56 protein-coding genes and 2 pseudogenes (1 of these 58 running past the window's edge) are annotated in these 55,577 nt (G+C 68.6%); 37 read left to right on the forward strand and 21 right to left on the reverse strand.

Going from position 1 to position 55,577, the window contains the following annotated elements; genetic code table 11:
- Positions 1-224: 224 nt before the first annotated feature.
- A complete protein-coding gene (locus tag ABZ345_RS43345) occupies positions 225-1,424 on the forward strand; it encodes a DUF222 domain-containing protein (protein WP_359860912.1) in 1,200 nt (399 codons plus the stop codon).
- Between the two features lie 384 nt (positions 1,425-1,808).
- Here the strand turns inward: ABZ345_RS43345 and ABZ345_RS43350 are convergent, their stop codons facing one another.
- Both ABZ345_RS43350 and ABZ345_RS43355 read right to left on the reverse strand, forming a co-directional pair.
- The gene (locus ABZ345_RS43350) at positions 1,809-2,294 is read right to left on the reverse strand and encodes a carboxypeptidase regulatory-like domain-containing protein (protein ID WP_359860914.1); all 486 of its coding nucleotides are present in this window, start codon (positions 2,292-2,294) and stop codon (positions 1,809-1,811) included.
- The gene (locus ABZ345_RS43355) at positions 2,291-2,896 is read right to left on the reverse strand and encodes a sigma-70 family RNA polymerase sigma factor (RefSeq protein WP_359860916.1); all 606 of its coding nucleotides are present in this window, start codon (positions 2,894-2,896) and stop codon (positions 2,291-2,293) included. Before ABZ345_RS43355 ends, ABZ345_RS43350 begins: the two co-directional genes overlap by 4 nt.
- Before the next feature lie 334 nt (positions 2,897-3,230).
- Between ABZ345_RS43355 and ABZ345_RS43360 the strand changes: the two genes are divergently transcribed.
- From ABZ345_RS43360 to ABZ345_RS43380, 5 genes are all read left to right on the forward strand, one after another.
- Positions 3,231-3,890 (forward strand): copper homeostasis protein CutC, encoded by a 660-nt coding sequence (locus ABZ345_RS43360; protein WP_359860918.1) that lies wholly within the window; start codon positions 3,231-3,233, stop codon positions 3,888-3,890.
- A gap of 79 nt (positions 3,891-3,969) precedes the next feature.
- A complete protein-coding gene (locus tag ABZ345_RS43365) occupies positions 3,970-5,247 on the forward strand; it encodes an extracellular solute-binding protein (RefSeq protein WP_359860920.1) in 1,278 nt (425 codons plus the stop codon).
- Positions 5,248-5,249: 2 nt separating this feature from the next.
- Entirely contained in the window at positions 5,250-6,134 is an 885-nt protein-coding gene (locus tag ABZ345_RS43370) for a sugar ABC transporter permease (protein ID WP_359860922.1), read from the forward strand.
- Positions 6,131-6,964: a carbohydrate ABC transporter permease gene (locus tag ABZ345_RS43375; RefSeq protein ID WP_359860924.1), complete on the forward strand. Its 834-nt coding sequence runs from the start codon at positions 6,131-6,133 to the stop codon at positions 6,962-6,964. Before ABZ345_RS43370 ends, ABZ345_RS43375 begins: the two co-directional genes overlap by 4 nt.
- Positions 6,961-8,328 (forward strand): beta-N-acetylhexosaminidase, encoded by a 1,368-nt coding sequence (locus tag ABZ345_RS43380; RefSeq protein ID WP_359860925.1) that lies wholly within the window; start codon positions 6,961-6,963, stop codon positions 8,326-8,328. Before ABZ345_RS43375 ends, ABZ345_RS43380 begins: the two co-directional genes overlap by 4 nt.
- Here the strand turns inward: ABZ345_RS43380 and ABZ345_RS43385 are convergent, their stop codons facing one another.
- Positions 8,329-8,559, reverse strand: coding sequence for a PspC domain-containing protein (locus ABZ345_RS43385; RefSeq protein ID WP_359860927.1), 231 nt, complete (start codon positions 8,557-8,559; stop codon positions 8,329-8,331).
- An 83-nt stretch (positions 8,560-8,642) separates the two neighbouring features.
- Positions 8,643-9,029: a VOC family protein gene (locus ABZ345_RS43390; RefSeq protein WP_359860929.1), complete on the reverse strand. Its 387-nt coding sequence runs from the start codon at positions 9,027-9,029 to the stop codon at positions 8,643-8,645.
- A 32-nt stretch (positions 9,030-9,061) separates the two neighbouring features.
- Here ABZ345_RS43390 and ABZ345_RS43395 point away from each other — a divergent pair, with 32 nt between their 5' ends.
- The 8 genes from ABZ345_RS43395 (at position 9,062) to ABZ345_RS43430 (ending at position 17,507) form a co-directional block, all read left to right on the forward strand.
- Positions 9,062-9,892 carry a MoxR family ATPase gene (locus ABZ345_RS43395; protein ID WP_359860931.1) on the forward strand — a complete coding sequence of 277 codons (831 nt, stop codon included), beginning with the start codon at positions 9,062-9,064 and terminating at the stop codon, positions 9,890-9,892.
- Positions 9,889-10,863 (forward strand): VWA domain-containing protein, encoded by a 975-nt coding sequence (locus ABZ345_RS43400; protein ID WP_359860933.1) that lies wholly within the window; start codon positions 9,889-9,891, stop codon positions 10,861-10,863. The genes ABZ345_RS43395 and ABZ345_RS43400 overlap by 4 nt, the downstream gene beginning before the upstream one ends.
- A complete protein-coding gene (locus ABZ345_RS43405) occupies positions 10,856-11,947 on the forward strand; it encodes an XdhC/CoxI family protein (RefSeq protein WP_359860934.1) in 1,092 nt (363 codons plus the stop codon). The genes ABZ345_RS43400 and ABZ345_RS43405 overlap by 8 nt, the downstream gene beginning before the upstream one ends.
- Positions 11,948-12,027: 80 nt before the next feature.
- Entirely contained in the window at positions 12,028-12,561 is a 534-nt protein-coding gene (locus tag ABZ345_RS43410) for a (2Fe-2S)-binding protein (RefSeq protein WP_359860936.1), read from the forward strand.
- Positions 12,558-14,981: a xanthine dehydrogenase family protein molybdopterin-binding subunit gene (locus ABZ345_RS43415; RefSeq protein WP_359860938.1), complete on the forward strand. Its 2,424-nt coding sequence runs from the start codon at positions 12,558-12,560 to the stop codon at positions 14,979-14,981. The genes ABZ345_RS43410 and ABZ345_RS43415 overlap by 4 nt, the downstream gene beginning before the upstream one ends.
- Positions 14,978-15,796, forward strand: coding sequence for an FAD binding domain-containing protein (locus ABZ345_RS43420; RefSeq protein WP_359860940.1), 819 nt, complete (start codon positions 14,978-14,980; stop codon positions 15,794-15,796). Before ABZ345_RS43415 ends, ABZ345_RS43420 begins: the two co-directional genes overlap by 4 nt.
- Positions 15,793-16,389: an SRPBCC family protein gene (locus ABZ345_RS43425; protein ID WP_359860942.1), complete on the forward strand. Its 597-nt coding sequence runs from the start codon at positions 15,793-15,795 to the stop codon at positions 16,387-16,389. Before ABZ345_RS43420 ends, ABZ345_RS43425 begins: the two co-directional genes overlap by 4 nt.
- 71 nt (positions 16,390-16,460) lie before the next feature.
- Positions 16,461-17,507, forward strand: coding sequence for a CapA family protein (locus ABZ345_RS43430; protein ID WP_359860944.1), 1,047 nt, complete (start codon positions 16,461-16,463; stop codon positions 17,505-17,507).
- On the opposite strand, the gene ABZ345_RS43435 is transcribed toward ABZ345_RS43430, so the two are convergent.
- Genes ABZ345_RS43435 through ABZ345_RS43450 form a run of 4 tightly spaced genes read right to left on the reverse strand, consistent with a single transcriptional unit; the run spans position 17,504 to position 20,924 of the window.
- Positions 17,504-18,424 (reverse strand): o-succinylbenzoate synthase, encoded by a 921-nt coding sequence (locus ABZ345_RS43435; protein ID WP_359860946.1) that lies wholly within the window; start codon positions 18,422-18,424, stop codon positions 17,504-17,506. The genes ABZ345_RS43430 and ABZ345_RS43435 overlap by 4 nt on opposite strands.
- Positions 18,425-18,433: 9 nt before the next feature.
- Positions 18,434-18,877, reverse strand: coding sequence for a hypothetical protein (locus ABZ345_RS43440; RefSeq protein WP_359860948.1), 444 nt, complete (start codon positions 18,875-18,877; stop codon positions 18,434-18,436).
- Complete coding sequence (locus ABZ345_RS43445) at positions 18,874-20,247, reverse strand: ATP-binding protein (protein ID WP_359860949.1); 1,374 nt, start codon at positions 20,245-20,247, stop codon at positions 18,874-18,876. Before ABZ345_RS43445 ends, ABZ345_RS43440 begins: the two co-directional genes overlap by 4 nt.
- Positions 20,244-20,924: a response regulator transcription factor gene (locus ABZ345_RS43450; RefSeq protein WP_359860951.1), complete on the reverse strand. Its 681-nt coding sequence runs from the start codon at positions 20,922-20,924 to the stop codon at positions 20,244-20,246. The genes ABZ345_RS43445 and ABZ345_RS43450 overlap by 4 nt, the downstream gene beginning before the upstream one ends.
- 171 nt (positions 20,925-21,095) lie before the next feature.
- Between ABZ345_RS43450 and ABZ345_RS43455 the strand changes: the two are divergent.
- A pseudogene (locus ABZ345_RS43455) lies at positions 21,096-22,157 on the forward strand (serine protease).
- Between the two features lie 33 nt (positions 22,158-22,190).
- On the opposite strand, the gene phnE reads toward ABZ345_RS43455, so the two are convergent.
- The 4 genes from phnE to ABZ345_RS43475 are packed head-to-tail and all read right to left on the reverse strand — an operon-like array spanning position 22,191 to position 25,568.
- Positions 22,191-22,976, reverse strand: coding sequence for a phosphonate ABC transporter, permease protein PhnE (phnE, locus tag ABZ345_RS43460; protein ID WP_359860953.1), 786 nt, complete (start codon positions 22,974-22,976; stop codon positions 22,191-22,193).
- Positions 22,973-23,590, reverse strand: a complete 618-nt coding sequence (locus ABZ345_RS43465) for an ATP-binding cassette domain-containing protein (protein ID WP_359860954.1) — start codon at positions 23,588-23,590, stop codon at positions 22,973-22,975. Before ABZ345_RS43465 ends, phnE begins: the two co-directional genes overlap by 4 nt.
- Positions 23,590-24,477 (reverse strand): phosphate/phosphite/phosphonate ABC transporter substrate-binding protein, encoded by an 888-nt coding sequence (locus tag ABZ345_RS43470; RefSeq protein WP_359860956.1) that lies wholly within the window; start codon positions 24,475-24,477, stop codon positions 23,590-23,592. Before ABZ345_RS43470 ends, ABZ345_RS43465 begins: the two co-directional genes overlap by 1 nt.
- Positions 24,477-25,568 carry a TIGR03364 family FAD-dependent oxidoreductase gene (locus ABZ345_RS43475; RefSeq protein ID WP_359860958.1) on the reverse strand — a complete coding sequence of 364 codons (1,092 nt, stop codon included), beginning with the start codon at positions 25,566-25,568 and terminating at the stop codon, positions 24,477-24,479. The genes ABZ345_RS43470 and ABZ345_RS43475 overlap by 1 nt, the downstream gene beginning before the upstream one ends.
- Positions 25,569-25,664: 96 nt before the next feature.
- Between ABZ345_RS43475 and ABZ345_RS43480 the strand changes: the two genes are divergently transcribed.
- Together ABZ345_RS43480 and ABZ345_RS43485 are read left to right on the forward strand one after the other, a co-directional pair.
- Positions 25,665-26,411, forward strand: coding sequence for a GntR family transcriptional regulator (locus ABZ345_RS43480; RefSeq protein ID WP_359860960.1), 747 nt, complete (start codon positions 25,665-25,667; stop codon positions 26,409-26,411).
- On the forward strand, positions 26,408-27,073 hold the full coding sequence (locus ABZ345_RS43485; RefSeq protein WP_359860962.1) for a phosphonatase-like hydrolase: 666 nt from the start codon (positions 26,408-26,410) through the stop codon (positions 27,071-27,073). The genes ABZ345_RS43480 and ABZ345_RS43485 overlap by 4 nt, the downstream gene beginning before the upstream one ends.
- Here ABZ345_RS43485 and ABZ345_RS43490 read toward each other — a convergent pair.
- Entirely contained in the window at positions 27,070-27,498 is a 429-nt protein-coding gene (locus tag ABZ345_RS43490) for a hypothetical protein (protein WP_359860964.1), read from the reverse strand. The two genes, ABZ345_RS43485 and ABZ345_RS43490, sit on opposite strands and share 4 nt — an antisense overlap.
- Complete coding sequence (locus tag ABZ345_RS43495; RefSeq protein WP_359860965.1) at positions 27,495-29,135, reverse strand: DNA repair helicase XPB; 1,641 nt, start codon at positions 29,133-29,135, stop codon at positions 27,495-27,497. The genes ABZ345_RS43490 and ABZ345_RS43495 overlap by 4 nt, the downstream gene beginning before the upstream one ends.
- Positions 29,136-29,244: 109 nt before the next feature.
- Between ABZ345_RS43495 and ABZ345_RS43500 the strand changes: the two genes are divergently transcribed.
- From ABZ345_RS43500 to ABZ345_RS43515, 4 genes are all read left to right on the forward strand, one after another.
- Positions 29,245-29,964 (forward strand): hypothetical protein, encoded by a 720-nt coding sequence (locus ABZ345_RS43500; RefSeq protein ID WP_359860967.1) that lies wholly within the window; start codon positions 29,245-29,247, stop codon positions 29,962-29,964.
- Between the two features lie 50 nt (positions 29,965-30,014).
- Complete coding sequence (locus tag ABZ345_RS43505; protein ID WP_359860969.1) at positions 30,015-30,497, forward strand: hypothetical protein; 483 nt, start codon at positions 30,015-30,017, stop codon at positions 30,495-30,497.
- A 51-nt stretch (positions 30,498-30,548) separates the two neighbouring features.
- The gene (locus ABZ345_RS43510; RefSeq protein ID WP_359860970.1) at positions 30,549-31,055 is read left to right on the forward strand and encodes a hypothetical protein; all 507 of its coding nucleotides are present in this window, start codon (positions 30,549-30,551) and stop codon (positions 31,053-31,055) included.
- A gap of 221 nt (positions 31,056-31,276) precedes the next feature.
- Positions 31,277-32,080: a hypothetical protein gene (locus ABZ345_RS43515; protein WP_359860972.1), complete on the forward strand. Its 804-nt coding sequence runs from the start codon at positions 31,277-31,279 to the stop codon at positions 32,078-32,080.
- A gap of 61 nt (positions 32,081-32,141) precedes the next feature.
- On the opposite strand, the gene ABZ345_RS43520 is transcribed toward ABZ345_RS43515, so the two are convergent.
- Positions 32,142-33,119, reverse strand: a complete 978-nt coding sequence (locus ABZ345_RS43520) for an ABC transporter substrate-binding protein (RefSeq protein WP_359860974.1) — start codon at positions 33,117-33,119, stop codon at positions 32,142-32,144.
- A 483-nt stretch (positions 33,120-33,602) separates the two neighbouring features.
- Here ABZ345_RS43520 and ABZ345_RS43525 point away from each other — a divergent pair, with 483 nt between their 5' ends.
- The 4 genes from ABZ345_RS43525 to ABZ345_RS43540 are packed head-to-tail and all read left to right on the forward strand — an operon-like array spanning position 33,603 to position 38,735.
- On the forward strand, positions 33,603-36,956 hold the full coding sequence (locus tag ABZ345_RS43525; RefSeq protein WP_359860976.1) for a nitrate- and nitrite sensing domain-containing protein: 3,354 nt from the start codon (positions 33,603-33,605) through the stop codon (positions 36,954-36,956).
- On the forward strand, positions 36,953-37,372 hold the full coding sequence (locus ABZ345_RS43530) for a roadblock/LC7 domain-containing protein (protein ID WP_030470879.1): 420 nt from the start codon (positions 36,953-36,955) through the stop codon (positions 37,370-37,372). The genes ABZ345_RS43525 and ABZ345_RS43530 overlap by 4 nt, the downstream gene beginning before the upstream one ends.
- 30 nt (positions 37,373-37,402) lie before the next feature.
- Complete coding sequence (locus tag ABZ345_RS43535; RefSeq protein ID WP_359860978.1) at positions 37,403-38,149, forward strand: DUF742 domain-containing protein; 747 nt, start codon at positions 37,403-37,405, stop codon at positions 38,147-38,149.
- Positions 38,130-38,735: an ATP/GTP-binding protein gene (locus ABZ345_RS43540; protein WP_093605474.1), complete on the forward strand. Its 606-nt coding sequence runs from the start codon at positions 38,130-38,132 to the stop codon at positions 38,733-38,735. Before ABZ345_RS43535 ends, ABZ345_RS43540 begins: the two co-directional genes overlap by 20 nt.
- Before the next feature lie 141 nt (positions 38,736-38,876).
- Here the strand turns inward: ABZ345_RS43540 and ABZ345_RS43545 are convergent, their stop codons facing one another.
- Positions 38,877-39,530: a hypothetical protein gene (locus ABZ345_RS43545; RefSeq protein WP_359860980.1), complete on the reverse strand. Its 654-nt coding sequence runs from the start codon at positions 39,528-39,530 to the stop codon at positions 38,877-38,879.
- A 117-nt stretch (positions 39,531-39,647) separates the two neighbouring features.
- The gene (locus ABZ345_RS43550; protein ID WP_359860982.1) at positions 39,648-41,900 is read right to left on the reverse strand and encodes a helicase-associated domain-containing protein; all 2,253 of its coding nucleotides are present in this window, start codon (positions 41,898-41,900) and stop codon (positions 39,648-39,650) included.
- Positions 41,901-41,985: 85 nt separating this feature from the next.
- Between ABZ345_RS43550 and ABZ345_RS43555 the strand changes: the two genes are divergently transcribed.
- The 5 genes from ABZ345_RS43555 (at position 41,986) to ABZ345_RS43575 (ending at position 45,074) form a co-directional block, all read left to right on the forward strand.
- A complete protein-coding gene (locus ABZ345_RS43555; protein WP_359860984.1) occupies positions 41,986-42,171 on the forward strand; it encodes a hypothetical protein in 186 nt (61 codons plus the stop codon).
- A gap of 109 nt (positions 42,172-42,280) precedes the next feature.
- Positions 42,281-43,663: an NAD-dependent malic enzyme gene (locus ABZ345_RS43560; protein WP_359860986.1), complete on the forward strand. Its 1,383-nt coding sequence runs from the start codon at positions 42,281-42,283 to the stop codon at positions 43,661-43,663.
- Between the two features lie 48 nt (positions 43,664-43,711).
- Complete coding sequence (gene moaC, locus ABZ345_RS43565) at positions 43,712-44,185, forward strand: cyclic pyranopterin monophosphate synthase MoaC (RefSeq protein WP_359860988.1); 474 nt, start codon at positions 43,712-43,714, stop codon at positions 44,183-44,185.
- Positions 44,182-44,652 (forward strand): MogA/MoaB family molybdenum cofactor biosynthesis protein, encoded by a 471-nt coding sequence (locus ABZ345_RS43570; protein ID WP_359860990.1) that lies wholly within the window; start codon positions 44,182-44,184, stop codon positions 44,650-44,652. Before moaC ends, ABZ345_RS43570 begins: the two co-directional genes overlap by 4 nt.
- Positions 44,649-45,074: a molybdenum cofactor biosynthesis protein MoaE gene (locus ABZ345_RS43575; RefSeq protein WP_359860991.1), complete on the forward strand. Its 426-nt coding sequence runs from the start codon at positions 44,649-44,651 to the stop codon at positions 45,072-45,074. The genes ABZ345_RS43570 and ABZ345_RS43575 overlap by 4 nt, the downstream gene beginning before the upstream one ends.
- Before the next feature lie 97 nt (positions 45,075-45,171).
- On the opposite strand, the gene ABZ345_RS43580 is transcribed toward ABZ345_RS43575, so the two are convergent.
- Positions 45,172-45,819: a transglycosylase family protein gene (locus ABZ345_RS43580; RefSeq protein ID WP_359860993.1), complete on the reverse strand. Its 648-nt coding sequence runs from the start codon at positions 45,817-45,819 to the stop codon at positions 45,172-45,174.
- Positions 45,820-46,229: 410 nt separating this feature from the next.
- Between ABZ345_RS43580 and ABZ345_RS43585 the strand changes: the two genes are divergently transcribed.
- The gene (locus ABZ345_RS43585) at positions 46,230-48,671 is read left to right on the forward strand and encodes a tetratricopeptide repeat protein (protein WP_359860995.1); all 2,442 of its coding nucleotides are present in this window, start codon (positions 46,230-46,232) and stop codon (positions 48,669-48,671) included.
- On the opposite strand, the gene ABZ345_RS43590 is transcribed toward ABZ345_RS43585, so the two are convergent.
- Positions 48,635-48,892: a MoaD/ThiS family protein gene (locus tag ABZ345_RS43590; protein WP_359860997.1), complete on the reverse strand. Its 258-nt coding sequence runs from the start codon at positions 48,890-48,892 to the stop codon at positions 48,635-48,637. The two genes, ABZ345_RS43585 and ABZ345_RS43590, sit on opposite strands and share 37 nt — an antisense overlap.
- Before the next feature lies 1 nt (position 48,893).
- Positions 48,894-49,952: a GTP 3',8-cyclase MoaA gene (moaA, locus tag ABZ345_RS43595; protein WP_359860999.1), complete on the reverse strand. Its 1,059-nt coding sequence runs from the start codon at positions 49,950-49,952 to the stop codon at positions 48,894-48,896.
- Positions 49,953-50,067: 115 nt separating this feature from the next.
- Here moaA and ABZ345_RS43600 point away from each other — a divergent pair, with 115 nt between their 5' ends.
- Both ABZ345_RS43600 and ABZ345_RS43605 read left to right on the forward strand, forming a co-directional pair.
- A complete protein-coding gene (locus ABZ345_RS43600) occupies positions 50,068-50,514 on the forward strand; it encodes a MarR family transcriptional regulator (RefSeq protein ID WP_359861001.1) in 447 nt (148 codons plus the stop codon).
- 4 nt (positions 50,515-50,518) lie between these two features.
- Positions 50,519-51,307 (forward strand): HAD-IIA family hydrolase, encoded by a 789-nt coding sequence (locus ABZ345_RS43605; RefSeq protein ID WP_359861002.1) that lies wholly within the window; start codon positions 50,519-50,521, stop codon positions 51,305-51,307.
- Here ABZ345_RS43605 and soxR read toward each other — a convergent pair.
- Positions 51,271-51,765: pseudogene (soxR, locus tag ABZ345_RS43610) on the reverse strand (redox-sensitive transcriptional activator SoxR). The gene ABZ345_RS43605 and the pseudogene soxR overlap by 37 nt on opposite strands.
- Positions 51,766-51,848: 83 nt before the next feature.
- Here soxR and ABZ345_RS43615 point away from each other — a divergent pair.
- From ABZ345_RS43615 to ABZ345_RS43630, 4 genes are all read left to right on the forward strand, one after another.
- On the forward strand, positions 51,849-52,733 hold the full coding sequence (locus ABZ345_RS43615) for an NmrA/HSCARG family protein (protein ID WP_359861004.1): 885 nt from the start codon (positions 51,849-51,851) through the stop codon (positions 52,731-52,733).
- Between the two features lie 71 nt (positions 52,734-52,804).
- Positions 52,805-53,590 carry a metallophosphoesterase gene (locus ABZ345_RS43620; RefSeq protein ID WP_359861035.1) on the forward strand — a complete coding sequence of 262 codons (786 nt, stop codon included), beginning with the start codon at positions 52,805-52,807 and terminating at the stop codon, positions 53,588-53,590.
- Positions 53,591-53,604: 14 nt separating this feature from the next.
- Complete coding sequence (locus ABZ345_RS43625) at positions 53,605-55,200, forward strand: AMP-binding protein (RefSeq protein WP_359861006.1); 1,596 nt, start codon at positions 53,605-53,607, stop codon at positions 55,198-55,200.
- Between the two features lie 131 nt (positions 55,201-55,331).
- Positions 55,332-55,577, forward strand: the 5' portion of a protein-coding gene (locus ABZ345_RS43630) for a VOC family protein (protein ID WP_359861008.1). 147 nt of this gene lie beyond the right edge of the window; 246 of the gene's 393 nt are visible here — the first part of the coding sequence; it begins with the start codon at positions 55,332-55,334; the stop codon falls past the right edge of the window.

Here is a 55,577-nt window from a genome sequence, read left to right on the forward strand (position 1 = left end):
GGGGTGTCAACCGGACGAAAAGCGTGTCCGGTTGACACCCCGATCCTGGCGCGGCAAGAGCTGAGGCACGACTCGTGACGGGACCCCACCCGAAGCGCACGTTAAAAGCTTGCCTCGGCTTCGCCATCGGGTCGCCTCGCCTTCGGCATTGGCGTTGTTGGCTCACCCGATTGTGTATTGCTTGACCTGCTTTTATGTTGTGATCTTGCGGTAGATTAGAACACGTGAGCGAGAACCGACTTCTGTCTACCGACGAGCTGCTGCGCGGCATTGTCGATGATGTGGCGGAGCGTCGGATTCGTGATCACAAGATTATGCAGAAGATTACCGAGTTGGATCGGCGTGGTGCTGCGGCCGAGCTCGGGTACAAGAATGTGGTGCACGTGCTTCGGCATCTTGTTCGGTGGGATCTTCATACCGCCCGACAAATGGTTGCTGCTGCTGGTTTGTTGAGTGGCGAGATCACTCCGACTGGAAGTGTGCTTGGGCCTGAGCTTCCCGTGACGGCTGAAGCGGTGGCTGAGGGTGCGTTGTCGGTCGAGCATGTTGCGGCGGTTGCCAAGGCCATGGAGACCTTGCCTGCTGAGCTTGAAGAGCTCGTGGTCGGTGTCGCGCGTGAGCATGAGCCTGCAGCGGTAGGAAAGTTCGGCAAGGACCTGGCCTACGGGCTTTATCAGAACGATCCGGAGCCTCGTGACGTCGAGCCTGCGGCACCGGTCAATCAGCTGGTGAAGCAGTGGAAGAACGGTCAGCTCGTGATTCGGGCGCTGCTGGACACGGTAACCGGCACTGCGTTCGAGGCGATGCTGGACCCGCTGGCCAAGCCGCGCGCGGAGACTGCCTTGGAAGGCCCGGACCTGCGGTCGCGCTCCGAGCGTGAGGGCGATGCCTTCGCCGAGTTGGTCGACCTGATGCAGCGGGCCGACCAGTTGCCCGAGCACGGTGGCGAGCCGGTCACGCTCACGGTGACGATGAGCTACGAGGACTTGGCCGAGCAGGTGGGCCAGGGCATGTTGGACAACGGCGAGCGCGTCCCGGTCAGCCAGGTGCGTCAGTTGGCCTGCAATGCGGGGATCATTCCGCTGGTGCTGGGGGACAAGTCGCAGCCGATGGACATCGGCCGCAAGACCCGCAGCTTCCCCGCCGGAATCCGCCGAGTCCTCGTCGCTCGAGACCGAGGCTGCGCCTTCCCTGGTTGTACGAGACCGCCTAGACATTGCGATGCCCACCACATTCATCACTGGACGGATGGCGGCGGTACTTCCGTCGACAACGCGGTCTTGGTGTGCCGACATCACCACACGCTGATTCATCAAAGCGAGTGGGAAGTGAAAATGGTGTCGGGCACACCCATGTTCTGCCCGCCGCAGTGGCTTGACGAGCATCGCAAGCTCAGACGCAACCTGCTCCACGCTGCTGCCTAACGATCGCGCGCTCACCTGCGGCCAGGTGAGCGCCGATTGTGGCGATGCGAAGCGAGCCGTCCGAACCTGTGTGTGGAATTCAGAAGCGGTCATGACGTGCCCAGCTCGGCGATTGGGGCTTGACTTTGAGTGCGAGATGCTACCGTTGAAGGGATCGGCCGGGCTCCTTGTGCCCGGCCTTTTTAAGGCCGATGAAGCATCTCGCCAGAGGCTCGAAGTCAAGCCCCAATCGCAATCGTCGCGAAGCGGCGATGAAATGACCCGGCCCGGTAATGCCCGCGCACGCACGCTGGAAGGCGACCGTCCCGCAGAAGGCGACCCCTCCGCTGGAACGTGACTGACCAAAGCAAGTCGCCCCGCCGCAAAACCCCAGTAGCCCCAGTCTTAAAGCATGATTGTCGGTGTCACCACGGTGCGGCCCGGTTCGCCCCGCGAGTTCACCAGGTGCACCAGGATCTGCGTCGTCCCGGCCGGCACGTCCGGCAGCACGAACCGGCCGCCGTCGTCGGCCTGGGTGGTGGAGGACTGGTGGTCAGCCACCCGCACCTCGACCGTGTGTTCCCCGGCCGGTACCAGCCAGCCGTCGATTCGATGGCGGGAGCCGGTGGAGGTGAAGTTCACCATCAGGGTCAGGTTGTCGACGGTGAACGTGATCGTGCCGGTCTGGCCTCCGCGTACTCCGGCGAAGGATCCGGCTCGTTCCCACCGGGCGACTTCCACGTCCAGGGATTCCAGAGCGATCGCGAACTTCACGCGGTCCACCAGATCGGCGGGCGGTGGATCCAGTTCGTCGACGAGCCTGTTCAACTCGGAGAGGACGGCGGTGTCCTCAAGGCCCCTGCGGTCGTCGCGCGGGTCGATCTCGTTCACCGCGATCCTCCTTCCGTCTCCAGGTAGTTGCGCAGCAGTGTCAGACACCGTCCCCTGGTCGGACCGATGCTGCCGTGGGGCATGGCGAGTGCCTCGGCTACTGCCCGGTACTCGGCGCGCCCCGCGAGCACGGTGAGTCGGAGCAGTTCCTGGCACCTCGTGGTGAGGCGGCCGAACGCGAGCCACAGGCGGCGGTCGCGGTCGTCCATCAGCGTCACGTCCTCGGGCAGGCCGGTGTCGGACTCGAGCTGTTCGGCGAATTCGTCGGACAGGTGCGTCTCACGCTTGTTAGGTGTCCAAGTTCGGCGTGCTTCACGCCTCGTGGTGACAACCAGGTAGCCGACCAGGGCTTTTGGCTCGTGGATGTTCTCGATGTTCTTCAAGAACGCCAGCCACACGGTTTGCACGACGTCTTCCGCAGCGGACCTGTCCAGGCCCTGGCCGCGGGCTACGTGCCACAGCAGCGTGTTCAGTTCGGTCACCAGGACGTCCAGGGCGTCGCGGTTGCCTTCGCGCGCGGCTGCCACACACACCGCGTGCCGTTCGGTGCCTTCAAGTCCGTCCCACGGCGGACGGTCATCCGCCGTGTGCAGCTCGTCCACGCAGCACCTCCGATCGGCCGCCCTGTCAGCGCCGTCCGCCAACTCATGAAGGGCTAACTGGGCGGTAGATACAAAATTCACTCGATTGGAGCAGTATCACGCCGCAGTCGCCCTCATCTTCCTCCGGGTATGCCGACGGCCCGTGACTCCCCCTCCGGATCACGGGCCGCCAGTGGGTGGGAGCCTGCGCCAGCCGGCACCCCTCGAACCGGCTGACGCGAGCTCCACGCCTGAAACGAGCGCTTACTGAGAAAGAGCGGAACTGGCGCGATCAGATACAGCTCAGACGCACGAATCGATTGCCTCGTTCCCATCGGCCGTTATGGTCTAGACCATGCCGATTCTCGAAGTGATCGCACTCAACGTGAAGGACGCCGAGGCTGCTCAGGAGGGTGGCGCGCACCGGCTGGAACTGGTCGCGGACATGGCCTCCGACGGCCTCACCCCATCGGTCACCACCTTCAAAGAGGTGCGGCAGGCCGTCGACATCCCTGTCCGCGTGATGCTCAGGGACGCGAAGGGGTTCGCGCCGAACAATCTCAAGCAGCTGCGCAGGCAGGCCTGGGAGTTGCGGGAGGCGGGTGCCACCGAGTTCGTCCTCGGTTTCCTCGACGCCGAGGACGAGATCGACGAGGGCGTCACGCTGAACCTCGCCGCCGAACTGGAGGGCTGTGCCTGGACGTTCCACCGCGCGCTCGACAACTCCGCCGACATCTTCCGTTCGTGGGCCGTCGTTCAGACGCTCGGGTGCGACACGGTGCTCGCAGCGGGCAGCGCCAAAGGGGTCGACGACGGCATCGAGAACCTGAAGAAGCTCGCCACCCAGGCGCCTCCCGCGTTGCTCGTCGGCGGCGGTCTGCAGCAACGGCACGTCGCGGAACTGCTGGCAGCGGGCGTGACGGGCTTCCACGTCGGCAGCGCGGTGCGGCCTCGGGGCTGGGACGGGCCGGTCTCCAGTGCGTCGATTCGGGAATGGGTCAATCGTCTGGTCTAGACCCTTGACGCAGACCGTTCTACAGTCACGTTGCTTCCTGTGAAATGGCTGTTGCAACATGTGCAATGCGGAGGGCGCGATGAGGCTGAAGACACTCGTGGCCGTGCTGGGCGTGGGCGCGGTGGTCGCCTGCGCCCCGGTGCAGTCGGGGCCGACCACGACGGGGACGGACGAGAAGACCGGGCAGCTGCGGGTCTGGCTGTTCGACGAGGTCAACCGCGGGCCCAAGGAGGCGGTGGTCAAGGAGGCGATCACCGAGTTCCAGGGCAAGCACAGCGGCGTCACCGTCGACGTCCAGTACATCCAGGTGGCCAGCCGGGCCGAGCGCTTCAAGGCCGCGTTCAGCGACCCCAAGAGCGCGCCGGACGTCGCCGAGTTCGGCAACACCGACCTCGCGGGCTACGTGTCCGCAGGCGGCTTCTCCGAGCTCGACCTCGGGGCTTGGAGCGAGTCCAAGGACCTGGTCCCGACGATCCTCGACACGGCCAAGGTCGACGGCAAGACGTACGGCGTGCCGTGGTTCGTCGGCGTCCGTGCTCTCTACTACCGAACGGACGTGTTCACCGAGCTCGGCCTCAAGCCGCCGGCAACGCTCGATGAGATCGCCACGACGGCCCGTGAGATTCGGCAGAAGAAGCCGGACATGCTCGGTATCTCGGCCGGTGGCAAGTACCTGTTCGCCGCGCTGCCGTTCATCTGGGCGCAGGGCGGGGACATCGCCAAGCAGGACGGCGGCAAGTACACCGCCACGATCGACAGCTCCGAGGCCAAGGCCGGTGTCGCCAAGTACACCGAACTGATCAAGGACGACATCTGCCCGCCCGCCACCTGCGCGGGCAACGGCGGTGACGCGAGCGTCGAGCAGTTCCGGGCCGGCAAGGCCGCGATGACGATCGGCGGCGACTTCAACCGCAAGTCCGTGGACGCTTCTTCAGCTGCCGGCAAGTACGGCGTCGTGCCGCTGCCCGGCAAGACCGCGGGCTCGATCGCGCCCGCGTTCGCCGGCGGCAACCTGCTCGGCATCATGAAGGGCACTCAGCGCAAGACGCTCTCCAACGAGTTCGTGCAGCTGCTCGCGTCGAAGAAGTACCAGCAGAAGATGTACACGGCGATGGGCAACCTGCCGACGTTCAGCGATGTGCAGAAGCAGGTCAGCGACTCCGACAAGTTCCTGGAGCCGTTCACGAAGACCCTGCAGTCCGGCACGAAGTTCGTCCCCGTCACGCCGGCGTGGGCGAAGATCGAGGCGCAGACCGTGGTGCCGACGATGATCCAGGAGGTCGTCACCGGCGCGAAGAACGTCGACACGGCCACCGCCGACGCCGCCAAGACCATGAACGCGGCCTTCGCATCGTGAGCATGACGGCCAAAGGTCAGGGGCGGACCGCCTTCGCCTACCTGATCCCAGCGCTGCTGGTCCTGGGAGGCCTGCTGGCCTACCCGATCTACCAGCTGGTGCTCATCTCGCTCTACGACTACGGCCAGGAGCAGGTGAGCGGTGGAGCGCCGCTCGAGTTCCTGGGCCTCGGGAACTACCAGAAGCTGCTGGGGGACCAGCAGTTCTGGGCGGTGCTCGGGCAGACCGTCGCCTTCGCGGCGGTCTGCGTGGTCGGCACGTTGCTGGTGGGCGCCTTCCTCGCGATCCTCGCCACGAGGGTGCGCACCTGGGTGCGGATGACGTTGTTCCTGGCGGCGCTCGGCGCGTGGTCCACGCCCGCCGTCGCCGGGTCGACGATCTGGCTCTTCCTGTTCGACGCGAACTTCGGGTTCGTCAACGAGATCCTCGGCATCCAGGGCTTCTCCTGGACGTTCGACAAGTGGACGGCGTTCGGACTCGTTGCGGCACAGGTGATCTGGTGTTCGTTCCCGTTCGTCATGGTGACGCTGTACGCGGGCATCAAGGCGATTCCGGGCGAGGTGCTGGAGGCCGCGGCACTCGACGGCGCGTCGACGTTCCGCACGGCGTGGAGCGTCACCCTGCCGTTGCTGCGGCCGATCATCCTCGTGGTGACGATCCAGTCGATCATCTGGGACTTCAAGGTGTTCACGCAGATCTACGTGATGACCAACGGCGGCGGGATCGCCGGGCGCAACCTCGTGCTCAACGTCTACGCGTACCAGCAGGCGTTCGCGGCGTCGGAGTACGGGCTGGGCGCGGCGATCGGTGTCGTGATGACCGTGCTGCTGCTGGCGATCACGATGTTCTACCTCCGCGCGCTGCGGCGGTCCGGGGAGGTCCTGTGAGGCGCTGGGTCACCGAGGCGCTCGTCCTCGTCATCGCCGCGGTCGTGGCGTTCCCGTTGTTCTGGATGGTTCTTTCAGCTTTCAAACCGGAGGACGAGATCATCTCGGCCGACCCGGTGCCGTGGACGACGCGGCCCACGCTGGACAGCTTCACGCGGGCGCTGACCGTCGCGAACTTCGGGCGTTACTTCCTGAACAGCGTGATCGTCGCACTGGTCGTGGTGGTGCTGAGCATTCTCATCTCGTTCCTCGCCGCCACGGCGTTGACCCGCTTCCGGTTCCGCAGCCGGACGACGTTGCTGATCATGCTGCTGGTCGTGCAGATGGTGCCGGTCGAGGCGTTGACCGTGCCGCTGTTCTTCCTGATGCGGTCGGTCGGTGACAGCGTTCCGGCGTTCGGCCTGAACCACCTCGGGTCGCTGGTGCTGGTGCACCTGGCGTTCAGCCTGCCGTTCGCGATCTGGATGCTGCGCGGGTTCGTGGCCGCGGTGCCGGTGGAGCTGGAGGAGGCCGCGACCCTGGACGGCGCCTCGCGGTTCCGGTTCCTGTGGCAGGTGTTGTTTCCCTTGGTGGCGCCCGGTTTGGTGGCCACCTCGGTGCTGTCGTTCATCCACGCCTGGAACGACTTCCTGTTCGCCAAGACGTTCATCATCTCCGCCGTGGAGAACCAGACCCTGCCGCTGGCTCTCCAGGTCTTCGTCAAACCCGACCAGAACGATTGGGGCGCGATCATGGCGGGCTCCACCCTGATGACCATCCCTGTGCTGATCTTCTTCGTGCTCGTGCAGCGCCGCCTGGTGTCCGGACTCGCCGGGGCGGTGAAGGGATGAACCTCCTCCCGCGTCCGGTGTCCTATGTGGACGGCGGAAGGCTCTGCGAGTACCGGGGCTGGGAGACGGTTCTCGTCGACGGCCCTGCCGGCGGCTATCGGCTGCTCTCGTCCGACGACGGCGTGTTGATCGAGGCGCACGACGCGGCGGGGGAGATGAACGCGCTGCAGACGTTGCGGCAGTTGCTGGGAGCTAGGGCTTTCCGGGCCGCGGGGGAGAAACCGTCGGTGATCCCGGCGTGCGAGATCGTGGACTACCCGCGGTTCCAGTGGCGCGGCGTGATGCTCGACGTGGCACGGCACTTCCTGCCCAAGCGGGAGGTGCTGCGGTACGTCGAGCTGATGTCCGTGCACAAGCTCAACGTCCTGCACCTGCACCTGACCGACGACCAGGGCTGGCGTTTCGAGTGCAAGCGCTACGCGAAGCTCACCGAGGTCGGGTCGTGGCGGGAGGACTCGCGGTTCGGCGACCGGCGCTCAGCCGGCATGAAGGGCCGTCCGCACGGCGGTTTCTACACGCAGGACGACCTGCGGGAGATCGTCGAGTACGCACTGGCGCGGCACATGATCGTGATTCCCGAGATCGACATCCCGGGGCACTCGCAGGCGGCGATCGCGGCGTACCCGGAACTCGGCGTGCACGGCGGCGGGGTCTGGACCGACTGGGGCGTCAACGAACGCGTGCTGAACACCGAAGAGTCCACTGTGGACTTCTACCGGAACGTGTTCGACGAGCTGATGGACGTGTTCCCAGCAGAGATCATCGGGCTCGGCGGCGACGAGGCACCCGGCCACGACGGCGAGCTCGTGCGCGCGATCGCCCGGCACATCGTGCGCAACGGCAGACGGCCGTACGGGTGGGACGAGATCCTCGAGTCGGGACCGCTGCCGGCGGGCACGGTCGTCGCGTCGTGGCGCGGGGTCGAGGGTGGCGTCACGGCGCTGCGCGACGGCCACGACGTGGTGATGTGCCCTGAACAGCACGTCTACCTGGACTACCGGCAGTCGGAGTCGCCGGACGAGCCGATTCCGGTGGGGACCGTGACCACGCTGGAGGACGTCTACGCGTGGGATCCGGTGCCCTCGACGCTCACGGGCGAGGAGCCCGGGCGGTTGCTGGGGGCGCAGGCGAACATCTGGACCGAGCACCTCGACTCGGCCCGGCGGGTGGACTACGCGGCGTTCCCGAGGCTGGCCGCGTTCGCCGAGGTCGTGTGGTCCCCGGCGGAGAAGGATCCTGGTTTCGTGCAACGACTGGCGGAGCACCATCTTCCGAGGCTCGATGCCCTCGGGGTGGAGTACCGACCCCTCAGCGGTCCCCACCCCTGGCAACGGCTACCTGGCGTTCCCGGTTTTCCACGGTGATCACACGGCCGGCTCTTCCTCGGGCATGAGGATCCAGGCGGCGACGTAGAGGATCGCGCCGGTGCCGAAGCCCAGCAGCGTCGCGGCGACGAGGATGATCCGCAGGATCGCGGCGTCCACGCCGAGCATCTTGGCGGCGCCGCCGCAGACACCGGCGATCATCTTGTCGCTCCGGCTGCGGCGGAGCTTCTTGACCTGGTCAGTGGCTTCGTTGAACACGTTGTTCGTCATGGCTCAAGAGTCGTCGAAACGAACGCCCCGCACATCGGTGACCACCCGGAACCCGACCCTGAGTCCGTGGCGCGGTTCCAGGGTCAGTCGAGGCAGAACTCGTTGCCCTCGACGTCCTGCATGTTGAGGCACGACTCGTCGACGCCATCGGCGAGCAGCAGTTGCCCGCGCACCGCTCCGAGCGGCAGCAGTCGCGCGCACTCGGCCTCCAGTGCGGCGAGGCGCTCCGCACCCACGAGCCCCGTGCCGACGCGCACGTCGAGGTGCACCCGGTTCTTGACGATCTTGCCTTCGGGCACGCGCTGGAAGAACAGCCGCTGGCCGGCACCGGTCGGATCGCTGGCCGCGAACCACGAGTCGTCGTCGTGCCCGTCCGGCCCGACGTACCCCAGCACCTCGCACCAGAACCGGCCGACGCGCACGGGTTCCGCGCAGTCGAACGTGACCTGGACCTGCTTGATCGTCCCCATGTCGCCACCCTAGCGGCGTTACCCTGAGCAGCATGGAGTCCCCTGAGGAGCTGGCGTCAGGGCTCGACCGCGCGGGGTACCTGCCGGACGGCGGGATCGCCACGGCGGCGTTCCTCGCGGTCGCGATGGGGCGGCCGCTGTTCCTCGAGGGTGAACCCGGCACTGGCAAGACCTCGCTGGCGCTGGCGCTGGCCAAGACGCTCGACGTGCCGCTGATCCGGCTCCAATGCCACGAGGGGATCGACGCCACGCAGGCGTTGTACGACTGGGACTACCCGCGTCAGCTCATGCACCTGCGGGTGCTGGAGACCCGCGGCGAGGTCGACGAGGCCTCCCTCTACACGCGACGGTTCCTGCTGGCCCGGCCGTTGCTGCAGGCGCTGGAGACCGCGCCGTGCGTGCTCCTCGTGGACGAGATCGACCGGGCGGACGACGAGTTCGAGGCGTTCCTGCTGGAGGTGCTGTCCGAGAACGCGGTCAGCATCCCCGAGTTCGGCGAGATCAGGGCCTCGACGCCGCCGCTGACCGTGCTGACCTCGAACCGGACCCGCGAGGTGCACGACGCGTTGAAGCGCCGCTGCCTCTACCACTGGCTCGAGCACCCGTCGCTGGAGCGGGAGGTCGCGATCCTCCGCCGCACCCTGCCTGGCCTGGACGAACGGCTCGCGCAGCAGGTCGCGGAGGCGGTTCGGAAGATGCGCGGCCTCGACCTGCTGAAGCCGCCGGGCGTGGCCGAGTCGCTGGACTGGGCACGGGCACTGCAGGCGCTGGGACGCACCGAACCGGACGTGGCGACGCTGGGTGCGGTGCTGAAGTACCGGGAGGACGCGGATCGCGTGATCGGGAGCACAATCGTGGGATGACGGAAGCCTGCGTGGGGTTCACGCGCGTCCTGCGGGGCGCCGGGCTTCAGTGCGGGCCCGATCGCGTCCAGGCCTATCTGCGGGCCACCGCGCACGTCGACCTCTACTGGGCCGGGCGGCTCACGCTCTGCGCCGACCCGGACGACATCCCGCGCTACGACGCCGCCTACCGGGCGTACTTCGGCGGCACCCCGCCCCGGCCGCGCGCGACGATCGAACTCGACTCGCTGACGGTCGGCGTCGCGGCCTCCGAAGTGGAAGTGCTGCGCCACAATGACATCTCCGAGTTCAACGCGACACCGTTGATCCAGCGCCTGAAGCCGCTCCCGCCGCGCAGACGGTCCAGGAGGCTGAAGAAGGCTCGCCGCGGCCGCATCGACCTGGCCCGCACGGTCCGGGCGATGATCGAGATCGGTGGCGAGATCGCCCTGCCACGCCACCGCCGCCGGGGCGTGAAGGCGCGCAGGGTCGTGTTGTTGATCGACGTGTCCGGCTCGATGGCCGCCTACTCCGACGCGTTGCTGCGGTTCGCGCACGTCATCGCGCACGCCATGCCCGTCGAGGTCCGCACGATCGGCACCAGACTCACTCGCGTGACCCGGCAGCTGAAGGAACGCGATCCCGAACGCGCGTTGCGGGCGGCCGGGCGGGCTATCCCCGACTACGAGGGCGGCACGCGGCTCGGCGAGGCGTTGCGCAGGTTCAACCAGCAGTGGCGGCAACGAGGTGCGGTGGTCGTGCTGTTCAGCGACGGCTGGGAACGCGGCGACCCGACCCTGCTGGCGAACGAGATGGCGAGGCTGAGACGGGTGAGTCACAAGGTCATCTGGGCCAACCCGCACGCGGGCAAGCCCGGCTACCGGCCGGTCCAGCAGGGCGTGGTGGCCGCGCTCCCGCACGTCGACCGGATGGTCGCCGGCCACAGCGTGCACGCGCTGGAAGAACTGCTGAAGGAAGTGCGCCATGCGTGATGTCCTGTTCGACCTCGCGGAACGGGTGGCGAACGGCGAGACGGTCGGCGTCGGCACGGTGGTCGCGACGTTCAGCTCGGCGCCGCGGCCCGCTGGTGCCGCGATGCTCGTGACGCAGGACGGCGAGGCGGTCGGCAGCGTGTCCGGCGGGTGCGTCGAGGGCGCTGTTTATGACCTGGCTCAGGAGACCGACGACCCGGTCCTGCAGCGGTACGGGGTCAGCGACGACGACGCGTTCGCGGTCGGGCTGACCTGCGGCGGGATCATCGACATCTACGTCGAGAAGATCAGCGCGGACACGTTTCCACAGCTCGGTGAGGTGGTGGAGACGGTGCGTGCCGAAGAACCGGTGGCCGTCGCGACGGTGATCGAGCACCCCGGCGGCATCGGCCGGCGGATGGTCGTCTGGCCGGACAGGCGTTCCGGCAGCCTCGGGTCGTCGCGCGCGGACGACGCGGTCACCGACGACGCGCGCGGGATGCTGGCCTCAGGACGCAGTGGCGTGCTGCGGTACGGCCCGGACGGCCAGCGGCGCGGTGAGGGCATGAGCGTGTTCGTCAACTCCTTCGAGCCGCCGCCGCGCATGCTCGTGTTCGGCGCGATCGACTTCGCCGCCGCGATGGCCCGGCTCGGCGCGTTCCTCGGCTACCGCGTGACGGTCTGCGACGCGCGACCGGTGTTCGCGACGCGCAGCCGTTTCCCGGAGGCGGACGAGGTCGTCGTCGACTGGCCGCACCGCTACCTGGAACGTGAAGCGCCGAAGCTGGACGAACGCACGGTCATCGCCGTTCTCACGCACGACCCGAAGTTCGACGTTCCCCTGCTGGAGGTCGCGCTGAGGCTGAAGGTCGGCTACGTGGGCGCGATGGGATCCCGCCGCACGCACGAAGATCGGCTGCAACGGTTGCGGGAAGCGGGCCTGACCGAGAGCGAGCTGGAGGTCTTGGCCTCGCCGATCGGCCTGGATCTGGGGGCCAGGACTCCGGAGGAGACCGCGGTGTCGATCGCCGCCGAGATCATCTCCTTGAGGTGGAAGGGAACCGGCCGGCGGCTCGCCGCGCTCAGTGAACCGATCCACCACTGATCGGGTTGTTGAATCGCGAACAGGGGAGCAGTCTGAAGTGACCCTCGTCACTCGAAGACCCACCATCCCTGGGAGGGTTCATGCACATCTCGGTCAACGTCGACGGAGTGACATACGCCGACGAGGCTGAACCCCGCCTCCTGCTCGTGCACTACCTGCGGGAGCGTTTGGGCAAGACAGGCACCGTCGTCGGCTGCGACACCGGCAACTGCGGCGCCTGCACTGTCCACCTCGACGGCCACAGCGTGAAGTCGTGCCAGATGTTCGCAGTGCAGGCGAACGGGCACGAGGTCACCACGATCGAAGGCCTCGCCCGTGACGGCAAGCTGCATCCGGTGCAGGAGGCGTTCCGCAACAACCACGCGCTGCAGTGCGGTTTCTGCACGCCCGGCATGATCATGCAGGCGATCGACCTGCTCGCCGACGAGTCCGATCCCGACGACGAGACCGTGCGCAAAGGCCTGGAGGGCAACCTCTGCCGCTGCACCGGCTACCAGAACATCGTCCGCGCGGTCCAGGACGCCGCCCAGCGGATGAAGCCGGGCGCCGGACCGAAGATCGAACAGCACAGCGACGAGCACGTGGGTTCGAAGCAACCGGTAGGTGGCGAATGACCGCCACCGCGGAACCGGAAGTCGGCAAGGCCCGGCTCCGCAAGGAAGACGCGCGCCTGATCACCGGTCAGACCAGGTGGACCGACAACCTGCAGCTCACCGGCATGCTGCACATGGCCGTGCTGCGCAGTCCCGTCGCGCACGCGCGCATCACCAACATCGACTGCGCCCGCGCCACCGCGATGCCCGGTGTGGCGATCGTCCTCACCGGTGAGGATCTGGCCGCCGAGCAGGGTTCTCTGCCGTGCGCGTGGCCGATCACCGAGGACATGAAGGCACCGCCCGCACCTGCGCTGGCCGTGGACCAGGTCAACTTCGCCGGTGAGGCCGTCGCGCTGGTGATCGCCGACAACGCCTACCACGCGGCGGACGCGCTGGCCGCGATCGACGTGGACTACGAAGAGCTGCCGGTCGTCCTCGACCTGCAGGAAGCGTTGCTGGACAACGATCTCGTGCATCCGGACCTCGGCACGAACAAGTCGGCGACCTGGGTTTACGACTCGGCGGACGCGGGGAGCGGCACCAACGTCGAGGACGAGATCGCATCGGCCGAGGTGGTGCTGGAGCGGACGTTCCGGCAGCAACGGCTGATCCCGTCCTTCATGGAACCGCGCTCGGTCGTCGTGGACCCGAGCGCCGGCATGTTCACCGTCTGGTCGGCCACGCAGATCCCGCACATCCTGCGCTGGATGCTCTCGGCCGTCTCGGGCATCGCCGAGCACAAGATCCGGGTTATCGCGCCGGACGTCGGTGGCGGGTTCGGCGGCAAGCTCCAGGTCACGCCGGAAGAGCTGCTGTGCCTGCTGGTCGCGCGGCGGATGGGCCGTCCGGTCAAGTGGACCGAGTCGCGTACCGAGTCGATGCTGTCCGCGCACCACGGCCGCGACCAGCTGCAGAAGATCACGCTGTCCGCGCGCCGCGACGGCACCGTGACCGGCCTGAAGGTCGAGCTGCTCGCGGACATGGGCGCGTACCTGCGCCTGGTCACGCCGGGCATCCCGATCCTCGGCGCGTTCATGTTCAACGCGATCTACAAGTTCGCGGCCTACCGGTTCGTGTGCACCAACGTGTTCACGAACAAGGTGCCCACGGACGCGTATCGCGGAGCCGGCCGGCCGGAGGCCACGTTCGCGATCGAACGGATGATGGACGAGCTTGCGGCCGAATTGGGCCGCGACCCGATGGAGCTGCGGCAGCAGAACTGGATCAAGCACGACGAGTTCCCGTTCAACACCGTCGCCGGGCTCACCTACGACTCCGGGAACTACGAGGCCGCGACGGCCCGTGCGATGGAGCTGTTCGACTACGAGGCGTTGCGCGAGGAGCAGGCACGCCGTCGCTCGTCCGGTGATCCGGTGCAGATCGGCATCGGAATCTCCACCTACACCGAGATGTGCGGCCTCGCGCCTTCGCGGGTGCTCGGCGCTTTGCGTTACGCCGCTGGTGGGTGGGAGACCGCGTCGATCCGGATGCTGCCCACCGGCAAGGTCGAGGTGATCACCGGAACCTCGCCGCACGGGCAGGGCCACGAGACGGTGTGGTCGCAGATCGTCGCCGACCGGCTGGGTGTGCCGTTCGACGACGTCGAGGTGCTGCACGGTGACACGGCCTCGTCGCACAAGGGCATGGACTCCTACGGCTCACGTTCGCTGGCCGTCGGTGGCACTGCGCTGGTGCACGCGGCGGACAAGGTGCTCGCGAAGGCACGCCGGCTGGCCGCGCACATGATGGAGTGCGACGAGGCGGACGTGGAGTTCGCGACCGGTTCGTTCTCCGTGCGCGGGACCGGGACGGTTCGCACCCTGGGTGACGTCGTGCTGGCCGCACACGTGGCGCACGACCTGCCCGAGGGCATGGAACCCGGCATGGACGCCGATGCCACGTTCGACCCGGACAACTTCTCGTTCCCGCACGGAACCCATTTGTGCGCAACGGAAGTGGACACGCAGACGGGCATGGTGAAGATCCGGCTGTATGTGGCGGTCGATGACGTCGGGACGGTCGTGAACCCGTTGATCGTCGACGGTCAGGTGCACGGCGGGCTGGCTCAGGGCATCGCGCAGGCGTTGTACGAGGAGGCCATCCACGACGAGATGGGCACCTTGACGACGGCGACGCTGGCCGACTACCTGGTGCCCTGCGCGGCGGACCTGCCGGCTTTCATCACCACCCGCACCACGACTCCGGCGACGTCGAACCCGTTGGGAGTCAAGGGAGTCGGCGAGGCGGGCACGATCGCCTCGACGCCAGCGGTGGTGAACAGCGTGCTGGACGCCGTGCGGCACATGGGTGTCCGGGACATCGAGATGCCCCTCTCGCCCGAACGCGTCTGGACGGCGTTGCAGGGTGGCGTGGCGGACGCGTCCACGCCTGCCGCCGGTGGGCTCGGTTCCATCGACTCGCAGGGAGGTCAGTCGTGATCCCGGCGGAGTTCAAGTACCTGTTCCCGTCCACTGTGGACGAAGCCGTGCGGATGCTCGCGGAGGAGGGCGAGGACGCCAAGATCATCGCGGGCGGGCAGTCGCTCGTGCCGGTGCTGCGCATGCGACTGGCGGCGCCGACGGCGTTGATCGACATCGGTGGCCTGACCGAGCTGACGGGCGTGCGCGACGACGGCGACTCGTTGCTCATCGGTGCCATGACCACGCACTACGAGGTGCAGCGCGACCATCTGATCCAGGACCACGCGTTGTTGTTGCGGCTGGTCACGGACACCGTCGCTGACCCGCAGGTCCGGCACCGCGGCACGTTCGGCGGCTCGCTGTGCCACGCGGACCCGGCGGGCGACCTGCTGGCGCCTGCACTGGCCCTGGACGCGGTGATGATCATCGCTGGGCCTTCGGGTCGTCGTGAGGTGCCCGCGTCGGACTTCTTCGTCGACTACTTCGAGACTGCGCTGGCTCCCGACGAGATCCTCATTGATGTCAGGGTGCCGAAATACAATGGTTGGGGCGCGCACTACGAGAAGCTCAACCGGGTCGCGCAGGCGTGGTCGATCGTCGCGGTGGCGGCGGCCGTGCAGGTCCGCGACGGGTCGATCGCCGCTGCTCGCGTCGGTCTGACCAACGTGGGTTCCGGTCCGGTGCGTGCCACCGAGGTCGAGTCCGCGCTCGTGGGACAGCCCGTGTCGGCTATCTCCGAGGCCGCTCTGCTGGCGTCCTCGGGTGACAGCTACAAGGACAACCTGGCTCGGGTGCTGACCGACCGCGCGCTGACGGCGGCGGTAGCGGGATGAAGCTGACGCACTCGTTCACCGCGCCTGCCCCGGCCGAGGAGGTCTGGGAGGCGTTGCTCGACCCGGAACGCGTGGCGCCGTGCCTGCCGGGCGCCACGCTGACCTCGGTCGACGGCAAGACGTTCAGCGGGGAGGTGAAGGTCAAACTCGGCCCGGTGCAGCTGCTGTACCGGGGCACCGGCGAGTTCGTGGAGATCGACCCGGTGCTGCGCCGCGCGGTCATGAAGGCCGCGGGCAAGGACTCGCGCGGCAACGGCACCGCGTCCGCCGTTGTCACGTTCCAGGTGGGCGACACGGTCGAGGTCGAGACCGATCTGTCGGTGACCGGCCGTCCGGCTCAGCTCGGCCGCGGCCTGATCGCCGAGGTCAGCGGCAAGCTCGTCGACCAGTTCGCGGAATGCCTGGCGAGCACGCTGGGTTCAGTGGATCCTGACGAGGTGGCGCAACAGCAGCATCTCCGAGTGGTCCCCGACGAGCCGATCGACCTGATCGACACCGCAGGCGTACCGGTCCTGAAGCGCGTGGTTCCCATCGCGGCCGCGGTGCTGGGCGTCGTGCTGTTCGTGGTCCTGCGACGCAGGCGGCAGCGCTGAAGCGTGCTGTCCGGTGGCCGGCCTTTGCGCTGGTCACCGGACTTGCGCTGACCGCGTGCACGGGTTCGCCGGTGGTCATCACCACCGCGCCCCAGACGCCCACGACCACTTCCTCCGGCCCGCCCCCGGCGCGCTCGTTCACGCTGACCGCGGGTGGCGACATCCTGATCCACCCGGCTCTGACCGACCAGGCGGTGGCTGACGGAGGCGCCGCCGGCCGTGACTACCTGCCCCTGCTGTCCGGCATCAAGGACACCCTGAAGGCTGATCTTTCGCTGTGCCACCTCGAGATCCCGCTGGGCACGAAGGACGGCCCGTTCGCCGGCTACCCCGCCTTCATCGCGCCGCCCGAGGTCGCGAAAGGCCTGGTCGACGTGGGCTACGACTCGTGCTCGACCGCCTCGAACCACACGCTGGACCGCGGCGTCTCCGCGATCGGGACGACGCTGGACGCGATGGACGCGGTGGGGTTGAAGCACACCGGCTCGTTCCGCACGCCGGAGGAGGCAGCCGCGCCGCTGATCCTCGACGCCGGTGGCGTGAAGGTCGCCCAGCTGTCGTTCACCTACGGCTTCAACGGCATCCCGCTGCCGCAGCCGTGGCGCGCCAACCAGATCAACGCGGCCAAGATCCTCGCCGATGCCCGCAAGGCCCGTGAGGCAGGTGCCGAGGTCGTCGTGCTGTCCGTGCACTGGGGCAACGAGTACCAGCACGAGGCGACCGAGGAGCAGAAGTCGCTGGCCCGCCAGCTGCTGGCCGATCCGGCGCTGGACCTGATCATCGGCACGCACGTGCACGTCGTGCAGCCGTGGGAGAAGATCGGCAAGAAGTGGGTCGTGTACGGGCTGGGCAACGAGGTCGCCCGGCACTCCGAGCCCCGCGGGGTGACCGAGGAGGGCGTGATCGGTCACTTCAAGTTCGAGCAGGGACCGGACGGCTGGAACGTCGTCGAGGCGTCCTACACGCCGACGCTGGTCGAGCTGGGGCCGCCGATCCGGCTGGTGGACCTGACTCGGGTGCCGGCTTCGGCGCGGCGGACCGAGGCGATCAACCGGACCGAGGGCGTGGTGTTCAGCCTGGGCGCGAACGGCCAGGGCCTGGCCAGGGGCAAGCCCTAGAGCCTCGCCAGCACGCGTTCGTACCGGTCGATCCAGGCCTGGTCGCCGCTCTCGAACTCCGCGGCGCGGTCCGGCGCGGGCGGCTTCGTGAGCACCGGCAGGTAGCCGTCGACGGGCACCAGTGAGTCGCTCGTGACGTCGCCGTCGAGGAGTTGGAGCGTCGCGAGCCCGCACGCGTAGTCGAGCTCGGGCAGTGCCGCCGCCAGCGCCACACCCGCCGCCATGCCCACGGACGTTTCGAGGGCTGACGACACCACGCACGGCAGCCCGCACGCCTCGGCCACCTCCAGGGCTTTGCGCACCCCGCCCAGCGGTGCCACCTTGATCACCGCGATGTCCGCAGCGCCCGACACGGCCACCTTGAGCGGGTCCTCGGCCTTGCGGATCGACTCGTCCGCGGCGATCGGCACGCCGACCTTCCGCCGGACCGCCGCGAGCTCGTCGAGCGTGTGGCACGGCTGTTCCACGTACTGGAGCCCGCCCGCGGCCCTGTCCATGGCCTTGATCGCGGCGACGGCCGTGTCGACGTCCCACATCATGTTCGCGTCGACCCGCACGAACCCCTGCGGCCCGAGCGCGTCCCGGACCGCTTCGAGCCGCGCGCAGTCCTCCGCGAGCGTCGACTCGGCGACCTTCACCTTGGCGGTCGAGCAGCCCGAAGCGCGGACGATCTCGTGCGCCCTCTCCGGGCTGACCACGGGCACCGTGCAGTTGACCGGCACGCGGTCGCGCAGAGGTGCGGGCCAGCCGTCATGAGCGGCTTCGAGAGCGCACGCGAGCCACGCCATGGCCTCGTCGTCGTCGTACTCCTCGAACGGGCAGAACTCGCCCCACCCGGCCGGCCCTTCGAACAGCAGGCCGGTGCGCTGGCTGATGCCGCGGAACCGCGCGCGCATCGGGATGGAGTAGACGTGCACACGCGAGATTCAAGCGCACTTGATGAACTCGAGCGAATGGCCGCCACCCCGCAGGTTCACGGTGCCGGCGGCCTGGATGCCGAGCAGCGTGCACACGATCTGCTGCACGGCGGCCTGGCTGAGCAGCGAGACGTCGGTGGAGATGCTCACGTCCAGGCCATTCGCCACGCGGTCGACGGTGGCGGGGGCGGCGTCGAACGGGACCTCGGTGCTGAGGCCGCGGTTCTGCTCGGCGTTGGTGGGGCCCTGGGCGAGCAGGGCGACGACGTCGAAGCCGCTCAGGCTGCCCTGGGGGCGGTTGACGGCGACGACCCGGCCATCGGAGACCCAGTAGAGCGCGGGTGAGGTGTTCTCGACGGGGCCGCTCGGGGCTTCGAGGCCCGGGATGGGGTCGGTCGGCCGGATTCCGCACCCGGTGACCGCGAAGAGCAACAACAGGATCCAGAGCCTCACAGGTCACCGCTCAGCGGCAGCCGCAGCGTGAACAACGCCCCGCCGCCCGGCCGGTTCGCCGCGATCAAGGTCCCGCCGTGCAACCGCGCGTTCTCCCACGCGATCGCGAGCCCGAGCCCGGACCCCTCCGACCGCCCACGAGCCGAGTCGGCCTTGTAGAACCGCGCGAACACGTGCGGCAGCACCTCGGCGGGCAGCCCGGGACCGGAGTCGGCGACCTCGATGACCAGCGACGACTCCACCACCGACAACGACACGGAAACCGGTGGAGCCCCGTGCCGCAGAGCGTTGCCGACCAGGTTCGCCACGATCACGTCAAGCCGCCGCGGGTCCAGCCGGGCCCGCACGCCCGAAGGCAACGAGGCCGTCACCTCGAACCCGCGCATCCGCAGTGTCCGCGACACCACCTCGGCGACGTCCACGTCGTCCAGTGCCAGCGCCGCGGTCCCCGAGTCGAACCGCGTGACCTCGATCAGGTCGTTCACGAGCCGGGTCAGGTTCTGCGTCTCCCGGTTCACCAGCCGCGCGGCCTGGCCGGCCACCCCTGGCAGGGCGGCGGTCTCGGCGTCCAGCACATCGGTCACCGCGGTCATCGCGGCAAGAGGAGTCCGCAGCTCGTGCGACACGTCAGCCACGAACCGCCGCGCGTCAGCTTCCATGCGCTCCAGCTCACCGACGTGGTGCTCCAGAGAAGAAGCCGTGCTGTTGAACGTGGTGGCGACCTCGGCCAGTTCGTCGCGTCCACGTACCGGCACGCGAGCGGACATGTCGCCCTGCCCGAGCCGGAAAGCCGCCATCCGCAGCTCGCGGACGGGCCGCAGCACTCCGCGTGCCGCGAAGAAGGCCATCCCCAGAGCCAGCAGCAGCCCGGCGGCGCCGATCAGCCACGCGTTGCGCGCGAGCTCGTCGACGAACTCGATCTCCGAGGTGAACGGCCGCAGCACGTACACCTCGATGCCGGAGCTGCCGCCGCCGGAAACCCGCATCTGCATGCCCACGACGAGCCACACCCCACCCGCGTAAGGCACCCGCTGCCAGCCCACCCGCCCGGACGACACCAGGCCGCGCAGGTCAGCGGTGATCACCGAAGCGTCCATCGAGCCAGCGGAAACACCCCGGGCCTGGGCGAGAGCCATGCCCTCGCGCCCCGAGACCTTCCCGGCGATCCTCTCCAGCAGGGCGGCGTCCGGTGGCCGGGCGGGCAACGGGTACAGCTGCTCGACGCGGTTGGTCGTCTCGATCACGGCGTTGTCCTGGGCCCGCTGCACGATCGCGTCGCGCGCCCGCACATATCCGGCACCCGACACGGCGACCGCGGTCACGATGCTCAGGAACGCGAAGGCGAGCAGCAGCCGCAGACGCAGCGTCACAGTGGTCCGAAGCGATAGCCGAAGCCCCGCACGGTCTGGATGTAGGAGGGAGCCGCCGGGTCGTCCTCGATCTTCGAACGCAGCCGCTGCACGCACGCGTCGACCAGCCGCGAGTCGCCGAGATAGCCCTGGTCCCACACGGACTCCAGCAACTGCTGCCGCGACATCACGCGACCGGGCGAGGACGACAGCTCCAGCAGCAACCGCAGTTCGGTGGGCGCCAGCGACACCGGACGGCCGAGCCGGGTCACCACGAGACCCTCGCGGTCGAGCGTCAGGTCCCCGTAGCGCTCGGCCACGACCTCGGGCGCCGAGACGGACGACCGCCGCAGCACAGCCCGGATCCGCGCCTCCAGCACACGGGCCTGTGCGGGCTTGGCCACGTAGTCGTCGGCACCGGCCTCGAGACCGGCGACCACGTCGATGTCGTCGTTGCGCGCGGTCAGCATGATGATCGGGAGATCGCCGGCGGCCCGGATCCGACGGCACACCTCGAACCCGTCCACGCCCGGCAGCATCAGGTCCAGCACGACCACGTCCGGCGCGACGCTCATCAGCAGTTCGAGGCCCTCCTCGCCCGTGCGCACCGCGTCCACGGTGTGTCCCTGGTAGGTCAGGGCGAGCGACAGTCCCTCACGGACCGCCTCGTCGTCCTCGATCAGCAGTACGCGCGGCATGCCCTCCAGCCTTCCCGACGGGTCTCATGAGGACGTTCTTGCCACGTCATCGTTGCGTAACGACCGCCCGTGCGCAGTTGTTGCACTGCCATCACTCAGCGCGGACACAGGTTCGAAAGCCTCAGCGACATGCGAAAAGTGCTACTGGCGACGAGCTTCGCGCTGGCCGCGATGATCACCTCCGTCGCGCCGGCGTCGGCCATCCGCGGCGGCGTCGAGGCCCCAGCGCCGTATGCGTTCTCCGGGTCGTTGCAGCGGCCCGACTCACCGCGCGAGGACGGCCACACGTGCGGCGTCACGCTGGTCGCCCCGAGCTGGGCGGTCACGGCGGGCCACTGCACCAAGAACAGCCCCAGCGGTGCCCAGGTCGGACGGCCGAAGAACTGGACGGTCCGGCTCGGCACCACGGACGCGGGCAGCGGCGGTGAGGTGATCGCCGTCGAGCGGTTCGTCACCTACACGCGGTATCCCGTCCAGGACGGGGACATCGGGCTGCTCAAGCTGAAGAAGCCCGCGAGGACCAAGCCCGTCGCACTGCCGTCAGCGCGGCCGGCCGACGGCACGAAGACCCGGATCCTGGGCTGGGGCATGACGTGCGACCGGCGTCAGCCCGAGTGCTACCCAAAGTAGCTGCGCGAGGCCGACACCGTGATCCAGCCCGCGGCGCAGTGCGTGCTCAGCGGGATCAAGGAAGAGCGCGAGCTCTGCATCGGCGCGACGGACGGCAGCGTCGCCGCCACGAACATGGACTCCGGCGGCCCGGGACTCCTCCGCGAGGGCGACCGCTGGGCCATCGCCGGCGTCGTCAGCGGCAGCAACGGTGACGACCAACCCGTCCTCTACACGGACATCAACTACTTCAAAGGGTGGATCAACGACGTCGTCGCCGGCAAAGTCGACCCTCCGGACACCCCGGTGCCGAACCTCGAAGGCGGCGCGGTGCTGGCCGGCGTGTGCTCGGCGTCCGTGGTCAGGACGGACAGCACGCTGCCCGGCGACCCGGCTCTGCTGCTCACCAACGGCCACTGCGTCCCGGAACGCCCGGCACCCGGTCAGACGCTGAGGGACGTGGCGGTGGAGGTCCCCGTGACGATCGGCGACCGTCAGGGCTATCTCCAGGCGAAGGCCAAGACGACGACGCCACCGTCGTCGGCGTGCACAGCACCGGCAACGACAGCGGTGAGCAGTGCACGGCCAACAACCCCTGCGAGGTCGCAGCGGACGGCACGGTGACAGTGCACCAAGGCGCCCGCTACGGCCAGCAGATCACGCACCTAGCCGCTTGCGCACGAACGCGGACGCCTGGTCGACCACAACAACAAGGAGCAGCACCACGAGGATGTGCGTGACCATCTCGTCGAACCGGAACAGCTTGATCGACTGGTTGATCAAGAAGCCGATCCCGCCCGCGCCGACCAGGCCGAGCACGAGCGACGACCGCACGTTCACGTCCAGCCGGTAGAGCAGAAGTCCCGCGAGAGAAGGCATCACGGTGGGGAGCACCGCGTGCAGCGCGATCTGCGGACCGGACGCCCCGGTCACCTTCAACGCGTCGCGCGGCCCGCGGTCGCTCTCGTCCATCGCCTCGGCCCAGAGCTTGCCCATCACACCGGTGTTGTGGAACACCAAGGCCAGCACGCCCGCGAACGGCCCGAGGCCGACCGCGGTCACGAAGATCAGCGCGAACACGACGTCCGGTACCGAGCGCAGGAACGACAGCACTGCACGTGCCGCCTGCTGTGCCCACACTGCGGAAGTCGTTGCGCGGGAAGCCAGCAACGCGAGGATGAGTGCGAACGGGATGGAGAACGTGGTGCCGAGCAGTCCGATGTAGAGGGTGATCACGGCGGCTTGGAGCGACTCGCCGAGCACCGAGAAGTCCGGTGGCAGCGACTCGGCCAGGAAGTCCGCCATGCCGTCCCAGCCGGCGATCAGGGCGCCGGGGGAGAACTCGGTGGCACGCCAGGCGAGTACGTGAATGGCGACGAAGACCGCCACGACGACCCAGACAGCGGTGGACGGCCAGCGCCGTTTCGGAACTGCGATCGTCATGCCGCCACCACCGTCTGCATCTCCACGATCCGGTGCGCGTAGGTCCGAGCGAGCTCCGGCTGGTGCAACACCGCCACCACCGCAATGCCCTCCGCGGCCAGGTCCACCAGCAACTCCATCACCTGCACGGCTGCCTGCGGGTCGAGCGCCGACACCGGCTCGTCCGCGAGGATCACGTTGGCGCGCTGGCACAACGCCCGCGCGATCGCCACACGTTGTTGCTGCCCACCGGAAAGCCGCGCGCACCTGTCCAGTGCCCGATCCGCGAGCCCGACCCGGTCGAGGCACTGCATGGCTTCTTCTCTGACCTCGTGCGGGAAAGTCAGCGATCGGTGCAAGGGAAGTCGGCCCAGAGCGCCGGAACACACGTTGTCCAAAGCGTTGCGGCGGCCGACGAGGTGGATCTTCTGGAACACCAAGGCGGCGTTCCCGCTCACCTCGACCGAGCCGCCGTCCGGGGTCTCCAGCCCGACCACGCAGCGCAGTGCCGTGGACTTGCCCGAGCCGTTCGGCCCGAGCAGCGCCACGAACTCCCCGGCCTCGACGCGGAGGTCGAAGCCGTCCAGCACGGTGCGGCCGCCGAAGGACTTGCGCAGGCCGCTGACGGCGAGCATCAGACGTCCTCTTCCTTGAGGCCCAGCGTCGTCGCAAGGTCGAAGAGGACCTTGTAGGTGTCGTTGTCCACCTGCACGAGCGGTCCGGACGGGGTGACGTCGAGGAACGCGCCGACCTTCTCCACGTCCGCGGTCTCCAGTTCCAGCAACGCCTTGCGCACCTTGTCCTTGAAGGACTGGCCCAGGTCGCCGCGCACGGTGATCGGGTCGTTCGGGATCGGCTCGGACTTCCAGATCTGCCGGAACCTCGACTCGTCGAACGTGCCCGCGGCCTTGGCACTGGCGAGCTGCTGGCTGTTGATCTCGCCGGCGTCGACCTTGCCGTTGATCAGCGCGAGCATCGCCTCCGGGTGGCCACCGGCGTAGTCGAGCTTGACATCGGCGACGCCGGACTTCTTGAGGCCGTAGCGGGGAAGCGCGTCACCGGACGCGGAACCGACGCTGCTCAGCGCGAGCGATTTCCCTTTCAAGTCCTCGATCTTCTGCAGCGGCGAGTCCTTGCGGACCCAGATGCCGGCGGTGTAGCTGGTGAGCTTGCCGGTGCCGTCGGCGAACGACGCCAGCGGCTCGGCCTTGGCCTTCTGCGAGGCGAACACGTAGCCGAGCGGGCCGAACTCGGCGAGCTCCAGCTTGCCGTTGCGCATCGCCAGCACCTCGGCGGCGTAGTCGTCGACGATCTGCAGCTCGACCTCGCAGCCGAGTTTGCGGGTCAACGCCTTCGCGAGCACCTCGTAGGCGGGCTTGAGCTTGTCGGGGGCCTCGTACGGCTCGACGCCGAAGCGCACGCGGCCGTTGTTCGGGCAGTCCCCACTTGTGGCGGAGTTCGTTGTGCCACAAGCGGTTGTCAGGATCAGCGTCGCGGCGAGGACGGCACTGAGCTTTCTCATCACAGCTCCTGGAGGAGGTCGTCGAGCACGGCCGGGGCGAGGCCGAGCGCGGTGGTCATGCCGATGCCGGAGGTGACCGAGACGGCCCTGGTGAGGGGAACGGGCGTCGCGGTCAGGAAAGGTTCTGGGGCCGACGCGTAGATGCCGCGCCAGCGTTCGAGGACGCGCAGGGTGGGAACGCCGAGCAGCCGGGCCGTCTCGGTGAGCACCAGGTCGTCCAGGTGCTCGGGCCGGTAGGGATCGACCGTGCGGCTGTAGTGGTGGGTGTCGCCGATGGTGAGCGAGCCGTCGGGGAGTTGGGTGAACATCAGGTTCAGCCCGGCCTCGACGAGCTCGGGGTGGTCATGGGTGAGGCGGGCGCGGACCGCGTCGAGGCCGGGGCACCGGGCAAACGCGTCGTAGCGCAGCATCGAGAACCCCGTCAGCACGGCCGGGTCGATCACGCCGCCGTGCGCGACGCGCAGCATGCGCAGCTGGCAGCGCTGGATCTGGCGTTCTGCCGCGATGTCCGGGAAGAACCTGTCGACGTCGTGCCCGACCGCGACCACGGCCGCGCGGCAGGGGATCTCGCCGCGGGTGGTGCGGACCAGGCCCGGCTCGACCGTGAGGACGTTGGTGGACCAGTGGAACGTCACCCCGCGCCTGGCCAGCAGAGCGGCTATCGAGTGCACGGCTTCGCGCGGATTGACCCGGATGTCGAGGGGGAGCAGGGCCGCGCCGAGGATCGAAGGATCGTTCAACGATCCGGATGTGGGATTGTTGAACAATTCTACGTCTCGGACCTCGGCGAGCTCGTGCAGCACCCGAAGCTCGTCCTCGTGACGTGCGACAACGAGCGTGCCCGACTCGCGCAGCCAGAAGCCGGCCTCGCGAGCGAGCTTCAGCCACTCCTCGCGCGCGGCCATCGCGTACTCGTAAGCCACCCCGTCCTGAGCGGTGAAGCAGCCGTGCCCGAAGTTGCGCACGGACGCGCCGGCCGCGTGCTCGTCGCGCTCGACCACGGCGACGGAGAAACCCCGTTGCACCGTGTGCCAGGCGTGCGCGAGGCCGACGATGCCCGCGCCGACGACCACCAGGTCCACACTTGTCATGACAAGAACGATGAGCGGACGAAGAACCAGAATCAACGGCCGTCCTGATGTGTTCACTTGGTGTTCAGACTTGTTATGACATGTATGGTTGGCGGCATGGAGATGCCCCTTCACGAGCGCATCGCGGCCGATCTGCGGCGCCGCATCGCCTCCGGTGAGCTGGCCGTCGGCGATCCCGTGCCGTCCGAATCGCAGCTGTGCGCGCAGTGGAACGCATCGCGCGCGCCGGTCCGGCAGGCGCTCACGACGCTGCGGGCCGAGGGCATGATCGGCGGTGGTCGCGGCAAGCCCGCGGTGGTGCGCCGGCACACGCTGTCGCAGCCGTTCGAGACGTTCCTGTCGTTCTCCAGCTGGGCCGCGGGCCTCGGACACGTTCCAGGACAACGAACCCTCGAGATCGCACGCCGTCCCGCCGACGCCGACATCGCGGACGCCCTGCAGCTCGACGAGGGCACGCCGGTGGTGCAGCTCCTCAGGCAGCGGCTGATCGACGGCAGGCCGACGATGCTGGAGCGCACGACGTTCGTGGAACCGGTGGGGCGCCTGTTGTTCGACTTCGACTGCGACAGCGGCTCGCTCTACCGGTACCTGGGGGAGCAGGGCGTCGACATGACCCTCGCCCGCCACCAGATCGACGCCGTCGCGGCGGACGAGCAGGACAGCGAGCTGCTCGAAGTTGCTTTGGGCGCACCGCTTCTGCGGGAACGGCGGCGTGCGTCCGGTGTGGACGGACGGCCGGTCGAGCACTCCGACGACCGCTACCGCCCGGACATGGTCAGCTTCTCGATCGAGAACTCCCAGCAGGCGCACCCGGCGCTGCTGCGGGACTGGAGGGCCTCGTGAACAGCGTCGTGAACAGCGCCGTCAAGATCGACCTGGCCGTGCTGGACATCGCCGGCACCACCGTTCAGGAACACGGGCTGGTCTACAAAGCGCTGGCGGACACCGTGATCGCGGCGGGTGGCGACGCGAGCGACGTCGGCGACTGGATGGGTGCCGACAAGTACGAGGCGATCTCGTCGATGCTGGGGAAGTCCGTTGTGGACGCCGAGTTCGAGGACTTCCACGACCGGCTCTCGAAGTTGTACGCCGAGACGCCGCCGACGCCGTTGCCCGGCATCCCGGAAGCGTTGGCACAGCTGCGGTCGCGGGGCGTGAAGGTCGCGCTGACGACGGGGTTTGACCGGCCGATCGTGGACGGGCTGCTGGACGTCCTCGGCTGGGGCGAGGGTGTGCTGGACGCGGTCGTCTGCGTGGACGACGTGCCGGCGGGCCGCCCGGCGCCGTACATGATCTTCAGGGCGATGGAGCTGACCGGTGTCCGCGACGTCCGGCGCGTGCTGACCGCCGGCGACACCGTGCGCGACCTGGAAGCGGGCACGAACTCGGGCGCGGGCTTCGTCGTCGGTGTGCTGAGCGGCAGTCAGACCGAGGACGAGCTGAAGGTCTTCCCGCACACGCACCTGCTCGGCAGCGTCGCGGAGATCCCGGCGCTCGTCTCCTAGTCGAGTGCCGCGGTGTGGCGCAGCTGCTCCGGGCTCGGGTCCGTCACCAGTACGTTCAACGCCGCCGCGAACTGGTCGAACCGCCGGTCGAACTCGGCCAGTTCTCGCGACGGCTCGGCCACCAGCGCCGCCCGGCCCGCCTTGGGGATCGCGGTCGCCAGCGCGTCCCGCAGGGGCTGGGCCCGGCGCAGAGTGATCAGCAGCGTCCACAGCCGTTGCTCGACCAGAGCGACCTGCACCGGATCACCGGTGACCCGCAGGAAGTCCGAACGCATGGCCGTGGCGCGGCGGCGTTGCTCGAAACACGTGAAGTCGTCCGACGTGACCACCTGACCCTCTGGTGCGGAGCGGGCCAGCGACTCCTCCGACCGGAACCGCCGCACAGGCACGGTCCCGGCCGGGTTCCACATCCACCAGAACGTCATCCGACCAGGTCGTCCGCGTCGACGATCTTGTACGCGTACCCCTGTTCCGCCAGGAACCGCTGCCGGTGCGCCGCGTATTCGGTGTCGAGCGTGTCGCGCGCGACGACCGAGTAGAAGTGCGCCTGCCGTCCGTCGCCCTTCGGACGCAGGATCCGGCCGAGCCGCTGGGCCTCCTCTTGGCGCGAGCCGAACGTGCCGGACACCTGGATGGCGACCGAGGCTTCGGGCAGGTCGATGGAGAAGTTGGCGACCTTCGACACGACGAGCGTCCGCACCTCGCCGCGACGGAACTTGTCGAACAGCTCCTCGCGCTCCCTGTTCTTCGTCGATCCCTTGATCACCGGCGCCCCCAGTTCCTCGCCAAGCTCGTCGAGCTGGTCCAGATAAGCACCGATCACGAGAGCCGGCTCGTCGGGATGCTGGTCGAGCACCCGGCGGACCACGGGAATCTTCGTCCGGGCGGTCGAGCAGAGCTTGTAGCGCTCCTCGGGCTCGGCCGTCGCGTACTGCAGCCGCTCGTTGTCCGTCAGGGTCACGCGGACCTCGGTGCACTCGGCGGGCGCGATCCAGCCCTGCGCCTCGATGTCGCGCCACGGCACGTCGTACCGCTTCGGCCCGATCAACGAGAAGACGTCGCCTTCCTGCCCGTCCTCGCGCACCAACGTCGCTGTGAGCCCGAGGCGGCGACGTGACTGCAGGTCCGCGGTCATCCGGAACACGGGCGCCGGCAGCAGGTGGACCTCGTCGTAGACGATCAGGCCCCAGTCCCGCGAGTCGAACAGCTCGAGGTGCTTGTACTCGCCCTTCGACTTGCGGGTGATCACCTGATAGGTCGCGATCGTGACCGGCCGGATCTCCTTGCGCTCACCGGAGTACTCGCCGATCTCCTCCTCCGTCAAAGACGTGCGCGCGATCAGCTCCCGCTTCCACTGCCGGCCTGCCACGGTGTTCGTGACCAGGATCAACGTGGTCGCCTGCGCCTCGGCCATCGCGGCCGCGCCGACGAGCGTCTTGCCCGCGCCGCACGGCAGCACGACGACGCCGGAGCCGCCCGCCCAGAACGCCTGCGCCGCGAGCCGCTGGTAGTCGCGCAGCTTCCAGCCGTCCTCGTTGAGCTCGATCGCGTGCGCCTCGCCGTCGACGTACCCGGCGTGGTCCTCGGCCGGCCAGCCGACCTTGAGCAGCAGCTGCTTGAGCCGCCCGCGCTCGCTCGGGTGCACGATGACGGTGTCGTCGTCGATCCTCGCCCCGAACATCGGCGCGACCTTCTTGTTGCGCAGCACCTCCTCGAGCACCGCGCGGTCGTTGGAGTGCAGGACGAGGCCGTGCGCGGGGCTGTTGGTGAGCACCAACCGCCCGAACCGGCTCATCGTGTCGACCACGTCGACCAGCAACGGCTGCGGCACTGGGTAGCGGCTGAACCGCACCAGCGCGTCGACCACCTGCTCGGCGTCGTGCCCGGCTGCACGGGCGTTCCACAAAGCCAGCGGCGTCACGCGATACGTGTGCACGTGCTCGGGTGCGCGCTCCAGCTCGGCGAACGGCGCGATCGAGGTCCGCGCGTCGTCGGCGAGCGGGTGGTCGACCTCGAGCAGCAGCGTCTTGTCCGACTGGACGATCAGGGGGCCATCGGTCACGGGTACAAGTCTCCCTGACGACGCCAAATGCGTTCGACCTGCGTCAACTGGCGATAACAAGTGTGAGGCGACACACGCAGCCAACACGCCGTGTCGTAGTTTCTCGCGCATGAGCACCGAGTCGACTGATCCCGTCGAGCCACCGGCGTCGGTGGACCCGGCTCCCGGGAAGACCGAGACCGCGGAGTCCACCCCGGAAACGGAATCCACCCCGGAAACCGAGGCCCCGGAGACCGCGACGGACACTGCGGAGGCCGAGCCCGACGAGATCGAGGACGAGCCCCCGACAGCGGTTTCGGCGGGTTTCGGCGACGCCGACGAGTCGCCCAGGCAGAACAAGTGGCTGAAGCCGGTGATCATCGCCGTGCTGGCGGTGGTCCTGGTCGGTGGTGGTGCCTGGGCGGTCACCGCGCTCAACGGCACCAAGGTCGGCGACTGCGTGAGCGCGTCGCCGAAGGACGTGGACAAGCCGGACGGCGACTGGAACGTCTCGTCCAAGGGCTGTGGTGACGCGGCCGCCACGCACAAGGTCGCCAAGGTGCTCAAGAGCGCCGACGACCCGTGCCCCGACGAGGGCATCTACGAGCCGGTCAAGTCCGGTGGCGACTCGCTGTGCCTGATGCCGAACCTCGCCGAGGGCAAGTGCTACACCTCGGGTGACGACGGCGCCTTCAAGACCGAGGCCTGCACCACCGAGTCGCCGGTGAAGATTGTGAAGAAGGTCGACGGCCTGCCCGAGGAGGGCACGGTGTGCCCGGAGGGATCGAGCGAGCTGCGCTTCAGCGAGCCGGCGTCGGTCTACTGCATGGGCGTGCACGAGGGTTCCTGATCGGGTGAACTCGGTTGAGTTGATCATCGACTGACGCCGATACCCAGGCCATGAAGAAGGTCGGCCTGGGTATCGCCGTTGTCGTCGCGCTCGTCCTGCTCGGCGGGTTCGTCCTGAACCAGCTCGGCGGCGCGGCCGAGGCGGCCAGGGTCGGCGACTGCGCGCGCATCTCGGGCTCGCACGACAACCCGCGGTACCAGGCGCTCGACTGCGCCTCGGAGAAGGCGACCGTCAAGATCGCCAAGATCCTGCCGTTCAACGAGCAGAAGTGCCCGTCCGGTGGCATGGACTACTCGACGTACATGGGCGACTCCACGTTCTGCCTCATGCCGAACTTCGTCGAGGGCGCCTGCTACGGCCAGGACCCCGAGAGCGGCATCGCCAAGGTCGACTGCACCACCAAGGACTCGGTGAAGGTCGCCAAGGTGCTCACCGGCCAGACCGACCGCGCCGCCTGCGGGGACTCGCGCGCGGCGGTCTTCCCGGAACCCGCCGTCACGTTCTGCCTGCAGCGCGGCGACCAGCAGCAGTGATCTTCGCGTAAAGCCCCTCGGCGCCGGAGTCCACATGGGAACCTCTCCGGCGTGATGAACGAGGAGGCCGCGCCCAGGACGAGCGCGGGCAAGCGGGTCCTGACGTACGCGGCCACGCTGGTCGTCGCGGCCGTCGCGATCTACGGCCTCTCGGTGTTCCTCACCCCGATCCACCCGCCGAAGCAGGGCGACTGCGCGTTCCTCACCGGCGACATCGGCCGCTACGAGGCCGTCGACTGCTCGGGCAACGCGAACTACCTGATCGAGGGGACGGTGGCCACGTCGCAGTCCTGCCCGAACGGCGAGGACTCGACCTGGGTGCCCGTGCGGCGCATCGACCCCAAGATCCGGTTCTGCCTCGCCCCGCTCTACGACGAGGGCGAGTGCTATCCCGAGGACAGGTCCGGCTACGACATCAACGCCGTGGACTGCTCGGACGAGAACGTTTTCAAGGTGCTGAGCGTGAGCCGGAACGTGCCGGCGCCGGCGTGCGCGGCGGGTGAGAGGCCCCGCGCGTACCCCGCCGTGAAGCTCACCTACTGCCTCGGTCGCGGCTAGCGATCGCCTGGCTACCAAGCGGCCGTAACGTTTCCGTAAAGCTCCGGCGGATTTCTCGGCCGCGTGGCAATCTCAGCGCTCGGCCATGTCGGGGGGCATGGGCTGTTCGGCGTAAGCGAAGTTCGCGCGAACGGCCCGGCCTATCAGGCTTTTTGAAACCGGAGCCGGTCCCAACGGCTCCGGTTTCGCCGTCTTTTGCAAGCCCATCGGAGAGGAATCCAGTGACCACCCCCAACTACCCGCAGCAGCCTGGGCCCTACGGCCCGCCTCCCGGTGGGCAGCCGCAGCAGCCGTACGGTCAGCAGCCCGGCCAGTTCGGCCCGCCGCCCGGCCAGGGTTACCCCGCAGGTGACCCCTACGCGCAGCCGCAGGGCCAGCCCGGCCAGCCGGGTCAGCCCGGTCAGCCCGGCCCGTACGGACCGCCGCCCGGTGGCATGCCTCCCGGTCAGCCCATGCCGTACGCGCAGCCGCCGAAGAAGGGCGGTGCCGGCAAGGTCATCGGCTCGATCCTCGGGTTCATCCTGATCGCGGCCGTCATCGCCGTCGTGAAGTTCGGCATCGGCAGCGGCATCAACGCCATCACCGAGCCGGACGCCAAGGCCGGCGAGTGCGCGAGCGTCACGGGCACCACGATGAGCCCGAAGTACAAGAAGGTCGACTGCAACGCGGCCGAGGCGAACTACATCATCGGCAAGGCCATGAACTCGACCACCGAGGCGTGCCCGAGCCAGGACTACGCCGAGTACACCGAGACCGGCCGCCGCGGCTCCGCCCTGAAGCTCTGCCTCGTCGAGAAGCTCGAAGAGGGCAAGTGCTACCAGGAAGAGCTCGTCAAGATCAACATGGAGGGCATGAAGCCCGTCGGGTGCCCGTCGGCGCCCAACGAGTTCGCCATCCAGAAAATTCTCAAGATCGAGAAGTTGGTCAAGGCCGCGACCGCCGAGTGCGGTGAGGCGACCGCCGTCTCCTACGCCGAACCCGCGCCGGGAATCACCTACTGCGTGGTGGCCGTCGAAGGGAAGTGAAAAAAGGCGGGCCGTGAAAATCGGCCCGCCTTTTTCATGTCAGTTTCATGTCGAGCGACAACTAATTGGTCGTACCCGGCGGCAAAAGTTGCTGCACGTCGAGACGGCCGGACAACACGTCCTCGGTGTCCATCATGTCGGCGACCCGCTGGAGCCGGATCGGGTTCAGTGACAGCGGGAACGTGCCCACGGACACGAGCGCCGCGGTCGGCTGGTCGACGTCGGCGTAGCTGGTCAGCGAGTCCTGCACGGCCAGCTTGTTGGCCTGCGCACGCTGCTGCGCCTCGCGCAGCACCTCGCGGAACGCCTTGAGCGTCTTCGGGTTCGCCTCGGCGAACTTCTTCGTCGCCGCGTAGCCGGACATCGGGAAGTCCAGTGTCGGGCCGCGCGCGGTGTCCGTGAGGATCTTCGCGCCGATGTTGCGCTGGGCCTTCGTGATGAACGGTTCGATCATGAACGCCGCGTCGACCTGGCCGGCCTTGAGCGCGTTCTCCATCTCGCCGAACGGCATCGCCCGGAACTTGATCTTCTGCTTCTCGACCGCGGCGGTGTCCAGCACGGCACGCGTGGTCAGCGCGCCGATGTCGGTCTCGCTGTTCACGGCGATGGTCGGCTGGGGCTTCTTGCCGGGGTCGTCGTAGTCCGACGCGGCCGACGTGACCAGCGCCATCGAGTTCGGACCCGCCTGGTAGGCCTCGCCCTGCAGCTGCAGTTCGGTGCCCTCGGCAACGGAGCGGAAGAGGCTGACGTGCGTGGCCCACGTGATGTCGAGCGTGGTGTCCAGCTGCTTGATGGCCTCGGCCTCGCTGGGCTGGGTGACCAGGTTGACCTGCAGACCGGCCTTCTCGAAGAGCTTCTCGGTCAGTGCGATCCGCAGCGGGGCCACGTCGACGACCGGCAGCACGCCGATGCGCAGGATGTTGCGCTCCACGTCCGCGGTGCCGCCGTTCGACGAACTTCCGAACAGGCTGCAGCTCGCGGTCAGAACACACGTGATGAGCACTGCGGCAAGCCGCAGAGCTTTGGCTCGGGTAGCCATGGCACCTCTCGCCGGTAGGCCTTGAGTAGCATCAAATGATCAGTGAGTGTCGCCACAGACCAGGTAGTCCGCAGTCCCAACAGCGCGTTCGGACGGACATGGGGCGTGCCGACAACCGGGGATGTTAACCACCTGAACGTATGAAACGACACCCCGTCTCGATACGGTGAGTGCTTCTGGAGACTTCCCCCGAGGCGGGGGTGGCCATTACGCTCCCCGCCGGGTGGCACAGGTCGCAGTAGGGGATCGTGTCTTCAGAACGGGGTAGGGCGCCTTACCGGGCGAACAACCTCTGTGCTGCAATTCGGCCCGTTTGACGAGTCCATGCTCGGTCCTGGGGAGAGACCGGGACACTGCTGCTGGAAGAGGAAGCCCAGAGTGGCCCGACGTGAGAGAGGTCCCAGCCAGTTTGGCGTGGGTGACACCACACGCTCCGAAAGGCCCGAATCGGGTGACGGACTGGCTGCGCTGGGTAACGGCACCGTGACGGCGACACCGGACGTGGTGAAGACCGACAACGGCACCGGACCCGGATCAGGACCTGCCGCCCGATCAGCGCCCTGGCGCCTGCGCAACTGGAGGTTGCGCACGAAGCTGCTCGCCGTCCTGCTGATCCCGACGGTCTGTGCGCTCGCCCTGGGCGGCTTGCGCGTGCGCACCGACCTCGAGGCCGCGACGGAGTTCAACAACCTCGCGAACCAGATCCGCCTGGAGACGGCTGTCGCCGACCTGGTGCAGCAGCTCCAGCGCGAACGAGACCTGTCGGTCAGCTACGTCGCGTCGAACAAGAAGGTCGACCGCGTCGTCCTCGAGCGTCAGCTGCGCCGCGTCAACGACACCAGCGAGGCGTTCAACGCCAAGATCTCCGAGCTGAGCTCGGACCTGAGCCCGGCGGCCGTCGAGCGCTTCCAGGTCGCCGCGAAGCAGCTCGACCGCCTGAACAGCCTCCGCAACTCGGTGCGCGACACGCAGTACCCCGCGGAAGCCGTCCAGCGGACCTACTCGGAGTCCATCGAGACGCTCATCAACCTCGGTGAGCAGACGATCTCCGAGATCAACGACCCCGAGCTGGTGCGACTGCACCTGACCACGAACGCCATCGCGCGGATCAAGGAGCAGGAGTCGCTCAAGCGGGCGATTCTGCTCGACGTCTTCCAGCGCAAGGCGTTCACGCCGTCCCAGCTGCGTGCCCTGCAGGCAGCCGACGCCGAGCTCGAAGCCGCGCGAAACGACTTCCGCAAGTCCGCGACGCCCGAACAGGCCAAGATCTACGACGACACCGTCACCGGCCTGATCGTCGACACCGCGAACGACATGCAGGAATCGGCGATCAACCAGCAGTCCGGCACGGGCAAGAAGGACTTCACCCAGCTGACGTCCGAGAAGTGGGACATCGCCGCGACGCTGACGGTGAACCTGACCCGGGACGTCGAGAACCTGCTGGTCGAGCAGCTGCAGAACAAGACGGACGTGGCCGCCGGCGACGCTCGCCGCAGTGCCTACATCCAGTCCGGCGTCGTGCTCGTGGTTCTCGCGCTCGCGTTGCTGATGGCGCTGTTCGTCGCCCGCTCGATCCTCAACCCGCTGCGCACGCTGCGCCGCACCGCCCTCGACGTCGCCGACCACGGTCTTCCGGACGCGGTCGAGCGGATTCTCGCGGACCCGAACCCGGAGGACGCGGCCAAGAACGCCGTCGAGCCGGTGCCGGTGCACACGCGTGAAGAGATCGGTCAGGTGGCGCGCGCGTTCGACGCGGTGCACGGTGAAGCGGTGCGACTGGCTGCTCAGCAGGCCCTCCTGCGTGACAACGTCAACGCGATGTTCGTCAACCTGTCGCGTCGTTCGCAGGCCCTGGTCGAACGTCAGCTGAACCTGATCGACCGGCTGGAGCAGGACGAGCAGGACCCGGACCAGCTGGCCTCGCTGTTCGAGCTGGACCACCTCGCGACCCGCATGCGCCGCAACTCGGAGAACCTGCTGGTTCTCTCGGGCACGGACCTCTCGCGGCGCCTGACCCGGCCCGTCCCGGCCGCCGAGGTTCTCGGCGCCGCGGTCTCCGAGGTCGAGCAGTACGCCCGCGTGCAGGTCGGCCAGACCCCGGACCTCACCGTCCAGGGCCGCGCGGTCAACGACCTCGTGCACCTCATCGCCGAGCTGCTGGACAACGCCACGGCGTTCTCCGACCCGGTCACCAAGGTCACCGTTCGCACGGCGAAGACCCGCAAGGGCGAGCTGGCGATCGAGATCCAGGACCGCGGCGTGGGCATGGGCGACCAGGAGATCCTCGACGCCAACGAGCGTCTGGCCGACCCGCCGGACGTCGACGTCGCCGTCTCCCGCCGAATGGGCCTGTACGTGGTCGCGCGGCTCGCCAAGCGCCACGACATCAAGGTCCGCCTGCGCGGCAACGAGGACATCGAGGGCGGTACGACCGCACTCGTCATCGTGCCGGAGACGCTCATCGCGTTCCCCGGCCAGGCGATGCCCTCGACGCCTCCGTCCGGTTCCGGTTCGCTGGCCTCGGCGTTCGGCATGCCGACCCCGGCCCCCGGCCTGGCCTCGACCGAGCTCACGACCGAGATCGGCACGACGGCCAGCAGGGCCAGCGGCATCGCGGGCGCGTTCGGCGGAGTCACCGGCTCGATGCCGAAGATCGACGAGTCGAGCCCGAGCAACCCGAGCATCCCGGTCAGCTTCGTCCCGAGCGCGCTCACCGACACCGGTGCGGGCGCGACGGCGGTGCCGGTCTACAGCGAGACGCCGATCGAGGACTCGACGCCGTCCGAGCGGTGGCGGCGCGACCAGCTGGCGGCGGTGGAGCCCGAGGGCTCCTTCGGCGAACCGACCCTCTTCACGGCCTACGAGGACCGTCAGGAGGACTCCGGCGAGATCTCCTTCGAGCCCGGCTACGAGACCACGCAGTTCGTGCCCATCCCTCCGACGGGCGCGGAACCGACCTCGAGCAACGGCGTTTCGCGGGCCCAGGTGGACAACGGCCTCACCGATTCCGGGCTGGCACACCGCAACGGCACGTCGGAGACCTCCCGCAAGCAGGTCGAGCACGACCTGGACGCACCGACCGAGCGCCTGCCGATCTACGAGGCGGTTCTGTCGCAGTGGTTCCAGTCGGTCGGCAGCGAGACGTCCGCGTCCTCGGCCGCCCCGGTTCCTCCCGCAGCGGAGAGCACTGAACCCGCGGAGACCAACGGACGTGTGGACTCCAGGCTCGGCAGCGTCGACAAGGCCGGCAACACCGACAAGGGTGGTGTCGAGTACATCGACGAGCCGGTGACGACCCCTCCGCTCTCGGACGGGCCCGAACCGGAACTGCCGACTCGTCAGCGCAAGCCCGTCCCGGCGGTGGCACCCACCACCACGTCGGCCGCTGGTCTCCCCGTGCGCCAGCCGCGCGCGAAGGTCCAGCCGGCGGTCGAGGAAGAAGTGATCGCACCCGCCGAGCAGGAGCGAGCTGTGGAACCGGAGCCCGTTGTGGAGGAGACTCCAGCGGCGGCACCCACTTCCGAATCGGCCTGGCAATCGCCTGCCGATGAGGGATGGCAGGCGGCTCAGGCGTTGTTGAACAAGACGCCGGAGTCGAAGACAGCGGCAGGATTGCCGAAACGGACACCGAAGGCTCAGCTCGTGCCAGGATCTGCAGCACCCAAGCCGCAGGGAACGACACAGACAGCGCAGCGGCCCCCGCTGCCGCCTCGTACCGCTGATGCGGTGCGCGGGCGCATGTCGAGCCTTCAGAGTGGTGTGCGGCGAGGCCGGCACGCATTGATCGAGGCATACGCTGGTGACCAATCGAGCCGGCAGAACGAGGAGCAGGAGTGACGACCGCAGCGCAGCCAGGCAGCTTTGGTTGGCTTATCACCGACTTCGTGCGGAGGGTGCCCGGAGTGGCACATTCCGTCGTGGTGTCCGCGGACGGGCTGTTGCTCGCGGGGTCCCAGGGCCTGCCCAGGGACCGTGCAGAGCAGCTCTCCGCCGTCGCGTCCGGACTGGTCAGCCTTACACAGGGCGCGGCCCGCTGCTTCGAGGCAGGCGGGGTCAACCAGACCGTTGTCGAGATGGAGCGGGGTTACCTGTTCCTCATGTCGATCAGTGACGGCTCGTGTCTCGCCGTCCTGGCGGCACCAAACTGTGACATCGGCCTTGTGGCCTACGAGATGACGCTTTTGGTGGAGCGAGTCGGTCAACAACTCACCCCTGAGCTGCGCGCGCAGCTTCAGGGTGTGGTCCGTCGCTAGACCTCACTGGCAGTTCAGGGGTGAGAACAAATGGCTGGCAGATCTGGCGCTAGAGGCCGGGGCTTCGGTAGGAACTTCAACTACCAGGAGTGGGCCGCTGGTGGGTTCCAGTTCGACGAGCCTGACGCGATACCCCAAGAACCAGAGGAAGCCGAGGACGCACCCCACGATGAGCGGGTTACAGGGCAAGGGCTAGGCGATATGTCTCAGCGTGAGGTGGATGACTCGTCGTCGTATCCGTACGACGACGTGCCGAACCGGTTCGACATCGACGGGTACGGCACCGGGTTGTTCGGTGGCCCCGGTGCGGACCTCTTCGGCCAGCACGAGATGCCGGACGCCGTGCCGGAACAGCTGCCGTACACCACCGGGCCGCAGCCGGTGTACAGCACCGGTGCGCAGTTCGCTGTGCGTCCGGAGGAAACTTCTTCTGCGGACTCGGGTTCACTGGTGCGGCCTTACACGCGTACCGGTGGACGCACACGACCCGACTACGACCTTGCGATCGAGGCGCTGATCTCGACCAGCGAGCGTGGCCTCGAACGGGATGCCGCGGTTCTGCCTGAGCACAGGTCGATCTGCGGGCTGTGCGTGGACACGCGGTCGGTGGCCGAGGTCGCGGCACTCCTACGCTTGCCTCTTGGCGTCGTGCGGGTGTTGATCGGCGACATGGCAAGCATGGGATTGGTTTTGATTCACCAGGGCGGTCTGGTCGTGGGGGACCGGCCTTCCATGGAATTCCTGGAGAGGGTGCTCAGTGGGCTTCGCAAGCTCTAGTCCCCAGGGCGCCGAGGGCGCACGGAAGCCGACGACGTCTGCCAAGATCGTGGTGGCGGGTGGCTTCGGTGTGGGCAAGACGACGTTCGTCGGCTCGGTGTCCGAGATCGTCCCGTTGACCACCGAGGCGGTGATGACCGAGGCCAGCGCGGGGGTGGACGACCTCTCCGCCACGCCGAACAAGGTCACCACGACGGTCGCGATGGACTTCGGCCGCGTGTCGCTCGACAGCGACCTGATCCTGTACCTCTTCGGTACGCCGGGTCAGCACCGGTTCTGGTTCATGTGGGACGACCTGGTGCGGGGTGCCATCGGCGCCATCGTGCTGGTCGACACCCGCCGTCTCGCCGACGCGTTCGCGTCGATCGACTTCTTCGACGACCGGCAGCTGCCGTACGTCGTGGGTGTCAACTGCTTCGACGGCCTCCTCCACCACAGGCTGGAGGACGTCCGCGAGGCGTTGACGATCGACGAGTCCGTGCCGATCGTGACGTGTGACGCCCGGAACCGGCAGTCGACGAAGCAGACGCTCATCACACTGGTGGAGCACGCGATGCGCCAGTGGATGTCCGTCCGCGCCGGCTGATCTCCTTCACCGGGGACAACCGCACAACGTGAGACGAGGCGAGCGCCACCTTCGGGTGCGGCGCTCGCCTCGTCGTTGCGGTCTGATCAGATCCGGGTCACCTCGTCCTGATGGCCTCCTCTCCGCATGGTGCGCAGCTCGTCAGATGTGCAGCTGGATCAGGTTCGGCAGCAGGCAGACGCTGAGGATTCCCAGAGCGGTGATGTTGGGGCAGCCCGACGGGCCGGCCTCGTCGGGGCAGTCGTCGTCTTCGTCGTCGCCCTTGGGGTCGTCGGTCAACGCCGCCGTGTCGTCGGTGACGGTGACGGCGGCTTCGAGCACCGGTGCCGCCTCAGGCTCCGCTGCCTGAGGTGCCGGAGGTGCGGCCACCGCGGGTGCGGGCGGCGCGGCCACCTCGGGTTCAGCGGCCGGTGGTGGCGCGACGGCGACAGCCACCGCGGGTGCGTCGACCGTTGCTGCGGCGGAGGCGTCGACGCCGATGTGCGTGAACGGAACGCCGACCGACGCGTCCGCCCAGACCGACGCGTGGGCGACGTCCATCGCGAGCTGGATGCCCTCGTTGGAGTCGAGGTCGAGCGTGATGCCGCTGCCCGTGTTGAGGCTCGCGCCCGCACCCAGGCTGACCGGGATCGAGTCCACGTTGTTGTTGTAGGCGCCGACGGTCACGTTGACGTTGTTGTCCGCCAAGATCTCGATGATCGGGTCGGCCTGCGCTGTTCCTGTTGTGAACGGCAAGGCGAACGCCAAAGCCGTTGCGGTGAGGACTGCTGTTCGCGCCCACCGGGTGATGGCCATTTGCGCTGCTCCTCCTTCGTCGAGGGAGCGTCGTGAAACGCTCACGCCACTCGACGCTAGGTCGCTGACCAGCCACGTAAGGGTGGACGTGCGGATCTAACGGGGGATGACCGAGCGTCAGCCCTCGTCGACCAATGCGGCGGACGTGATGCGATGCAGAGGGAACCTGAGCACCTCTCCGTAGCTGTGGTCGTAGCCCTCGAGCACACCCCCGCCGACCACGTGCGGCTCGATCACGCGCTGTGCGGCCGTGCCGTGGGAGTCGACGAACCCGACGAGCACTCTCCGTCGCGCCCGTGCGGCCTGCTGGAGCAACGACAGGGTGGCGGACGGCCCGGCGCCCAGGTGTCCGGGGACGGCGATGCGTTCACCCCGTGGTGTCGCGGCGGCACGATCTCCCGCCCGGACCAGCCGGACGAGTTCACCCAACCGCTCGTCGGCCTGCACAGCGGGTGACGCGACTTTGCGGGCGGTCCGCTGCCGCGGCGTGGTCCGGCGCCCGCCCGGTCGCAGGTCGAGGACCTGGCCGTCGGGACCCTCCGCCGCCGGGGCGAACCCCGCGGAGCGCAGCCCGTCCAGCACGTCCGCCAGCGGCAACGGGCTGACCAGCACGGTCGGGGCGATCCGGCGCAGCTCCAGCCGCGCGGCCTCGGGGTGCGCGAGCACCTCGCTGATCAGCACCGGGTCGTCGCACCGCAGGAACGAGCCGGCGGCGCCACCCCGCAGCCTGCCGTGCCTTCGTGCGGCGTCGTCGATCAGGTAGCTCAACGACTGCGGTACGGGCGTGCGTGAGCGGATCTTGAAGAGTTCCTGCAGCTCATCGGCGGTGCGTCCGGCGTCGAGCGCCCGGCGGACCGTGGTCTCGCTGATCCGGTAGACCGTCGCGCTGCCCGCCGACTCGACGTTCGCCACGAGCGCCAGCTCGTCCGCGAGCTCCGGCTCGAGCCTGCCGGGCGCGATCACGGTGAGGTCGGCCTGCACCAGCACGTGGTCGAGCGGGGCCGGCAGCGCGTCCCCGAGCGACTTGGCGGCGTGGCCGGGGCCCTCGTCGAGCAGCACGCGGCCCGCGCTGGTGATCGCGCCCAGCGCCAGCACGCCCACCGCGGTGCCCTCCTCGATCGTCCAGCGCACCAGCTCGTCGCGCTGCCGTCCGCCCCGGCGCGGTGCCCGCCAGCCGAGCAGTGCGGCCAGGTCGGCCGGGTTCGTGATCGCCGTGCCCTTGGGGAACGCCGCCAGCGCGTCGAGGATCCACCGCCGGTCGCGCGGTGCCTGCGCGCGGCGGATCTCGTCGGTGAGCGGGGTGAAGAGCCTGTCCTTCTCGTCGCGGCGGCCGATCAGCGCGGGCAGCCTCGGCAGCTCCAGCCAGGCGTGCGCGATCGTGGCCCAGCGGACCTCGGCGGTCGCGGCGAGCCACACGTCGGCCTTGGTCGTCGGGACCCACTCGGGCTCCGCGGCCTCGGTGTTCGCGGCGAGGTCGGCGCCGACCACCAGCTCGATCAGCAGCGCGGCGCGGCGTTCGTCGACGTCGAGGTCCTTCGCGACTTTGCGCAGCTCGCGGACACCCAGCCCGCCGGTCCGCAGCACCGCGGGCGGTTCGGCCGACCAGCTCGAGATCAGGTTCTCGACGTGCCGGACGAGCTCGAGCGCCTCACCGCCGCCCGTGGCGTCGATGCTGGACTGCTGGAGCGTGCTCGTCTTCGGCTTGGGCTCGGTGGCCTGGATCGGGCCGAGCGGCCGTTCACCGCGGAACTGGAGCGCGATCTCCCGGGGCAGCTCGACGGTGCCGGGGTCGCGCCGCAGCAGCAGGCCGCGCGCGAGGAGGCGTTGCACCGGCGTCTCGGCCTTGTCGAGCGGCACGACCCGCGAGGCGTCCTTGGTGTCGCCGATGGGAGGCCCGGCGGCGAGCTTCTGCAGGACCCGCTGCTCGCCCTCGGTGATGCCGTGAAGGTCGTAGGACTGCCCGGTCGACCGGCCCAGCCCGCCGGGATACGTGCCGAACGCCTCCCGCGTGACCGGAGGGACCGACATCGCGTCCTCGTCGCCCCACAACAACGCGAGGGACCTCAGCCTCGTGACGGCGAGCTTGAGCGGCTTGGGCTTCACGTCCGGTCCGAGCACCGCCGCGAGTGTGGCCAAGGCCACGGGCTCGGCGTCCGCACCCTGCACGACCAGGCCTTCGAGCACGGCCAGCGTGAACGTGTCGAGGTCCTCGCAGGCGCGCGCGATCGACGCCCTGGTGCCGACCCGTGTCGCGAGCACGGACATATCGGCAGGTGGGGGCGTTGCCAGGTCAGGACGCGCGCGCAGCAGTGCCACCAGAGCGGCGTCGTCCTGCGCGCGCAGCCAGTCGGCGAGAGTGATGCCGGACATTCTCACCACGGTATATGGGCCGGTGGAGAACTCATCGTGCTCTGTCACACTTGTCGCGTCATTGGGCATCACCGAGGAGGAGAACGTGGCGAAAGGACGCCCTGGACGGGTCGACCCGCACTGGCCGGAGGGCCCGGACGGCGGCCACCCCGTCACCGAACTGACCAGCGACACGCAGGGTGCGCTCTCCCCGTTCGGCACGGTGACGTTCCCGTTGTCGGCGGAGGACCTCGGCTACACGCACCCGGTCACCGAGATCAACAAGTCCTGACTCTCCGTTTGTCAGGCAGGTCTTAAGACTGTCGAGTCGCGTGAGTACCGCAAAGGGCCCGGGGATAGGCTCACTTCCCGCTTGAGCTGCACTTCGTGGGAGGAAGACGATGCCGGTCCCCGGCCCTGGGTACTCGATCACCGTTCGCCTGGAGGCGCCGCCGTCAGCGAGCGCCGCGGGTGACCTCACGACGGCGGTCGGCCGCGCGGGCGGGGTGATCACGGCGTTCGACGTCGTGGAGTCGCACAACGACCGCGTCGTCATCGACCTCACCTGCAACGCCCTTTCCGCAAACCACGCGAAGGACATCACCGACACGCTGGAGACGTTGCCCGGCATCGTCGTCCGCAAGGTGTCGGACCGCACGTTCCTGGTGCACCTCGGCGGCAAGATCGAGATCGCGTCGAAGGTGCCGCTCCGCAACCGTGACGACCTCTCCCGCGCGTACACGCCGGGTGTGGCCCGCGTGTGCGAGGCGATCGCCAAGAACCCGGACGACGCTCGCCGCCTGACCATCAAGCGCAACACCGTCGCCGTCGTCACCGACGGTTCGGCCGTGCTGGGCCTGGGCAACCTCGGTCCCGCCGCCGCGCTGCCGGTGATGGAGGGCAAGGCGGCCCTGTTCAAGAAGTTCGCGGGCGTCGACGCCTGGCCGGTCTGCCTGGACACCCAGGACACCGAGGAGATCATCCGCGCGGTCGAGCTCATCGCTCCCGTGTACGGCGGCATCAACCTCGAGGACATCTCCGCGCCCCGCTGCTTCGAGATCGAGGCCCGCCTGCGCGAGAAGCTCGACATCCCGGTCTTCCACGACGACCAGCACGGCACGGCGATCGTCGTCGTCGCCGCCCTGCGCAACGCCCTGCGCGTCGTGAAGAAGGACATCAAGGACTGCCGCATCACGGTCTGCGGTGTCGGCGCCGCCGGCTCCGCGATCATCCGGCTGCTGCAGGCCCAGGAGCCCGGCGACATCATCGCCGTGGACGTCGACGGCATCGTGCACCGCGACCGCCCGGGCCTGGACTCGAACCTGAAGTCCATCGCGGCCACGACCAACAAGGACAACCAGTCCGGCCGCCTGCACGACGCCCTCGTCGGCTCAGACGTCTTCATCGGCGTCTCGGCCCCGAACCTCTTCGGCGCCGCGCAGGTCGCGACCATGGCCAAGGACGCCATCGTGTTCGCCCTGGCCAACCCGGACCCGGAGATCGACCCGATGGAGGCCCAGCAGCACGCCGCCGTCGTGGCCACTGGCCGCTCGGACTTCCCGAACCAGATCAACAACGTGCTGGCGTTCCCCGGCGTGTTCCGCGGTCTGCTGGACGCGCACGCCCGGACCATCACCGACGCGATGCTGCTGGCCGCCGCGCAGGCCATCGCCGACGTGGTGGACGGCGACCGCCTCAACGCGTCGTTCATCGTCCCGTCGGTCTTCGACAACACGGTTGCTCCGGCCGTGGCCGAAGCAGTCCGGAAAGCGGCGACCTCCTAGAGGATTTGGACACGGGCCGTCGCCTTGGACCAGGCATACGATCTCGGTATGACCAAGCAGTTCACCCACCTGGACTCACAAGGCGCGGCCCGCATGGTCGACGTCTCAGGCAAGGAGCAGACCACCCGGACGGCCGTGGCCACCGGAATCCTGCACACGACCGCCGAGGTGGTCGAACTGCTCGGCTCGGACGGCCTGCCCAAGGGCGACGCCCTGGCGACCGCCCGGATCGCGGGCATCATGGCCGCCAAACGCACCTGGGAGCTCGTTCCCCTCTGCCACCCGATCTCGTTGTCGTCGGTGGTCGTGGACCTGGCACTGGCCGACTCGGCCGTGCTCATCACGTCCACGGTCCGCACCACCGACCGCACGGGCGTCGAGATGGAAGCCCTGACCGCGGTCTCCGTCGCGGGCCTGACCCTGCACGACATGGTCAAGTCCGTGGACCCGGCCGCCACCCTGGACGCGGTCCGGGTGGAACGCAAGGAAGGCGGCAAGTCGGGCCTGTGGGAGCGTCCGTGAAGGCAGTGGTCGTCACCGCCTCCAACCGAGCGGCGGCGGGCGTGTACTCCGACCGCAGCGGCCCGATCATCGTCACCTGGCTCACCGAACGCGGCTTCACGGTGTCCGACCCGGTCGTCGTCCCGGACGGCGAGCCCGTCCGCGAGGCTTTGAGCTCGGCGGTGTCCGAGGGCGCGGATCTCGTCCTGACCACCGGCGGCACCGGCATCAACCCGACCGACCGCACCCCGGAGGCGACCCGCGCGGTCCTGGACTACGAGGTCCCGGGCCTGGCCGACGCCATCCGCATGTCCGGCTGGCCCCGAGTGCCCGGCTCCGTGCTGTCCCGCGGCGTCGCCGGTGTCGCGGGCCGAACCCTGATCGTCAACCTGCCGGGCTCGACCGGCGGAGTCCGGGACGGCCTGGACGTGCTCTCCACCGTCGTAGAACATGCCCTGGACCAGTTGCGCGGAGGTGACCACAAATGAGTGTCGTCCTGAGGGCAGTCGTAACCGAGGAACCCCTCTCGGTAGCCGAACACGAAGCCCTGGTCACCTCGGACCGGGCAGGCGCGATCGTCACCTTCTCCGGCGTGGTCCGCGACCACGACGGCGGCCGCTCCGTCCTCGAGCTCGAGTACCACTCCCACCCCACCGCGAGCGACATCGTGGCCGAGGTGGTCGAGTCGCTGGCCGAGAAGTACTCCGGCGTGCACGGCATCGCGGTCTCGCACCGGGTGGGCCCGCTGAAGATCGGCGACGTGGCTTTGGCCTGCGCGGTGGCCGCGGAACACCGAAAAGAAGCGTTCAGCCTGTGCACGGACCTGGTGGACGAGGTCAAAGCACGCTTGCCGGTGTGGAAGCGCCAGGTCTTCTCAGACGGCAAGGACGAATGGGTCAACTGCCCCTGAAAACGCAGGCAGGGACCTCACCGTCGGGGGGTAACGGTGAGATCCCTGGTCCTGCGTCAGCCCGAACTCTGCGGGCCGACCGTCACTCGTCCGATCCTCAGATCAGGATCTTGGCGCCCGGGAAGATCAGGTCCGGGTTCGTGAGGAAGTCCTTGTTCTTCTCCACGATGGCCTGCCAGCCGCCGGCGACCTTGTTCTCGTCGGCGATCTTGGACAGCGTGTCGCCGGCCTTGATCTCGTAGTTGCCGCTGGGGTTCGACGTCGAACCCGCGAGGGCGACGACCGGCGCCTGCTGCACCGGGGCAGCGGCGGTGCGCTGCTGCGGCGCAGCCTTGCGCTGCGGCTGCGCCTGCTGCTTCGGGGCCGGCGCGGTCTTGCCCACGTAGGCGCCGATGCGCTTGCTGCACGACGGCCACGCGCCGGGGCCCTGGCCCGCGAGCACGCGCTCCGCGACAGCGATCTGCTGCTCACGGGAGGCGTTGGCGGGGTTGCCCACGCCGCCGTGGCCATTCCAGGTCTGCTGAGTGAACTGCAGGCCGCCGTAGAAGCCGTTGCCGGTGTTGGCGGCCCAGTTGCCACTGGCCTCGCACTGCGCGAGTGCGTCCCAGTCCATTCCAGGGGCGGCGCTGGCGGTGCCAACGGCCAAGCCCAGAGGGGCGCCGGCGATGATGCCGACAGCCGCGACCTTGGCGATAGTGCGAGCGGCGGAACTCTGCTTGCCCTTGTTGCCTCGGTTGAAAGCCATGTGCCTCTCGGTCCACCACACCTGCGGCCAGGAACTCGGGTTCGGGGCCCGGTGCGTTCCTGCGTCCCAGTCCGGCGGTATCTCTCGCTCGGGGTTGTTCCGGAGAACCCTCGGACTGGGTTCGGTGCTGGTTCTCCGGTCGTGCTCGTGGCCGGTCGGGGCCAGCCGAGGAGCGACGGTACGTAACCGGCAGAGCCCTCACCAAACGTATCAAGCTGTGATGCGCATCACAGTAACGTTCTGACACGTTGTGCAGAAGCTACAAAACCGCAGCTCAGAACCGTCGTTATCGGTCCGTATCCGTTCTGAGATCGACCGAGATCTATTACGGAAAGTGAGGCGTGGCTCACGTGGTTTCGGCCATCGGAGACACGCTGCTCACGGTCGGGGGACTCCCTACGATCAACTCCATGGGGAGGATCGACGAGTTGCGCGCGGCACTGGCCGCCACACCCGGTCAGCCGGTGTCGTTCGACGATCTGATCGACACCGTCTGGGGTGCCGACAAGCCGTCGAACCCCAAGGGTGCGCTGCGCAACCTCGTGCAACGGCTGCGCGCGACCGACCAGGTCGTCACCGAGCCGTCCGGCTACCGGCTCGTGATCCGCAAGCCCGGCCCCCGCCAGTTGCCGGCAGACCTCCCGGACTTCGTCGGCCGCGCCGGCGAGATCGCCGCGGCCCTCGGCTCGGCGGCACCGGTGCTGGCGATCACCGGGCCGCCCGGTGTCGGCAAGACGTCGCTGGCCGTCCACCTCGCCCACCGGCTGAGCGAGCGGTTCGCCGACGGGCAGCTGTACGTGAACCTCCGCGCGTTCTCACCGACCCCACCCGTCACGCCGGAGCAGGCCGTGTCGCGGTTCCTGCGCGCGCTCGGCGCCGAGGAGATCCCGGTCGATCTGGCCGCGCAAACCGAGCTGTACCAACAGATGACCGCTGATCGCGCCGTCCTGGTCGTGATCGACAACGCCACCCGCGAGCTGCTCGCCCCGCTCCTGCCGGGCGGCCAGCGCACGAAGGTGATCGTCACCAGTCGCACCGACCTGCCCGAGTACGAACAGATCAGGATCGGCGTCTTCGACCACGGCGAGGCGCAGGACCTGTTGGCACACCTGGACATCGGAGGCAGCCGAACCGAACGGGCCGAGCTGGCGCGGCTGTGCGGGCACCTGCCGCTGGCGTTGCGGATCGCCGCGGCGAACGTCGCGGACGGCCACCTGCCCGACTACCTGACCGAGCTGCGCGGCGACGACCGGCTGAGCGCGTTGGAGATCGAGGGCGATGCGGCGGTGTGGGCGACCTTCGACCTCTCCTATCGCGCGCAATCCCTGACGGCACAACGGTTGTTCCGGCTGCTCGGGCATGTGCCGGGGCCGGACTTCGGTGCGGGCGGTGCGACCGCGTTGCTCGGCGAGGACGTGGCGGAACCGCTCGGACAGCTCGTCGACGCGAACCTCGTGCAACGCGCGGAGGACAGGTACTCCCTGCATGATCTGCTCCGTATATATGCGATGCGGCTCGGGGAGCCCGAGCTCGGCCGTCTGCACGACTACTACCTCGTCAACGCGGACGCGGCGGGCCGCGCAGTGCACCCGGAGTTCAGCAGGTTGCCGTTGCCGCCGATCGCGGACGACGTGCCCCGGCACGACCTGTCGGACACGTCCGCGGCGCTCGCCTGGCTGGACTCCGAACGGGCGGGCGTCGTGGCGGCGATCTTCGCGGCTGCGGACCAGCCGGTGACGTGGCAGCTCGCCGACGCCATGCGGGCCTACTTCTACTTCCACAGCCATCTCGTCGACTGGGTCGCCACGGCTCAGACAGCACTGCGCGCGGCCAGGCAGCACCGGGACCGCACCGCCGAGGCCACCATGCGAGGCTCGCTCGGCCTCGCGCACTGGCGCGGTGGCCAGTTCGCGGAGGCGCTGACCGAGTTCGAGGCGGCCGTGGAGGTCGCCAGGGCGCTCGGCGACGAGCAGGTGCTGGGTGCGTTGCTGATCAACCTCGGCATCGTGAACTGGGAGTACGGCCGCCTCACCGCCGCTGCCGGCGCACTGAGCGAGGCGTTGCAGATCATGGGGGAGGTCCCGCCGGCGCTCTACAACCTCAGCGGCATCTACATGGACCTCGGGCCGCTCGACCTCGGCATCTCTTACGCCGAGAAGGTCGCGAGGCTGTCGGTCGAGCAGGGCATCCCGCGCGGCGTCGCGTTCGCCGAAGGGCACCTCGCCGACGGCAACCTCCTCGTCGGCGACATAGATCGCGCCGCCGAGCACCTCGACGCGCTCACGCCGATGCTCGACGACCGGTCGCTGGGAGCCGTGTTCATCCTCCGCACGTTCGACACCCAAGCGTCGCTGGACCTGGAACGCGGCCGTTTCGCCGAGGCGGAGGCAGGTGCCCGCCGCTCACTCGAGCTGGCGATCGAGAGCGGCGACCCGAAGTCGGAGTGCGACGCCCTCAACACCATCGGACGGGCGTCGTGCGCGCAGGGCCGGTTCGAAGAGGCGGTGACGCACCACCAGCAGGCGCTCGAACTGTGCCGCAAAGTCGGCTTTCTGCGAGGTGAGGTCGGCGCGCTGACCGGTCTCGCCGTGGCTCACCGCGCGCTCGGGCACCTCAGCGACGCCTTCGCGCACGCCGTCGAGGGCGTCACCGCGGCCGAACGCGGGCAGCTGCGCGTCTGGCAGGTGCCCGTGCTGGCCGAACTGGCCGAGATCCACCGGGACATGGGCGAGGTGCGGGAAGCGGAACGGTGCCGCTTGGGCGCGCTGGAGCTGGCCCGCGTGACAGGACGCCGGGCGTGGGAGCGGAAGCTCGCTCAGCCGCCCGCGAACGGCGGCAGCACGTCCAGCTGAGAGCCCGCCGGCACACGCACGGACGTGTCGCGCACCGCGACGCCGTCCAGCAGGAAGCTGGACGCGGCGAGGACCTTGCCGAGCTGCGAACCGTGCCGTTCGCCGATAGTGCTCACCACGAGTGCCACGGTGGGTTCGGAGGAGTCGAGCAGCAGGTCCTCATCGGCCATCCCGGCCGCCGCCCTCGCCCCCGCGAAGTAGCGGATCTTGACCGCAGTCACTTCAGCCTCCGATTGCGCTCATGGGACGGTCGGGCTGGTGGAAGCCCGCGTCGTTGATGCCGTGGCCTGCCGCCTTGGCCCACATCGTGGCACGCCAGGCGTCGGCGATCGCCTCGTCGGGGCTGCCGTCGCGCAGCAGCGCCCGCAGGTCGGTCTCGGTCTGGCTGAACAGGCAGTTGCGGATCTGGCCGTCCGAGGTGAGCCGGGTGCGGTCGCAGGCGGCGCAGAACGGCCTGGTCACCGACGCGATCACGCCGACCACCGACGGGCCGCCGTCGACGAGCCAGCGTTCGGCCGGCGCTCCACCGCGCGGGGTCTCCTCCGGCGTGAGCGTGTAGGCGGACGAGAGCATCGTGAGGATCTCGTCGGCCGTGACCATGTTCGTGCGCGTCCAGCCGTGCTGCGGGTCGAGCGGCATCTGCTCGATGAACCGCAGCTGGTAGCCGTTCTCGACGCAGAACCGCAGCAGCGGGACGGCCTCGTCCTCGTTGACCCCGCGCAGCAGCACGGAGTTGACCTTCACCGGCTCCAGGCCCGCCTCGCGGGCGGCGTCCAGGCCGTCCAGCACGTCCGTGATGCGGTCGCGCCTGGTCAGCGTGGCGAACCGGTCGGGGTCGAGGGTGTCGAGCGAGACGTTGATCCGGTTCAGGCCGGCGTCCTTCAGCGACTGGGCGCGCCGGGACAGCCCGATGCCGTTCGACGTCATCGACATGCGCGGACGGGGCTCCAGCTCGGCGGTCGCGGCGATGACGTGCTCCAGGCCGCGTCGCAGCAACGGCTCGCCGCCCGTGAAGCGGATGTCCGTGACGCCGAGGTCGACGACCGCGATCCGCATGAGGCGGATCAGCTCGGCGTCGCTGAGCAGCTCGTCCTTCTGCAGCCAGTCGAGGCCCTCGGCGGGCATGCAGTAGGTGCAGCGCAGGTTGCAGCGGTCGGTGAGGCTCACGCGGAGGTCCTTCGCGACCCTGCCGAACCTGTCGACGAGCAGCGGCGAGTCAGGTCGTGCGGACGCGTCGGGCGTGCCGCGCACGATCGGTAGTCCCAAGTCCACTGCTGTCACCCCAACAAGAGTAATGAACATCCTCTTGTGGATGACGCTACAAATAGGGTTTCTCACGTTCCGCCCGTTTGGAGCACTGTCACAAGGAATTGTCTTAGTGGCTAAGATGTTCAACATGGAACCCGAGGCGCTCGAGAGGTTCACCTGGTACATGCGCGAGATCAGCGCGATGACCGTGATGTTCCACTCCAGGGTGGCGGGCGAGATGGGCCTGTCCGCGACCGACGAGAAGTGCCTCGACTTCGCGTCCAGGGCGAACGGCCCGCTCACCGCCGGTCGCCTCGCGGAGCTCTCCGGCCTCTCGACCGGTGCGGTCACGGGCGTGATCGACCGTTTGGAACGGGCCGGGTTCGTCCGCCGCGTCCGCGACCCGCACGACCGGCGCAAGGTCCTCGTCGAGCTCACGCCTGCCGAGTTCCAGAAGTACGGCCACCTCTTCGAGGCGGCGCGGGACAGCCTCGTGGAGGTGCTCAGCCACTTCCGCGACGATGAACTTCAGGTGATCGAGCGTTATCTCAAGCTCCAGGTCGAGACGTTCCGCAAGCGCGTCATTGATACTTAGATCCATGTGGCACTACTTGATGGACATGGACGGTGTTCTGGTTCACGAAGAGCACCTGATCCCCGGCGCTGACGAGTTCGTCGCGGAGCTGCGCGCTTCCGAGACCCCGTTCCTGGTGCTCACGAACAACTCCATCTACACGCCACGGGACCTGCGCGCGCGTCTGCAGCGCACCGGCCTGGACATCCCGGAGAAGTCGATCTGGACGTCCGCGCTGGCCACGGCCCGCTTCCTCGACTCGCAGCGCCCCAACGGCTCGGCGTTCGTGATCGGCGAGGCCGGCCTCACCACCGCGCTGCACGAGATCGGCTACGTGCTGACCGACCGCGACCCGGACTACGTGGTGCTCGGCGAGACCCGCACCTACAGCTTCACCGCGATCACCAAGGCCATCCGCCTGGTCGAGGAGGGCGCGAAGTTCATCGCGACCAACCCGGACGCGACCGGCCCGTCCCGCGAGGGCTCACTGCCCGCGACCGGCGCCGTGGCGGCGTTGATCGAGCGCGCCACCGGACGTGAGCCCTACTACGTCGGCAAGCCGAACCCGTTGATGATGCGTTCGGCCCTGCGCGCGCTGGGCTCGCACTCGGAGAACGCTCTCATGATCGGCGATCGGATGGACACGGACGTGCGTTCGGGCCTGGAGGCGGGCCTGTCGACGATCCTCGTGCTCTCCGGGATCTTCACCGCCGAGCACGCCGAGATGTACCCGTACCGGCCGACGCGCGTCCTCAAGTCGATCGCCGAGCTGGTCGGTCACTCCCAGGACCCGTTCGGCGAGTGGGACGGCTGACGTTCGGACGGCGGCAGGCGGCGTGCACCGGGGCCTTCGCGGCCCAGCACGTCGCGCGGGTTCCTCAGGTGGCACGTCCGCAGTGAGAGGCAGCCGCAGCCGATGCAGTCGTCGAGGGTGTCCCGCAGCGCGTGCAACTGGGCGATGCGTGCGTCGAGGATGACGCGCCACCCGGTGGACAGGTGCGTCCAGTCCTCGCGGGTCGGGGTGCGTTCGCTGGGCAGCTGGTCCAGGGCTTCCCGGATCGTCGCCAGCGGGATGCCGACGTTCTGGGACGTCCGGATGAAGGCGACCCGGCGCAGGGTGTCCCGGCTGTAGCGGCGCTGGTTGCTGGTCGTGCGGGTGCTGCGGATGAGGCCTTTTCACTCGTAGAAGTGCAGTGCGGAGATGGCGACACCGCTGCGTTCGGCGACCTGTCCGACGGTGAGCTCGTGGAACGTCGTGCGGGCCCTCGGCATGGGCGGGAACGTAGCACTTGACCTCAACCAAAGTTGAGGCCAGAGGATCGCGTTCGTTCACCCAACGCGATCAAGGAGCATCCGTGACCTCCGTTCTCGTCATCGGCGCCACCGGCAGGCAGGGCGGCGCCGTCGCCGAGCTGCTGCTCGACCACGGCCACGACGTCACCGCCTACGTGCGCTCGCCCGAGTCGCCGTCCGCGCTCGCACTGTCCACCGCCGGCGCACGACTGGTCACCGGCGACCTGGCCGACTCCGAGGCGCTCGCCGGCGCAGCCAGAGGCGTCGACGCGATCTTCGGGCTGTCGGTGCCGTTCGGGTCCGGCGGGAAGGACGAGGAGGTCGCCCAGGGCCGACTCCTGGTCGACGTCGCCGCGAAGACCGGCGCGCACCTCGTCTACTCCTCGGTGCGCGGTGCCGACCGGATGGCCGCGACCGACATCGACCACGCCGACAGCAAGCAGCTCGTGGAGGCCCATCTGCGTGATCAGCAGGTCCGGGCGACCGTGCTCGGGCCGGTGTACTTCATGGAGAACGTGCTCAACGTCGGCTTCAGCCGTCTCACCGACGGCGTCCTGGCCAACCCGCTCTCCGCGGGCAAGCCGCTGGACCAGGTCACCGTCCTCGACATCGCGGGCCTCGCCGTGCTCGCCGTCGAACAGCCGGACCGGTTCGCCGGCAAGCGGATCGACCTCGCCTCCGACCGGGTCACCGGCGAGCAGGCGGCCCGGATCCTCGGCGACGTGCTCGGCCGCGAGATCCCCTACCGGCAGATGCCGTTGGACCAGGTCCGCCAGTGGGCAGGGGACGAGATCGCCGACATGTTCGGGCGGTTCGAGGACAACACCGACTTCCTCGACATCGAGACCCTGCACGCCGAGCACCCCGATGTCGCCTGGCACAGCTATGCCGACTGGGCCCGGACGATCGACTGGGACCGCGTCCTTCGGCACCCGGCGACGGCATGAACCGCACCTGACCACTGACGCACGAGGACAAATCACCTATCGTCGCGGTCGTGGACACGGATCGACGCTCGATGTACGTCGTGGGCGACGTGCACGGGCACCTCGCTGAGCTGACCAGAGCCCTGCACGTCGCCGAACTGTGCGACGAGGAGGGGCACTGGACCGGCGGCGAGTCCGAGCTGTGGTTCCTCGGCGACTTCGTGGACCGCGGCCCCGACGGTGTCGGCGTGATCGACCTGGTCATGCGCCTCGGCGACGAGGCGGCCGAGGCCGGTGGGTCGGTCAACTCGTTGATCGGCAACCACGAGGTGCTGCTGCTCGGCATGCACCGCTTCGGCGACGAGCAGGTGCCCGACAGCGCGGGGCCGCGGTCGTTCGCGCGCAGCTGGCTGCTCAACGGCGGGCTGCGCAGCGACCAGGACCGGCTGACCGACGAGCACGTCGAGTGGCTGACCTCTCGTCCGGTGCTGAAGCTGCGCGACGACCACCTGCTGATGCACTCCGACACCGTGGCCTACCTCGAATGGGGGGCCTCGATCGAAGAAGTCAACGAGGCCGTCCGCCAGGTGCTCAAGGGCGACGATCTCGTCGACTGGTGGGAGTGCTGGCGCAAGATGACGACCCGGTACGCGTTCCGCGGTCCGCAGGGCCCGGAAATCGCGGACGAGCTGCTCGCGACCCTCGGCGGCACCACGATCGTGCACGGCCACAGCGTCATCGCCGATCAACTCGGGGTGCCGCCGGAGCAGATCGACGGGCCTCTGGTCTACGCCGACGACAAGGTCCTGGCGATCGACGCGGGCCTGTACAGCGGCGGTCCGTGCCTGGTCGTCCCCTTGCCATACGCGCAAGCCTGACTACCGTCTGGTGGATGACCGCCAGCTACTCCTCGGGCACGTCCGCCGCCCCGCTGCTGGGCGACACGATCCACGCGAACTTCGCCGCGACCGTCGCGCGCTTCGGTGACCGCGAGGCACTTGTCGACAAGGCCACAGATCGACGGTGGACGTACGCGGAGCTGTCGGCCGAGGTCGACCGGGCCGCCGCCGGGCTGCACTCGCTCGGTGTGCGCAAGGGAGACCGGGTCGGCATCTGGGCGCCGAACTGCGCGGAGTGGGTCTTCGTGCAGTACGCCACCGCCCGGATCGGCGCGATCCTGGTCAACGTCAACCCGGCGTACCGGGTGCACGAGCTGGAGTACGTGCTGAACCAGGCGGGCATCCACACGCTGGTCGCCGCGCGGACGTTCAAGACCTCCGACTACGCCGCGATGATCGCCGAGGTCCAACCGCGGTGTGCTGCTCTTCGGAACGTGGTGTTCGTCGACGATCCACAGTGGACCGGAACCGAGATCCCCGACGTCGAGCTGGGCCGCGACGACCCGATCAACATCCAGTACACGTCCGGCACGACCGGGTTTCCCAAGGGCGCAACGCTTTCGCACCACAACATCCTCAACAACGGGTACTTCGTCGGTGAGCTGATCAGCTACACCGAGGAGGACCGCATCTGCGTGGTCCCGCCGTTCTACCACTGCTTCGGCATGGTGATGGGCAACCTCGCCGCCACCAGCCACGGCGCGTGCGTCGTGATCCCCGCACCGGCGTTCGACCCGGCCGCAACCCTTGCGGCGGTTCAGGAAGAGCGCTGCACGTCGTTGTACGGCGTGCCCACGATGTTCATCGCCATGCTCGACCTGATCGACGGCTACGACCTGAGCAGTCTGAGGACGGGCATCATGGCGGGCTCGCCGTGCCCGGTCGAGGTCATGAAGCAGGTCGTCGAACGCATGGGCATGCGCGAGGTCTCCATCTGCTACGGCATGACCGAAACCTCCCCTGTGTCAACGCAAACCCGCGTCGACGACTCACTCGACCGTCGTGTTGGGACGGTCGGGCGGGTCGGTCCCCATCTCGAGGTCAAGATCGTAGACCCGGAAACGGGCCTCACGGTTGCGCGTGGGATGCCGGGGGAGCTGTGCACGCGGGGCTACTCCGTCATGCTCGGCTACTGGAACGAGCCCGAGAAAACGGCCGAGGCGGTGGACCAGGCGGGCTGGATGCATACCGGCGACCTCGCTGTGATGGATGACGACGACTACGTGAACATCACCGGGCGCATCAAGGACATGGTCATCCGCGGCGGCGAGAACATCTATCCGCGCGAGATCGAGGAGTTCCTCTACACGCACCCCGACGTGCTCGACGCCCAGGTGATCGGCGTGCCCGACGCTCGCTACGGCGAGGAGCTCATGGCCTGGGTCCGCATGCGCGAGGGCGCAGAGCCGTTGACCGCCTCGGACGTGCGCGAGTTCTGCACCGGCAAGCTCGCCCACTACAAGATCCCGCGGTACGTGCACGTGGTGGACGAGTTCCCGATGACGGTCACGGGCAAGATCCGCAAGGTCGAGATGCGGGCCAGGGCCGTGGAGCTGCTGAGCCTCGACGACAGCACCGAGCACGCCTAGAGGTCGTGCGTTCACGGAGCGAAATCGTCTCGCGGATCAACAATCGTCGCAGGTCACGAAGGGGTGAATGTCCTCTTGCCAACTGAGTGTGACGCGCGCAACATCGGTGGATTCCGCCGAAGGAGGCGCCCATGCTCACCGCCATCAAGACCACGACGATGCTGCCCGTCGAAGACTCCGAGCGCGCCGGCCGCTTCTACGCGGACATGCTCGGCCTCAAGCCCGTCACCACGGCCCCGGACGGCACGCGGATCTTCGAGCTCGGCCAGGGCGACGCGCTGGGCCTGATGCCTGCGGAGAAGGGCGCGCAGACGGGTCACACGGTGCTCAGCTTCGAGGTGCCGAACCTCGAGGACGAGATCAGCGAGCTCGAGGGC

It is taken from the genome of Lentzea sp. NPDC005914 (assembly GCF_040629405.1).
Lineage (GTDB): Bacteria > Actinomycetota > Actinomycetes > Mycobacteriales > Pseudonocardiaceae > Lentzea.

Excerpts from the sequence above, each read along its gene's own strand:
- ABZ345_RS43360 (WP_359860918.1), top strand. The coding sequence starts at position 3,231 with ATGCCGATTCTCGAAGTGATCGCACTCAACGTGAAGGACGCCGAGGCT.
- ABZ345_RS43365 (WP_359860920.1), top strand. The coding sequence starts at position 3,970 with ATGAGGCTGAAGACACTCGTGGCCGTGCTGGGCGTGGGCGCGGTGGTC.
- ABZ345_RS43370 (WP_359860922.1), top strand. The coding sequence starts at position 5,250 with ATGACGGCCAAAGGTCAGGGGCGGACCGCCTTCGCCTACCTGATCCCA.
- ABZ345_RS43380 (WP_359860925.1), top strand. The coding sequence starts at position 6,961 with ATGAACCTCCTCCCGCGTCCGGTGTCCTATGTGGACGGCGGAAGGCTC.
- ABZ345_RS43385 (WP_359860927.1), bottom strand. The coding sequence starts at position 8,559 with ATGACGAACAACGTGTTCAACGAAGCCACTGACCAGGTCAAGAAGCTC.
- ABZ345_RS43390 (WP_359860929.1), bottom strand. The coding sequence starts at position 9,029 with ATGGGGACGATCAAGCAGGTCCAGGTCACGTTCGACTGCGCGGAACCC.
- ABZ345_RS43395 (WP_359860931.1), top strand. The coding sequence starts at position 9,062 with ATGGAGTCCCCTGAGGAGCTGGCGTCAGGGCTCGACCGCGCGGGGTAC.
- ABZ345_RS43400 (WP_359860933.1), top strand. The coding sequence starts at position 9,889 with ATGACGGAAGCCTGCGTGGGGTTCACGCGCGTCCTGCGGGGCGCCGGG.
- ABZ345_RS43405 (WP_359860934.1), top strand. The coding sequence starts at position 10,856 with ATGCGTGATGTCCTGTTCGACCTCGCGGAACGGGTGGCGAACGGCGAG.
- ABZ345_RS43410 (WP_359860936.1), top strand. The coding sequence starts at position 12,028 with ATGCACATCTCGGTCAACGTCGACGGAGTGACATACGCCGACGAGGCT.
- ABZ345_RS43415 (WP_359860938.1), top strand. The coding sequence starts at position 12,558 with ATGACCGCCACCGCGGAACCGGAAGTCGGCAAGGCCCGGCTCCGCAAG.
- ABZ345_RS43425 (WP_359860942.1), top strand. The coding sequence starts at position 15,793 with ATGAAGCTGACGCACTCGTTCACCGCGCCTGCCCCGGCCGAGGAGGTC.
- ABZ345_RS43450 (WP_359860951.1), bottom strand. The coding sequence starts at position 20,924 with ATGCCGCGCGTACTGCTGATCGAGGACGACGAGGCGGTCCGTGAGGGA.
- phnE (WP_359860953.1), bottom strand. The coding sequence starts at position 22,976 with ATGACGATCGCAGTTCCGAAACGGCGCTGGCCGTCCACCGCTGTCTGG.
- ABZ345_RS43465 (WP_359860954.1), bottom strand. The coding sequence starts at position 23,590 with ATGCTCGCCGTCAGCGGCCTGCGCAAGTCCTTCGGCGGCCGCACCGTG.
- ABZ345_RS43470 (WP_359860956.1), bottom strand. The coding sequence starts at position 24,477 with ATGAGAAAGCTCAGTGCCGTCCTCGCCGCGACGCTGATCCTGACAACC.
- ABZ345_RS43475 (WP_359860958.1), bottom strand. The coding sequence starts at position 25,568 with ATGACAAGTGTGGACCTGGTGGTCGTCGGCGCGGGCATCGTCGGCCTC.
- ABZ345_RS43480 (WP_359860960.1), top strand. The coding sequence starts at position 25,665 with ATGGAGATGCCCCTTCACGAGCGCATCGCGGCCGATCTGCGGCGCCGC.
- ABZ345_RS43490 (WP_359860964.1), bottom strand. The coding sequence starts at position 27,498 with ATGACGTTCTGGTGGATGTGGAACCCGGCCGGGACCGTGCCTGTGCGG.
- ABZ345_RS43500 (WP_359860967.1), top strand. The coding sequence starts at position 29,245 with ATGAGCACCGAGTCGACTGATCCCGTCGAGCCACCGGCGTCGGTGGAC.
- ABZ345_RS43505 (WP_359860969.1), top strand. The coding sequence starts at position 30,015 with ATGAAGAAGGTCGGCCTGGGTATCGCCGTTGTCGTCGCGCTCGTCCTG.
- ABZ345_RS43520 (WP_359860974.1), bottom strand. The coding sequence starts at position 33,119 with ATGGCTACCCGAGCCAAAGCTCTGCGGCTTGCCGCAGTGCTCATCACG.
- ABZ345_RS43535 (WP_359860978.1), top strand. The coding sequence starts at position 37,403 with ATGGCTGGCAGATCTGGCGCTAGAGGCCGGGGCTTCGGTAGGAACTTC.
- ABZ345_RS43545 (WP_359860980.1), bottom strand. The coding sequence starts at position 39,530 with ATGGCCATCACCCGGTGGGCGCGAACAGCAGTCCTCACCGCAACGGCT.
- ABZ345_RS43550 (WP_359860982.1), bottom strand. The coding sequence starts at position 41,900 with ATGTCCGGCATCACTCTCGCCGACTGGCTGCGCGCGCAGGACGACGCC.
- ABZ345_RS43560 (WP_359860986.1), top strand. The coding sequence starts at position 42,281 with ATGCCGGTCCCCGGCCCTGGGTACTCGATCACCGTTCGCCTGGAGGCG.
- moaC (WP_359860988.1), top strand. The coding sequence starts at position 43,712 with ATGACCAAGCAGTTCACCCACCTGGACTCACAAGGCGCGGCCCGCATG.
- ABZ345_RS43575 (WP_359860991.1), top strand. The coding sequence starts at position 44,649 with ATGAGTGTCGTCCTGAGGGCAGTCGTAACCGAGGAACCCCTCTCGGTA.
- ABZ345_RS43580 (WP_359860993.1), bottom strand. The coding sequence starts at position 45,819 with ATGGCTTTCAACCGAGGCAACAAGGGCAAGCAGAGTTCCGCCGCTCGC.
- ABZ345_RS43585 (WP_359860995.1), top strand. The coding sequence starts at position 46,230 with ATGGGGAGGATCGACGAGTTGCGCGCGGCACTGGCCGCCACACCCGGT.
- ABZ345_RS43600 (WP_359861001.1), top strand. The coding sequence starts at position 50,068 with ATGGAACCCGAGGCGCTCGAGAGGTTCACCTGGTACATGCGCGAGATC.
- ABZ345_RS43605 (WP_359861002.1), top strand. The coding sequence starts at position 50,519 with ATGTGGCACTACTTGATGGACATGGACGGTGTTCTGGTTCACGAAGAG.
- ABZ345_RS43620 (WP_359861035.1), top strand. The coding sequence starts at position 52,805 with ATGTACGTCGTGGGCGACGTGCACGGGCACCTCGCTGAGCTGACCAGA.
- ABZ345_RS43625 (WP_359861006.1), top strand. The coding sequence starts at position 53,605 with ATGACCGCCAGCTACTCCTCGGGCACGTCCGCCGCCCCGCTGCTGGGC.